Raw genomic sequence first — 56,333 nt, forward strand, 5'->3', positions numbered from 1 at the left:
GGTGTCGTCAATGGTGAAACAGCGCGCAGGTCGGCTGCAGGACGCGGTTTCCGTATTGCATTAAGAGATATTTAATTAAAAAAACCGCCGCCTCTGCTGGCGGTTTTTTTATTTCTGTTAATGCGTTTTCATGTTAATAATTTTTTCTTAATTGTTAACTTTTTATTAAGTGAAATGTCTTTGGTCGCTAGTTGAATAAATTAGTTAGCTTGAAATTTAATTTACAATTAACTCTAGTTAACTCGCATTAATATATCTGTGAAATAATAAGAAAACGAAACAAATAACGATCAATGACGCTCAATTGATAGCTCCTGGCTATCCAGTGGACAATTAATTTAATAAAAAAACGATCAAACTCATAAAGTTAGCAATAACGTTACCGATAACGACAGGTGGCGGCAGGCTTTCCATTCGCGCCGGGGACTTAAGCGTGCCTTCTGAATTAGGGTTCAAGGCTTTTGTCAGCAAGACATTCAAATCCACGGAGAAGATATGTTTTTACATGATGTAAAAATCGGTACGAAATTATTTCTGGCATTCGGATTCTTTATTCTATTGATGGTGGTGAGCTCCTGTTTCTCGCTTTTCAGCCTTAATCGTGCCAACAACGGTATGCAAGAAATTGTGCATGAGGATTATCCTACGACCGTAAAAGCAAACGAGCTGATTGATAATTTCCAGACGTTCGTCAGTACGCAACAATTAATGCTGCTGGATACGGACGGCAAATGGTCGGCTGATTCTCAGAAACAGCTGGCGGCTATTAGCTCGCGTATTTCTGCTTTGCTGGCGGATCTGTCGAAAAACTTGCGCGACGAGCAGTCGCAGCAAATCCTTGCTGAGATCCGCACCGTGCGCCAACAGTACCTCGACTCCCGTTTTCGTATCCTTGATGCGGTAAAGCGCAACGATCGCCCGGCCGCCATTCAGGAGATGATGACCAATACCATCACTGTCCAGAAGGCCTATAAAGCGAAAGTGCAGGAGCTGATCGCCATCCAGGATCAGCAGATGCGTGACGCGGGCCAGCAGGTGCAGAACGACTTTGGCTCTAACCGCCTGCTGTTGATTGCGCTGGCGGCGATCAGTATTGCCCTCGGAAGCCTGATTGGCGTGGTGATCGCGCGTATGATCACTCGTCCGCTTCGCGAAGCAGTGACTTTTGCTGAAGCGATTGCCGACGGTGACTTAACCCGTTCGATTGACTCGCGTCATCGCGATGAAACCGGGACGCTGTTGCGCGCGCTGATGGAGATGAAAAACCGCCTGGTGGAGATTGTGCATCAGGTGCAGAACGGCTCTGAAAATATCTCCAGCGCGGCGGCGCAGATTGTTGCTGGTAATCAGGATCTGGCGGCACGCACGGAAGAGCAGGCGAGTTCCGTGGAGCAGACTGCGGCATCCATGGAGCAGATCACGGCAACTGTGAAGAACACCGCCGATCACACCTCTGAAGCCACGACGCTGTCGGCGGATGCCGCGACGGTGGTGAAGAGCAATGGCGAGATGATGATGCAAGTCACCGAGAAGATGCGGGTGATCAACGATACCTCTAACCGCATGTCCGACATCATCAACCTGATTGATGCGATCGCTTTCCAGACCAACATTCTGGCGTTGAACGCCGCGGTGGAAGCGGCGCGTGCCGGTGAGCATGGCCGTGGTTTTGCCGTGGTGGCGGGTGAAGTGCGTCAGCTGGCGCAGAAAAGCGCCTCATCGGCGAATGATATTCGCCATCTGATCGAGAGCTCAGCCAGCCAGACCCGTGAAGGAATGGCGCTGGTGGAGAAAGCCAGCGCGCTGATTAACGGTATGGTGACCAACGTCGAAGAGATGGATGTGATCCTGCGTGAAATCGGCCAGGCGAGCCGCGAACAGACCGACGGCATTTCGCAGATCAACAGTGCTATCGGCCTGATTGACTCCACTACCCAGCAAAACTCAAGCCTAGTGGAAGAGTCCGTCGCGGCGGCGGCGGCACTGAACGACCAGGCGCTGCATCTGCGCGAACTGGTGAAGGTCTTCCGCCTGCGTGAAGCGCCAATGCCGGCTTAATCCAGCTGGGATATCTCCAGCGCCGCGCGGTCGATAATGCCAATTATCTGTTTAAGCTGCGCGGCGCTAAGCGCCTGCTGATTCACGCGCAGATCGAGCACGGCTTTAAAGTTCGCCAGTGCCCGTTTCATCTGCGGATCTCTGCGCAACTGATAGCCGACATTCCGTGCTTTAACCCTCTCCAGGATCTGCGCCAGCTGCTGCTGGCTCTCATCCAGCCACTGCTGACCGTGTCGCGTTATCGCAATCACCCTGCGCCCACTCTCCTCATCGCTGATAGTAATCAACTGCTGATCGCGCAATAGATCGAGAGTCGGGTAGATCACGCCGGGGCTGGGCGTGTAGTTTCCCTCGGTCAGCGTTTCGATGGCTTTAATCAGCTCATAGCCGTGGCTGGCGCTGTCGCGCAGCAGATGCAGCACCACCAGGCGTAACTCCCCGTGGCCGAAAAAGCGCTGCCGACGGCCGCCGTGGTGTTCGTTATCGTGACTGTTGCGTGAATGGCGCATCATACTCTCCGTTCTTATTCGATATATCTAATTTATATCTAAACTCTGTTTAGTAACAGTCTGGTTTAAAGAGTTATTTCTATCTTGTTGATAATAATGATTTTAAATAGTGGTTTTGTCAGCGCGTGCTCTTGGTTGTCGCTATATCTTAAAAAGATCTTGCCTTCGCTACAAACAACAATCATTATCATTTGCACAAAATTTAGATATATCGATTTCACATTCAGTAGGGCCGATTATGACCACAACTTCTTCACGCTATCCGCAGCGCGTGCGCAATGAGCTGCGTTTTCGCCAGTTAACCGTTTTGCGCGTTGAGCGGGCAAGCGAGGGCTTCCAGCGCATTGTGCTTGGCGGCGAGCAGCTTGATGGCTTTAGCTCACGCGGTTTCGACGATCACACTAAAGTCTTCTTCCCGCAGGAGGGCGCTCCCTTTGTTCCGCCAGAGGTAACGGATGAGGGCATTAACTGGGGCGACGGGCCGCGTCCGCTGTCGCGCGACTATACGCCGCTCTATGATGCCAGCCGCCATGAGCTGACCCTCGATTTTTATATTCACGACGGTGGTGTGGCGAGCAGTTGGGCGCTTCACGCGCAGGCCGGAGATCTGCTGACTATCGGCGGGCCGCGCGGTTCGCTGGTGGTGCCGGAAGATTACGCCTGGCAACTCTATGTATGCGATGAGTCCGGTATGCCGGCACTGCGCCGTCGGCTGGAGGCGATAAGCGAGCTGGCGCTGCGCCCGCAGGTGACGGCGCTGGTAACTATCGACAATGCCGCTTATCAGGATTACCTCGCGCACCTGAAAGGCTTTGATATTGAGTATGTGATTGGACATAACCCGCAGGTGGTTGCGCAGAAACTGGCAGCGCTAACGGTGCCGGATAAGGACTATTTTATCTGGCTGACCGGGGAGGGGGAGGTGGTGAAATCCCTGAAGGCGCAGTTTGAAACGGACGCTATCGATCAGCAGTGCGTTCGCGCGCAGGCTTACTGGCATAAAAAGTAATTGCGGCCCGGCAGAGCGCCGGGCGCTTATCAGGCAACTTCGTCGTATTCGGCTTCGTTAACCTGCTGTTCAAGGGATTCACGGATCTCTGCCAGCGCTTTCTCCTGCTGACGGAAATAGGTTTCCCGATCGCCGAGGGAAGAGACCAGCTGCCAGGTCTCCTCTTTATCCAGCGTCATTAACTCTTCAATCAGCGTGGCGATGTGCTGCTTCACTTCCACAATGCGCTGACGCAGACGCTGCACGTCATTCAGCCTGTCGCTGGCCATCAGCGGCTCCAGCCCTTTTTGCAGACGGCTGAGCATGGAGCGAATTGCGCTCAGATCGCCGCGCTGACGGGCCTGGTTGAGCTGCACCATCATGCTGTTGGCATCGTTTTTCATCTCGCTGTCGACCAGATCGGGGTGACAGAGTTTGCTCGCCTGCCGCCACAGGCGCTTCAGCTCATGGCGCTCCTCTTCCGACATCTTCTGCTCGAAGCTGAAGCGTTTTTCCGCGTCGTGCTGCTGCTCCTGATAGCTTTCGTACTCCTGACGCGCTTCGTCACGCGCCTGGCGCGTCGGCTCCTCTTCACGCGTCAGACCGCGCTCCAGCTCCTGCGCTTCTGCCAGCAGGGAGGCGATCAGCTCACTTTGCTGCTGGAGATGTTTACGCGCTTCAGCCGCCTGCATCGAGTGCGGCGGCATGCTCTGCCAGCGCTGCGTGAGCGTCACCAGCACATTCACCGCCTGCGAAAGGTATTTCTGGCAGCGCAGATAATCAGCCTCACGGCGACGTGCTTCCGCTTCCTGGCGACGCACCGCGGCCTCGGCCAGCATTTTACGCAGGCGCAGGATCTGCGACATCAGCGGCCCAAGGCGGGTTAAGTAGAGATCGTTAAATTCATCCAGTTGCTGAATGCGCGCGTTGCGCTTGTCGATAAGTTCGCGAAGCTGCTCCTCCAGCGCTTTAAGCTCAAGCTTGCTGGCGGAAACCTGTGGATCTTGCCAACTGACGACCGAGCGCTGGCTCTGTAGCCACGAGGTAATGGCGCGCATCGCATCGCTGTAGTTCTTCTCTTCGAGCGCGTGAACAATAAACGCTAACTCCGGGTCGGTCACTTCCGTTTTCAGCAACGGAAGCTGGCTGAGGATGATGCTGTCATCCTCCAGTTCAATGGCGTATTTGATGATTTCAAGCCGTTTTATGGGTTTGTTCATGGCGTTTCGTCAAAGCGCTTAATGAGTCTGTTAAGGGGAGTCGTTATTCATCAAATCTGGACCACGAAGGCGAAAGTCGCAATAGCCCGGCCTCATATTACATGGGCATATTTCAATGCGTTAGTGTTTCTATGAAAATTGCGCTTATGGCGGTGTAATTCGGTGAAATGAGGGCGAAAACGCCCCTAAGGGGCCAGGTAAATGGCTCTGAAAATGTCGCAACGCCTCTGCCTGGATAAGGCGTAACCACGTCCAGTAGGTGTAAGGAGGCTTACGCCTCTCTCAGCACCTGAACCGTCTCTTTTTTGGTGTAGTAGACATTATTATCAGGAATATCTTTATTCACGAATGTCATCGCACCGATTTTTACGTTATCTCCGATTCGGATATCATCAGATATGATGCAGCAATTAGCACCCAGAACGACATCATCACCAATAGTGATTCTGTAATCTTCATCTTTTTTTCCTGGGGTCTTGATACCAATGGTGGTATTTTGCCGTATCAGGAAATTCTTGCCGATATCGCAATATAACGAAACCACAATGCCATTATAATGAGCGACGAAGAGCCCAGGTTGGATTTTTGCACCCAGACCAATCTCAGTATTATATTTTTTCATTAATCTACGATTAAGGAAATGTGCGAATTTCTTGCATCTTTTTCCTTTTTTATCATGCAGATAAGATGCAATTCTCCACCAGAAAAGAAACCGGCGCTTTGGCTGGCGCCATGCATGTCGCAAGGCTCTTCCCCATGAGAATTTTTTATCCTTCCCCCCGATGACTTCTACTCGTAAGCACTCTTTTAAAAATTCCATATTTACCTGGTTGTTCATAATAAATATATCAAATAAGTTTTTAGAACTATTCAAAGATTTTTTATTATTTTTTTATAAATCAATGCTGGCGTTACTCCACAGCATGCATTTATGTTTTGATTTTTAATTTGCTGCGTAATTTTTGATGCAAAAAATTGAGATAAGGAATGACTTATCAAGAATGTTGTTATTAATTTTGCCGGGAAATTTTACTCGGATTATTCCTAATGTCAATAAAGATGTGACAAAGTGTGACTGGAGTTTGCGTGCTGTTTAGGCTCAGTTTATCTGGTAGGTTCAGTAGATTAAGGGGTAAAGAGAGCCTCGTCACCTACTAAACTTTGTCTCCAGGAATTACCATGCCAGTGAACTCTCACTGGCAGAAGTGTATTAAGGGTGTGTGGTTAAGGGGGTTGTGGCGCTGATTCAAGTCGGTCGTGCCTAACTTCCCTGCTGCGGTCGTTTGGGGGTGCACACTGGCGTGATCTTATTTTTATACACCGTGTCGCCGGGGATGCTCTGAAGCACCAGCGAATGCGCACCGATGGTCACATTGTCGCCAATGGTGATCTTCCCGCCCAGAATCGACGAATTGCAGCCAATATCCACGTTATTGCCAATCTGAATCATCGCATCGGCGCTGTCGGTCCGCAGACCAATGGTGATGCCTTGCTTAAGGTCGGCATAGTCGCCGATGACGCAGTTATCCGTAATCACAATCCCATTCAGATGAGCAATGTTTAAGCCCTTGCCAATCCGGCAGGAGAGGGAGATATCGACGCTGTGACGGTATTTGAGCCGGTTTTCAATCCGGCGCGCCATACGCTTTTTGAACTTGCTGTTTTGTGCATACAGGTATGACGCGATGCGCCACCAGAACAGAAAGTGCTTTTTGGGGTTGCGCCTTGTGCGCAGTAGCGCTTTTCGCCATGAAAACGGTTTGTCATGCCCGATGATTTCAAGGCGGATGCACTCTTTGAGTTCTGTATAAGACGTCATCGCAATCTTCCCGTGCAAAACGGTGATTCTAGGCGATAACTTTTTGAAAACATACCTAAACAATAAATATCTGATGACGCATTGCAGAGCTATGTTTTGCTGGCTATCCAGTAACGTGAGGTGGCTTCCTGCTTATCAGAAGCGCAAGCTATGCCGTGGCTTCATATCGTTGGCCAAACAGCCCTGACCACAACAAACTACAAATTCCTGTCGCCATTTTGCTGCCGTTTGCCAACAATGCAACAAAAAAGCCACTTCGTCAAAAGTGGCTTATTTATATGATTGTAAAGCTAAAATTTGGTGGCCCCTGTTGGGTTTGAACCAACGACCAAGCGATTATGAGTCGCCTGCTCTAACCACTGAGCTAAGGGGCCGTGGCGGTGAATTATAGAGTAACTTACCTTCGCAATCCAGCAGGAATCGCCCGGCTGATGTTTTTATAAACAGCGCATTTTCAATCTCTTATACTTAAGTTTATCGTTTCTAATCGGGAGTAAAGCATGATCCACGATATTCTGGCGCCGGGGCTGCGCGTCGTGTTTTGTGGCATTAATCCGGGGAAATCCTCTGCCCATACGGGTTTTCATTTTGCGCATCCGGGAAATCGCTTCTGGAAAGTGATTCATCAGGCCGGCTTTACCGACCAGCAGTTGCGCCCTGAGGATGAGCATCATCTGCTGGATACGCGCTGCGGCATCACCATGCTCGTGCAACGTCCGACCGTGCAGGCGACAGAAGTCGGGCTGCATGAGCTGCGTACCGGCGGCAGGGATTTGGTACATAAAATAGAGGAGTATCAGCCCGCCGCGCTGGCAGTGCTTGGCAAACAGGCTTTTGAGCAAGCCTTTAGCGTTCGCGGTGCGAAGTGGGGGAAGCAGGAGATGACCATTGGCGTGACGCAAATCTGGGTGCTGCCCAATCCCAGCGGCCTGAACCGCGCGTCGTTAGAGAAACTGGTTGAAGCCTATCGCGAGCTGGATGAGGCGCTGGCGTCGCGCGGGTTGTAAATAACAGGCAAAAAAAAGCTCCCGTCGGGGAGCTTTTTGTCTGGTGTGACGATTAATCGTCGAGGAAGCTACGCAGCACTTCAGAGCGGCTCGGGTGGCGCAGTTTGCGCAGCGCCTTCGCTTCGATCTGACGGATACGTTCGCGGGTAACGTCGAACTGTTTACCCACTTCTTCCAGCGTATGGTCGGTATTCATGTCGATACCGAAACGCATGCGCAGCACCTTCGCTTCACGAGCGGTAAGGCCAGCCAGCACATCGTGCGTTGCAGCGCGCAGGCTCTCGGTAGTTGCAGAGTCCAGCGGCAGCTCGAGGGTAGTATCCTCGATAAAATCACCCAGATGCGAATCTTCATCATCGCCAATCGGCGTTTCCATGGAGATTGGCTCTTTGGCGATCTTCAGCACTTTGCGGATCTTATCTTCCGGCATCAGCATACGCTCAGCCAGCTCTTCCGGCGTCGGTTCACGCCCCATCTCCTGCAGCATCTGGCGAGAGATACGGTTGAGCTTGTTGATTGTCTCAATCATATGCACCGGAATACGGATGGTGCGCGCCTGATCCGCGATAGAGCGGGTGATCGCCTGACGGATCCACCATGTTGCATAGGTAGAGAACTTGTAACCACGGCGATATTCGAACTTATCAACCGCTTTCATCAGGCCGATGTTCCCTTCCTGAATCAGATCGAGGAACTGCAGACCACGGTTGGTGTATTTCTTGGCGATAGAGATAACCAGACGCAAGTTCGCTTCCACCATCTCTTTCTTCGCACGACGCGCTTTCGCTTCGCCGATAGACATACGACGGTTGATATCTTTAACCTGCTCAATCGTCAGGCCGGTCTCTTCTTCAATCTGCTGCAGCTTCATCAGGCCGCGTTGCACTTCTTCAGTCACATCTTTCAGCTTCTCAGACCACGGTTTGTTCATGGCCAGCGCGGCGTTGAACCAGGTTTCGCTGGTTTCATTACCGGTGAATAGGGTGATGAAGTTTTTCTTCGGCATTTTGCACTGTTCAACGCACAGCTTCATGATGATGCGTTCCTGGGTACGTACGCGATCCATCATCACGCGCATGCTGTTTACCAGGTAGTCGAACTGCTTCGGCACCAGACGGAACTGCTTGAAGACTTCAGACAGCTTGAGGATCTCTTCCTGTGCGGCAGCGTGGCTGCGTCCTTTTGCTTTGATAGTGTCGCGAGTCAGCTCGTACTGCGTGCGCAGTTCAGCGAATTTCTCACGCGCCAGCTCAGGGTCGATGCTGTTGTCATCGTCACTGTCGTCATCGCTGTCGTCTTCTTCTTCATCTTCATCGTCGTCCATCTCTTCGCTGGAGAGCTCAGAGCCGACGTGGGTCGCCGTTGGCGCCATATCTTCTTCGGCGTTCGGATCGACGAAACCGGTGATCAGATCGGAGAGACGAGCCTGCTCTGCTTCAACACGGTCGTACTGTTCCAGCAGATAGGTGATAGCTTCCGGATACTCGGCAACGGAGCACTGAACCTGGTTAATCCCGTCTTCAATACGTTTGGCGATGTCGATTTCGCCTTCACGGGTCAGCAGTTCAACGGTGCCCATTTCGCGCATATACATGCGCACCGGGTCGGTAGTTCGTCCGATTTCAGACTCTACGCTGGACAGTACCTGTGCAGCGGCTTCTTCAGCATCTTCGTCTGTGTTGTTGGAGTTTTCAGCCAGCAACAGATCATCAGCATCCGGCGCTTCTTCCATCACCTGGATGCCCATGTCGTTGATCATTTGGATGATGTCTTCGATCTGATCGGAGTCGACGATATCTTCCGGCAGATGGTCATTGACCTCGGCATAGGTCAGATAGCCTTGCTCCTTACCACGGGTAACAAGAAGCTTCAGCTGTGACTGCGGGTTTTGCTCCATAAGACGGTATCCACACTTAAATTCATGAGGTTGGTGTCGGTTAGCGAAATAAACCGCCAACATTTAACGCGAGGGTGTATTTATATTTTTGCCGCTGGCCCTCGTCGCGGCTGTCGGGATCAACCCGAACGATTATCGGCACTTAAGCCGTTGAATTTATTTTTTAGCCAGCTCCTGGTTCAACTGCCAGAGCTCCCGGCGTTCTTCGCTGCTTAGACCGTGCGTGCGATCGCGAGCTATCAACTCTTCTTGTCGCCGTTCAAGCATCGAATCAAACATATGATTGAGCGCGTCGGTAAAGGTTTTTTCAGCGATGTCCTTATCTGCTATATCGTCCCACATTGACAGTTTTTCAAGGGTTGCGGCCTCATTCGTGCCGCGATAATGTTCCAATAACTGCCCAGTTGTCAGACCAGGTTGAGACAAACAAGTGTTGACCAGTTCTGCAAATAAGCCAAGTCCGGGCAGTCTGGATTGATCAAGACCGGCCAGCGAAGGCACTTTTGGTGCAAGCTCCGGATTCTGGATCAACAATCCTATCAGTATACGCATGGTTGTGCGTTTTAGCTGAGGGGCAGGGCGCGCCGCCGCGCTCTCCACCTGCTTCGGCATTAATCGATCGAGCTGTGCATCGTCGAAAATGCCAATCTTGTTGCCGAGGATCTGGCGTAACTGAATGCGTAGCGTTTCGCCCGGCACCTGATTGATCAACGGCAGCGCCAGCGCGGCAAGCTGCGTTGTTCCATCCGGCGTGGTGAGATCCGCCTTCGGCAACAGGCTGTTAAACAGAAACGTGGAGAGAGGCTGAGCCTGCTCCATCCGCGCTTCGAACGCCTCTTTGCCCTCTTTACGCACCAGCGTATCCGGATCTTCGCCATCCGGCAGAAACATAAAACGCAGCTGACGCCCGTCGCTCATATAGGGCAGCGCGGTTTCCAGCGCCCGCCATGCGGCTTCGCGGCCGGCACGGTCACCGTCGTAACAGCAGATGACGTTTTTGGTCACCCGGAACAGCAGCTGAATATGATCCGCCGTCGTGGAAGTGCCAAGCGATGCAACGGCATAGTTAATGCCATATTGCGCCAGCGCCACCACGTCCATGTAACCTTCGACCACTAACAGCCGCTGCGGTTCATCCTTATCCTGCTGCGCTTCATAGAGGCCATATAGCTGGCGGCCCTTATGAAAAATGTCCGTTTCCGGGGAGTTCAGGTATTTGGGCGTATCGTTGCCCAGCACGCGTCCACCAAAACCAATCACCCGGCCGCGCTTGTCGCGAATCGGAAACATCACCCGCTCGCGGAAGCGATCGTAACTGCGTCCTTGATCGTTTGTGACCAGCATGCCCGCATCGATCAGCGACTTGCGGTTTTCGCTATTGTTGCCGAAACGCTTTAAAACGTTGTCCCAACCGGGCGGCGCGTAACCAATAGCGAATCGCGTAATGACTTCACTGCTCAAACCACGCCTGGAGAGGTACTGACGAGCAGGCTCTGCGGCGGATTGGGTCAGCGACTGCTGATAAAAAGCATTCAGCCCGTCCATCAACTGATAGAGTGTTTGCCGTTGATGGCGCTCTATCAGGCTCGGTCCGCTGCCTGCTTCGAACGGCACTTCGAGGTTGTGCATTGCTGCCAGCTCTTCGACGCTTTCGACGAACTCGAGCTTGTCGTAGTTCATTAAAAAGTCGAGGGCGTTGCCGTGCGCGCCACAACCAAAGCAGTGGTAAAACTGTTTTTCACCGTTTACGGTGAAAGAGGGGGTTTTCTCGTTATGGAATGGACAGCACGCGTGGTAGTTCTTGCCCTGCTTTTTTAGCTTTACGCGCGCGTCGATAAGATCGACGATGTCGGTACGTGCCAGCAGGTCATTGATAAAAACACGTGGGATTCGTCCAGCCATAGGCCCCGTTTTGATCTTATATAGTTTTCGTTATGCTCATCAGCGGTAAGTTGCTGAAAAGGCGAAAATTATATCAGGTTATAAACGAAAATAAGCCGCGCATTCCTTTCGGAAGCACGGCCTTACAACTACAACTCGGTCTAACACAGAGGGCGCTCGCCCTCAGTAATTAGTACAGACGAGTACGGCGTGCGTTTTCGCGAGCCAGTTTCTTCGCGTGACGTTTCACAGCGGATGCTTTAGCGCGTTTACGTTCGGTAGTCGGTTTTTCATAGAACTCACGACGACGAACTTCCGCCAGAACACCTGCTTTCTCGCAGGAACGCTTGAAGCGACGCAGAGCTACGTCGAACGGCTCGTTTTCACGTACTTTAATTACCGGCATGTGCCTCTCACCTTTGATTAAATCGGTTTGCCGCTGGCGTTCACGCCAGCTTATTTCAAAATGGTGCGGAATTTTACTGCAACTGGTGCTGCTTTGTAAAGCACCGCCGCCCTTTTTGAAAGGGGACTTTTGTAAGGGTGAGGAGTATACACGAACTCAGCTGCACAAGTGAGCAAAGTTTTACATCGCCCCCCATTCGCCCTACACTGCGCGCTATTGCAAAGAGGTAAACAGAGCCATGCGCGTACTGGGTATTGAAACATCCTGCGATGAAACCGGCATCGCTATCTATGACGACCAGAAAGGTCTTCTCGCTAACCAACTCTATAGTCAGGTAAAACTGCACGCCGATTACGGCGGCGTGGTGCCGGAGCTTGCCTCCCGCGACCACGTGCGCAAAACCGTGCCGCTGATTCAGGCCGCCATAAAAGAGGCCGGATTAACGGCCAAACAGATTGATGCAGTGGCCTATACCGCGGGGCCAGGCCTTGTCGGCGCGCTGCTGGTTGGTGCAACCATTGGTCGTTCGCTGGCCTTCGCCTGGGATGTTCCGGCGATTGCCGTACACCATATGGAAGGGCACCTGCTGGCACCGATGCTGGAAGAGAACCCGCCTGCGTTTCCGTTTGTCGCGCTGCTGGTTTCCGGCGGCCACACGCAGCTGATTAGCGTGACCGGCATCGGTCATTATGAACTGCTTGGCGAGTCTATTGATGATGCTGCCGGCGAAGCGTTCGACAAAACGGCCAAACTGCTGGGTCTTGATTACCCGGGCGGGCCGATGCTGTCGAAGATGGCTTCGCAAGGAACAGAGGGGCGCTTTGTCTTCCCGCGTCCAATGACCGACCGACCAGGGCTCGATTTCAGCTTCTCCGGCCTGAAGACCTTTGCCGCTAACACCATTCGTAACAGTGGCAATGACGATCAGACCCGGGCAGATATCGCGCGCGCCTTTGAGGATGCGGTGGTCGATACGCTGATGATTAAGTGCAAGCGCGCGCTTGATCAAACCGGTTTTACCCGGCTGGTGATGGCGGGCGGCGTGAGCGCTAACCGTACGCTGCGTGCGAAACTGGGGCAGATGATGGAAAAACGTCGCGGGGAAGTGTTCTATGCGCGCCCGGAATTCTGTACCGATAACGGGGCGATGATTGCTTATGCTGGCATGGTGCGCCTGAAAGCGGGTCATGATGTCGGGCTTGGCGTGACGGTGCGTCCGCGCTGGCCGCTGGCGGAACTTCCCGCCGCGTAAATGAGTGTTGCCCGGTGTTCACTCGCCGGGCAAATCTACGCTTTATCCTGCCGCTTCTTCCTTTTCAGCTTCGTCCAGATTTTGCTCTCCTGATGCCGCCACAAACGCTGAATATTGTCATGATGACGCAGCAGGATCAGGCATGAGAGCATCGCCACCGGAAAGGTGAACTGCGGTTTAAACCACCAGACATAGAACGGCGCAATCAGCGCGCTGACAATCGCGCCCAGCGACGAGTAGCCGCTTAACAGCACCGTCAGCAGCCAGGTTCCCGCCATTACGCCCGTTAAATCCCAGCCAATCGGCGCAATCGCGCCAAACGCGGTGGCTACGCCTTTACCGCCTTTAAATTTAAAGAATACCGGCCAGATATGGCCCAGACAGGCGGCGATAGCGATAAGACCCAGCCAGAAGGGCGTAACGCCAAGCGCATAGGCGCCCCAGACCGGCAGCATGCCTTTTAAAACATCAAAAATCAGTACCGCTGCGGCTGCGCCCTTGCCGCCAATACGTAATACGTTGGTAGCACCGGGATTACCGGAGCCACTCTCTCGCGGGTCAGGGAAACCTGCAAGGCGGCAGACAAGGATGGCGCTGGAGATTGAGCCACAAAGGTACGCAAGGAAAATCATTCCAGGCGCGATTGCACTCATAACGCTGTTCCGTTTTGAAAATGTCGTTTTATTCTCTGCATCCGTGGATAATACGCATAAATTACGCAAAGTGGTATCCGGGTTTTGTGCAAATTCTGAAAGATAACCACTCAATAAGCGGCCTGGCGGCATGGCCCAGGCGCAAGTAAGCAGGCGGAGAAAAATGGACATTGTATTTATCGAACAGCTTTCCGTGATCACTACCATTGGTGTTTACGACTGGGAACAGACCATTGAACAGCAGTTGGTGTTCGATATCGAAATGGCGTGGGATAACCGCCAGGCGGCAAAAAGTGATGATGTTGAGGATTGCCTGAGTTATGCAGACATTGCCGATACCGTCGTCGGGCATGTCGAAGGCGCGCGTTTTGCGCTGGTCGAACGCGTCGCGGAAGAGGTGGCAGAGTTGCTGCTTGCGCGCTTTAACTCCCCCTGGGTGCGCATCAAGCTGAGCAAACCTGGCGCAGTGGCGCGGGCAAAAAATGTCGGCGTGATTATCGAGCGTGGCCTAAATCCGAAAAAAAGTTTTTAAATTCATCATCGTTAAACCAAACGCTAGTATTCAGGTCATAGATACGGCTTTTCGCGGCTTCTCCACTGGATGAGCCGTTTTTTATATCTTTTTAGGGGTTTATTTGATGAGCGATATGCACTCCCTGCTGGTGGCGGCCATTCTTGGTGTCGTTGAGGGGCTTACCGAGTTTCTTCCCGTCTCCAGTACGGGGCACATGATTATCGTCGGGCATCTGTTGGGCTTTGAAGGCGATACCGCAAAAACATTCGAAGTGGTGATTCAGCTCGGCTCGATTCTCGCCGTGGTGGTGATGTTCTGGCGACGCCTCTTCGGCCTTATTGGCATCCATTTCGGCAAGCCGCCGCGCCATGAAGGCACTGGCAGCGGGCGTTTGTCGCTGATCCATATTTTGCTTGGCATGATCCCGGCGGTGGTGATTGGTCTGGTGTTCCACGATGCGATCAAAACGCTGTTCAACCCGAAAAATGTCGCCTATGCCTTAGTGGTTGGTGGCGTGCTGCTGATCGCCGCCGAGCTGCTGAAGCCAAAAGTGCCGCGCGCGCAGGGCGTGGATGATATGACCTACCGTCAGGCGTTTTTGATTGGCTGCTTCCAGTGTCTGGCACTGTGGCCGGGCTTCTCCCGCTCTGGTGCGACCATCTCCGGCGGTATGCTGGTAGGCGTCAGCCGTTACGCGGCGTCGGAGTTCTCGTTCCTGCTGGCGGTGCCGATGATGATGGGCGCGACGGCGCTGGATCTCTATAAGAGCATCGGTTTCCTCACCACTGGTGATATCCCGATGTTCGCCGTCGGTTTTGTGACGGCGTTTATTGTCGCGCTGATCGCGATCAAAACCTTCCTGGAGCTGATTAAACACATCTCCTTTATTCCGTTCGCGATCTACCGCTTTATCGTTGCCGCAGCGGTCTACGTGGTCTTCTTCTAAGCGTTAATGCCCTCAGGCTTCGGGCTGAGGGCAGTGCTCTGCTTTCCACTGCGCAACCGCCGCAATACGTCGGCGGGTCAACTCTTCACGCACTGCCGCACCGGTAAAACCTGCCTCAATCACCGCTTTTGTCGGTACCGCGCGCGCCACTTCCCAGGCCGCACGCAGCAAGCGCCCCTGCGAGTAATCAATGGCTTCAAAGCCGGTACGCCCGCGCACATCCGCTTCGCTGGTCAGCGCGATTTGCTCCACCCGCTGCGGTTTGCGCCAGGCATCAATGGAGTCGAAGAGCTTGACGATGGTTTTCGGCTGCAAAACAGGAAAGGTGTGGATCAGATCGTGGTACTCGGCCACCAGCTTCGCTAAATCGCGCAGTTCATTCGGCACGCGCAGACGCTGGCACAACCCCTCAACCAGCCGGACACCCGCCGGGCCGTGGCCGTGATGGCGCGGCCAGAGCGCAGGGGGTGTCAGCCCTTTGCCGAGATCGTGGCACAGCGTGGCGAAACGCACGTCCACCTCGGGGCTGAGCATCGCCGCCATTGAAACGGTCATTAGCGTGTGAATTCCGGTATCAATCTCCGGATGCCATTTCGCCGGGGCCGGAACGCCAAACAGCGCATCGATCTCCGGGAAGAGCACCTTCAGCGCGCCGCAGTCGCGCAGCACCTGAAAGTAAACCTGCGGATTACGGGTGCGCAGCGCGCTCTCCGTCTCTTTCCACACCCGCTCCGGCGTCAGGTGCGCCAGCTCGCCCGCTTCGGTCATGTCGCGCATCAGCGTCATGGTTTCATCGGCAATACGGAAGCTGAGATGGGCATAACGGGCGGCGAAACGCGCCACGCGCAGCACACGGAGCGGATCTTCATTAAACGCGGGGGAGACGTGGCGCAAAATACGCTGACGCAGATCCTGCTGACCGTTAAACGGGTCGATAATCGTGCCGTTTTCATCCTGCGCCAGCGCGTTAACCGTTAAATCACGGCGCAGCAGATCCTGCTCAAGAGTGACATCGGGGGCGGCATAGCAGGTAAAACCGGTATAGCCGGAGCCAGACTTCCGCTCGGTGCGGGCCAGGGCGTACTCTTCGCGGCTTTGCGGATGGAGGAACACAGGAAAATCGCGGCCTACCTGCTGGTAGCCCGCGTCGAGCATCTCTTGCGGCGTGGCGCCGACCACTACCCAATCTCTGTCTTTGACCGGCAGACCCAACAATGTATCGCGTACTGCACCACCGACCAGATAACTCTTCACCCGCCACTCTCCTCTACACATTTGTCGTCAGATAATACGTAAGTGTAGAGAAGATGGCGAATCTGCTTAGTTCATCCAGCGATCTTTGCGTTTACGCGTCGGGATCATGTGCGGCAGTAACAGACCGAGCAGCAGACCCGCGCCCAGCACGCCACCGCCATACATAAACCACTGCATAATGATGGTGCGCTGCTTGTCATCCAGTTGCAGATTAGCGGCGTTGACCTTCTTCTGCGCCACAATCAGCTCATTTTTGAGCTTCTGGTTCTCATCTTTCAGACCGTTAATCACCCCGTCGCTGCGCGCCACTTTCTGCTGCATATCCGCGGTACGCTGGTTCCAGGTGTTGTCGATATTGGTCAGTTTATCGGTCAACGTTTTCACCTGGTTTTCCAGTTCCGGCACGCGGGTGCGCAGACTGGGCTGGGTATTAAGCTGTTTAAGCGGGATCCAGGCAGTACGGCCGCTGCTGTCACGCACCTGGCCATACTCATTATTTTGTTGCAGCAGGGCGACCTCTTCACCGGCGTTTACCGTGCCAACAAGGCGGTAATTATCGCCGGGGCCGCTGCGGACCCAGGTGCTCAATTCGTCCGAAACATACCGCTTCTCTTCAGCGTGGGTGCCGACAGAGACGCTAAGCGCGAAAAGGGTTATTCCAATCAGGCGTAAATTTGGCATCAGGCAATCATTATTTTCTTTGAATGTGAATGGTAAACAGTGGCGACAGTCTGACGACACCCGGCAGGTACCATCAATCGGAATCTTCCAGATCAAACTGCGCACTGATGCGAACATTTGCACCCGCCAGATTGCGCATTGCATGGCAATTTGGCAAAAAATACTATCTACTGACAAACCGAGGGCGCGTTAGTTCGCCAAAAATTTTCACTGATGTGACATAACCATAAGTGCAAGGCCATGGCTCAGGAAATCGAATTAAAGTTTATCGTGAAGAACGACTGCGTGGAAACGCTTCGTCACCATCTTCATACGCTGACCGACGAACATATCGCGTCCAGCCAGTTACTCAACATCTATTACGAAACGCCTGACAACTGGCTACGCAGCCATGATATGGGTCTGCGTATTCGCGGTGTGAACGGCCAATATGAGATGACGATGAAAATCGCCGGTCGCGTCATTGGCGGTTTACATCAGCGCCCGGAATACAATATTCCCCTCGATAAGGCCGAACTTGACCTTTCGCGCTTTCCCGCCGAAGTGTGGCCCGAGGGCGGCCTGCCGGACGATCTGCAATCGCGCGCGCAGCCGCTGTTCAGCACCGATTTTTACCGCGAAAAGTGGCTGGTCAACGTCGGCGACAGCCGCATTGAGATTGGCCTCGATTTAGGCGAAGTGAAAGCGGGTGAGTTCGCCGAGCCGATTTGCGAGCTGGAGCTGGAACTGCTGAGTGGCGATGCGGCGGATATTCTCAAGCTGTCGCGCCAGCTGGCCACGCTCTCCTGCCTGCGTCAGGGCAGCCTGAGCAAAGCCGCGCGCGGGTACCATCTCGCGCAGGGCAATGCGCCGCGCGAACTGCGCCCGACACCCTTTATGCAGCCCGCGCCGAAAGCGACCGTTGAGCAGGCGTTTGCCAGCGCGCTGGAGCTGGCACTTTCCCAGTGGCAGTACCATGAAGAGCTGTGGGTGCGCGGTAACGACGCCGCAAGACCTGAAGTGCTGCGCGCCATTGCGCTGCTGCGTCACACCTTCACGCTGTTTGGCGGCATTGTGCCGCGTAAAGCGAGCGCTCACTTACGTGACCTGCTGACCCAGGCGGAAGCGACACTGACCTCCGCAGTCTCCGCTGAAACGGCGGTGTGGGATGTGCCATCGGCGATGGCGAAACTGCTGTTAACGGAGTGGCTGGTGACTCAGGGCTGGCGCGCGTTTCTTGATGAAAAAGCGCAGGCGAAATTTGCCGACTCCTTCAAGCGCTTCGCCGATATCCACCTCTCGCGCACCGCTTCTGAACTGAAAAAGACCTTTGCTCATCACCTTGGCGACAGCTATCGCGATCAGCTGCCGCGCCTGGCGCGTGATATCGACAGCACGCTGCTGCTGGCAGGCTATTACGACCGGGCGCTGGCAAACGCGTGGCTGGAGAACTGGCAGGGTCTCTACCATGCGATTGAAACGCGTCAGAAAATCGAAATTGAGCATTTCCGTAATACCGCCATTAACGAGGAGCCATTCTGGCTACACAGCGGGAAACGCTAACGTAAGGACGTTTTGAATGCAGCACGCATCCCTCTTATCGCAACAGTGGCAAACGGTGCTTTCCCGCTTGCCGGAGGCGCTGACCGCCCGGCCGCTTAGCGTGCAGGCGCAGTCAGTGCTCACGTTCAGTGATTTTGTCGAGCAGAGCCTGGCCGCTTATCCCGAGTGGCTGGCAGAGCTTGAGAGCGCGCCGCCCACGGCTGATGAGTGGCAGCACTATGCGACGTGGCTGGATGCGCTGCTGCAAACCGTCACCGATGAAGCGTCGCTAATGCGCGCGCTGCGGCAGTTTCGCCGCCGCATCATGGTGCGTATCGCCTGGGCGCAGGCGCTGCGAATCATCAGCGATGAAGCGGTGCTGCAACAGTTAAGCGTGCTGGCGGAAACCGTGATCGTTGCCGCGCGCGAGTGGCTCTACAGCGCCTGCTGCCGCGAATGGGGAACGCCGTGCAACGCGCAGGGCGTTCCCCAGCCGATGCTGGTGCTCGGCATGGGCAAGCTCGGCGGCGGCGAGCTGAACTTCTCTTCCGATATCGATCTGATCTTCGCCTGGCCGGAAAATGGCGTGACGCAGGGCGGCAGACGCGAGCTTGATAACGCCCAGTTTTTCACCCGCCTTGGGCAGCGGCTGATCAAAGTGCTGGATCAGCCGACGCAGGATGGTTTTGTCTACCGTGTCGACATGCGCCTGCGCCCGTTCGGCGAGAGCGGCCCGCTGGTGCTGAGCTTTGCCGCGCTGGAGGATTATTACCAGGAGCAGGGGCGCGACTGGGAGCGCTACGCGATGGTAAAAGCGCGCATCATGGGCGATGACGAGGGCGAGCATGCCAGCGAACTGCGCGCCATGCTGCGCCCGTTTGTCTTCCGCCGCTATATCGACTTCAGCGTGATCCAGTCCCTGCGCAATATGAAAGGGATGATTGCCCGCGAAGTGCGCCGCCGGGGTTTGAAGGACAACATCAAGCTTGGCGCGGGCGGCATTCGCGAAATCGAATTTATCGTGCAGGTGTTCCAGCTGATTCGCGGCGGGCGCGAACCGGCGCTGCAATCCCGTTCGCTGCTGCCGACCTTAGCAGCTATCGATCGGCTGCATCTGCTGCCGGAGGGCGATGCGGAGAAACTGCGCGCCGCCTATCTCTGGCTGCGGCGGCTGGAAAACCTGCTGCAAAGCATTAATGACGAGCAGACGCAGACGCTGCCGGGCGATGAGCTAAACCGTGCGCGTCTTGCCTGGGGCATGGGCGTGGAGAGCTGGGATGCGCTCAGCAGCCAGCTTGAGGCGCATATGGCCGCCGTGCGGCGCATCTTTAATGAGCTGATTGGCGATGATGACGCGGAGTCCGCCGATGAGGCGCTCTCTGAGCAGTGGCGCGAATTGTGGCAGGACGCGTTGCAGGAGGAGGACAGCACGCCGGGGATTGCGCATTTAAGCGATGACGATCGCCGCCGCGTGGTGGCGCTGATCGCCGATTTCCGCCACGAGCTTGATAAGCGCCCCATCGGACAGCGCGGCCGCCAGGTGCTCGATCACCTGATGCCGCACCTGTTAAGCGATGTCTGCTCGCGCGCGGATGCGCCGGTGCCGTTATCGCGCCTGACGCCGCTGCTTACCGGCATCGTGACCCGCACCACCTATCTTGAGTTACTAAGCGAATTTCCCGGCGCGCTGAAACATCTTATCTCGCTGTGTGCCGCTTCACCGATGGTGGCGAGCCAGCTGGCGCGCTACCCGATTCTGCTCGATGAACTGCTCGATCCCGCCACGCTCTACCAGCCGACGGCAATGAACGCCTATCGCGATGAGCTGCGCCAGTATCTGCTGCGTGTGCCGGAAGAGGATGAAGAGCAGCAACTGGAGGCGCTGCGCCAGTTTAAACAGGCACAGCTGCTGCGTGTTGCGGCGGCGGATATCGCCGGCACGCTGCCGGTGATGAAAGTGAGCGATCACTTAACCTGGCTGGCAGAGGCGATTATCGATGCCGTGGTCCAGCAAGCCTGGGGGCAGATGGTAAAGCGCTACGGCCAGCCTGCGCATCTGCACGATCGCGAAGGGCGCGGCTTTGCCGTAGTTGGCTACGGTAAGCTGGGCGGCTGGGAGCTGGGCTACAGTTCCGATCTCGATCTGGTCTTTTTGCATGACTGCCCAATGGATGTGATGACCGACGGCGAGCGTGAAATCGATGGCCGCCAGTTCTACCTGCGGCTGGCGCAGCGCATTATGCATCTCTTCAGTACGCGCACCTCTTCCGGCATCCTTTATGAAGTGGATGCGCGCCTGCGCCCTTCCGGCGCGGCAGGGATGTTAGTCACCACCGCTGAGGCCTTCGCCGATTACCAGAAAAACGAAGCCTGGACCTGGGAACATCAGGCGCTGGCCCGCGCGCGCGTGGTGTATGGCGACCCGCAACTGACCGTGCAGTTCGACGCTATTCGCCGCGATATCCTGCTGACGCCGCGTGAGGGCACGAAGCTGCAAACCGAAGTGCGTGAGATGCGCGAGAAGATGCGCGCCCATCTTGGCAATAAACAGAAAGATCGCTTTGACCTGAAAACCGATGAGGGTGGCATTACTGACATCGAGTTTATCGCGCAATATCTGGTGCTGCGTTACGCCCACGATAAGCCGAAGCTGACGCGCTGGTCAGACAATGTGCGCATTCTGGAAGGGCTGGCGCAAAACGGCATTATGGAGGAGCAGGAGGCGCTGGCGCTGACCCATGCTTACACCACGCTGCGCGATGAACTGCATCACCTGGCGCTGCAGGAGCTGCCGGGAAATGTGCCGCTCTCCTGCTTTGTTGCCGAACGAGAGCTGATTAAAACCAGCTGGGTGAAGTGGCTGGTGGAACCGTGCGCCCCGGCGTAAGTGTGCTATCATCGCGCGCAAATTTTGTATCTCTCAGGAGACAGGAATGAAAGTTACGCTGCCAGAGTTTAAACAAGCCGGTGTGATGGTGGTGGGCGATGTGATGCTGGATCGTTACTGGTACGGTCCAACCAGCCGCATCTCCCCGGAAGCGCCGGTGCCGGTGGTCAAAGTCGACACCATTGAAGAGCGTCCGGGCGGCGCGGCGAACGTGGCGATGAACATAGCCTCGCTGGGTGCCTCCGCGCGCCTGGTCGGCCTGACCGGCATTGATGATGCGGCGCGCGCACTGAGCAAAGCGCTGGCGGACGTTAACGTCAACTGCGACTTCGTTTCTGTTCCGACTCACCCCACCATCACCAAGCTGCGCGTGCTGTCACGCAACCAGCAGCTGATCCGCCTCGATTTTGAAGAGGGGTTTGATGGCGTCGATCCGCAGCCGATGCATGAGCGTATCAACCAGGCGCTGGGCTCGATTGGCGCGCTGGTGCTCTCCGATTACGCCAAAGGCGCGCTCAACAGTGTTCAGCTGATGATTGCGCTGGCGCGTAAAGCCGGTGTACCGGTGCTGATCGATCCGAAAGGGACCGATTTTGAGCGCTACCGTGGTGCGACGCTGCTGACGCCGAATCTCTCCGAGTTTGAAGCGGTGGCGGGCAAGTGTAAGAGCGAAGAGGAGATCGTGGAGCGCGGCATGAAAGTGATCGCCGATTACGATCTCTCTGCATTGCTGGTGACCCGCTCCGAGCAGGGGATGACTCTGCTACAGCCGGGCAAAGCGCCGCTGCATATGCCGACTCAGGCGCAGGAAGTGTATGACGTGACGGGCGCAGGCGACACGGTGATTGGCGTGCTGGCGGCAACGCTTGCGGCGGGTAACTCGCTGGAAGAGGCCTGTTTCTTTGCCAACGCTGCCGCTGGTGTGGTGGTCGGTAAACTCGGCACCTCAACGGTATCCCCGATTGAACTGGAAAATGCCGTGCGCGGTCGTGCGGAAACCGGCTTCGGTGTGATGAGCGAAGAGGAGCTGAAAGTGGCCGTTGCCGCCGCGCGTAAACGCGGTGAAAAAGTTGTGATGACCAACGGCGTCTTCGACATACTCCACGCCGGGCATGTCTCTTACCTGGCAAACGCGCGCAAGCTCGGCGACCGCCTGATTGTTGCCGTCAACAGCGATGCTTCGACCAAACGCCTGAAAGGCGAGACGCGTCCGGTCAACCCGCTTGAGCAGCGCATGATTGTGCTGAGCGCGCTGGAAGCCGTGGACTGGGTGGTCTCGTTTGAAGAGGATACGCCACAGCGTCTGATTGCCGGCGTTCTGCCGGATAAGCTGGTGAAAGGCGGGGATTATAAACCGGATCAAATCGCTGGCAGCGAAGAGGTGTGGGCGAACGGCGGTGAAGTGCTGGTGCTCAACTTCGAAGATGGCTGCTCGACGACTAATATCATCAAAAAGATCCAGAAAAACAGCCAGTAAGCGGCTGTTAACTCTGTAAAGCAGAACGGGCCTTGCGGCCCGTTTTTTATTACGGCGTATCGTCCACGGGCGGGATCGCCGGTGCCGGTTTTATCTCCGTCACCTCAGAAGCCACAACTGGCGCGGGAGCCGGTTGCGCGCTGGCAGCGGAGGAGCCGCGGTTTTCCAAATCGTTCAGACGCTGCTCCAGCAGCGCCAGCTTTTCGCGGGTGCGCAGCAGAACCTGCGTCTGCACATCGAACTCTTCCCGGCTGACCAAATCAAGGCGGGTTAACTGCCCCTGCAAGGCCTGGCGAATCTTCTTCTCAACGTCTTCGCCAAGCTCACGGATCCCTTTCGGCATGGATTCGTGGACCTGTCGTGCAATCTGTTCAATTTTCTTCGGATCAATCATTTTCGGTTCCCTGCTCGGATGGGCTCAGCTAATTATTGTAGTGTGATAACCGCAGGTGATAAACCAGAATTGTTTGAAGCTTATGCATTGCCCGCCGTTATCATTGGCGTTATAGTTATCGCGCTTATTCTCAGGGCGGGGCGAAATTCCCCACCGGCGGTAAATCAGCGTACGCTGAAAGCCCGCGAGCGCTTCAGACTTCGGTTTGAAGGTCAGCAGATCCGGTGTAATTCCGGGGCCGACGGTTAAAGTCCGGATGGGAGAGAGTAACGATTCTGCCGGGCAAAGGTGCCCGCTCGCGTTATTTTTGGTCGTTTAATGACACTCCTAAGACTGCCCTGATTCTGGTAACCATAACTTTATTGAGGTCTTTTACCATGAATCAGACGCTACTTTCCTCTTTTGGCACCGCTTTCGATCGCGTTGAACAGGCGCTTGCCGCCCTGCGCGAAGGGCGTGGTGTGATGGTTCTCGATGATGAGAGCCGCGAAAACGAAGGCGATATGATTTTCGCCGCCGAAACCATGACCGTTGAGCAGATGGCGCTCACCATTCGTCACGGTAGCGGCATTGTTTGCCTCTGCCTGACCGACGAACGTCGTAAGCAGCTCGACCTGCCGATGATGGTGGAGAACAACACCAGCGCCTTCGGTACCGGTTTTACCGTCACCATCGAAGCGGCACATGGCGTGACCACCGGCGTTTCCGCCGCTGACCGCCTGACCACCGTGCGTGCTGCGATTGCTGACGACGCCAAACCGTCCGACCTGCACCGTCCTGGCCACGTCTTCCCGCTGCGCGCGCAGAAGGGCGGCGTACTGACCCGCGGTGGCCACACCGAAGCGACTATCGACTTAGTGTCGCTGGCGGGCTTTAAACCGGCCGGCGTGCTGTGCGAATTAACCAATGATGATGGCTCGATGGCGCGCGCGCCGGAGTGCATCGCCTTTGCGAAGCAGCACAATATGGCTGTCGTAACGATTGAAGACCTGGTGGCTTATCGCCAGGATCTGGAGCGCAAAGCCAGCTAACGGCGAGCGTTCAGCAGAGAAAATCCGATGCCAGCGGCGTCGGATTTTTTTTGCCTGCGCCAGGTCAAAGTTTGGTGTGCTTACAGGCGTTGCGCATTGCTATTAACCCTTCCTACTTATAAAGTGGTAGTCGCTGCGGCACGGGCACGCCGCAGCTAACCTATTATTTTTGCGAAGGTTTATTTGCGGAGGCGCCGTGTTTATTTCCTGGTATTGGTTACTGTTCGTCGTAGTGCTGGTGGTTGGTTATGTTCACGCCCTAAGACGCCGTTATAGGGCCTGCCGCCACGAGCGCGACGCCGTTTACGAGGGCTATCAGCGCGCGCAGGCGGAGCTGAAAAGATTTCAGCGCGTGGGGCAGACCAAATAACGCAGCTGTTAACCGCCGAAGCCCATCGCCTGCAGGGCGACCAGGCTTAAGCCCATCACCGACATGCCGCACAGCACGCCGTAGCTTGGGTTGTTGTTGGGATCGATCTCCTTTGCCAGCGGCATTAACTCATCCACCGACAGCGCGACCATAATCCCGGCGACCGCTGCCATAATCGCCGCCATCACTATCGGCGAGACCAGGCTGCCGAGAATTAACCACGCCAGCACGCCGCCCAGAATCTCCGCTAAACCGGAAATACCGGCCCACATCACCGCGCTGCGCTTTGAGCCCGTCGCCGCGTAGACCGGCCCTGCGACCGCCAGCCCTTCAGGAATATTGTGTAAAGCCACGGCAAAAGCGATGCCGAAGCCCAGCTCCAGATCGTTGCTGGCGGTGACGTAGGTGGCGATCCCCTCCGGAAAATTATGCAGGCTGATACCGAGCGTCAGCAGAATAGCGGTACGGCGGATGCCGCGCGGCAACGCCTCCTGCGAGCCCTGCATTAAGTCCTGCGCATGGGCATGGGGCAGCAGGCGATCCAGCGCAAAGTAACCGAGCAGGCCAACAACAAACATGCCGTAACCGAGCATCGGCGGCATACTTTCGGTTGCCAGCGCGGCGGGAAGCATCTCCATTAACGAGATAAGCAGCATGATCCCGGCGGCAAAGCCGAGTGAAAAAGCCAGTACGCGGTTGGAAGGTTTCTGGCCGATAACGCCCAGAATGGCGCCAATAAACGTGGCGGCGCCCGCCAGGATGGTCAGAATCAACGGGACTGACATACATCGCTCCTTTATGATAATCATTCTCATTAATGTAAGTTTTCGCCTGCGGAAAAGCGAGGCAGCCACGGCACTTTTACCTATTCCTTACATTCAAAATTACTGACGATCTTCATCATGCTTATCTGAGTTCATCGCCCTGAGAAAAAGCGTAACCTGCTTTCATCATATTGGCATCTTCTGTAAGGATATCCTCATGTCAGCTCCTCGTATGCCCGCGCTGTTTCTTGGGCATGGCAATCCAATGAATGCGCTGCAGGATAACGTTTATACTCGCGCCTGGAGGAAACTGGGCGATACGCTGCCGCGTCCGAAAGCGATCGTGGCGATCTCCGCGCACTGGTTTACGCGCGGCACTGGCGTAACGGCGATGGAGGCACCGCAAACGATCCATGATTTCGGCGGTTTCCCGCAGGCGCTGCACGACGTGCATTACCCCGCGCCCGGTTCGCCCGCGCTGGCACAGCGGCTGGTGGATCTGCTCTCACCGCTGCCGGTGACGCTGGATCATGAGGCTTGGGGCTTCGATCATGGCTCCTGGGGCGTGCTGATCAAGATGTACCCCAATGCGGATATTCCGATGGTGCAGCTCAGTATCGACAGCACTAAACCGGCGGCGTGGCATATGGAGATGGGGCGCAAACTTGCCGCGCTGCGCGATGAAGGGGTGATGATTGTGGCCAGCGGTAACGTGGTGCACAACTTGCGCACGGCGCGCTGGCACGGTGACACCACGCCCTTTGCGTGGGCAGTCGGCTTCAACGATTTTGTGAAGCAGAATCTGACGTGGCAGGGGCCGGTCGAGCAGCATCCGCTGGTCAACTATCTCGACCATGAAAGTGGTTCGCTCGCCAATCCGACGCCGGAACACTTTCTGCCGCTGCTCTATGTGCTTGGCGCATGGGATGGCAACGAGCCGCTGTCGATTCCCGTCGAGGGGATGGAGATGGCTTCCATCAGCATGCTGTCGGTACAGGTGGGGTAAAAATGATGGCGCGCAATGCGCCATTTTTTTGTGCCCTAATCGCGGAAACCGGAGAAAGATCGCAAAAAAAGGCCAATGAACCGTGGTTTTTATGAAAATAAAAAGATCTGTTCTGCAAAAATGAAACAGCGTGCTGAATTTGGTGTTTTTTTGTGAACCCCATCGTCGCGCAAATTCTCACCAGTAACTACTCTTCTGATTGTCCTGTTCTCATACCCATAACCACTCTCGATTCCCAGCCACGTGCTTTCTGCTCGCGGCAGTTTTGACTGTGCCAAAAATTACACCTCTGGAGATCCGGCAATATGAACTCTGCACAACGTTTTCTGACTCTTTCCATCGGTTCCGCTCTGCTCTTTATGTCGCATACCGCCCTTGCACAAACGTTTCGCGCCGCCGATGTTCACCCGGCGGATTACCCCAATGTCGTGGCGGTAAAACATATGGGTGAGAAATTAAGTAAAGCTACCGATGGCCGGCTGGAAATTAAAACCTTTCCCGGCGGTGTCTTAGGCGATGAGAAACAGGTGATTGAGCAGGCGCAAATCGGCGCGATCGATATCATTCGCGTCTCAATGACGCCAGTGGCGGCGATATTGCCGGAGATTAACGTTTTCACGCTGCCCTATATCTTTCGCGATGAAGATCATATGCACAAAGTGCTCGACGGCATGATTGGCCAGGAGATTGGCAACCGGCTCTCTGCAAGCAGCAAATCGCGGCTGGTTTTCCTCGGCTGGATGGATGCCGGCACGCGCAACCTGATTACCAAAGCGCCGGTCACGAAAGCGGAAGATTTGAAGGGGATGAAAATCCGCGTTCAGGGCAGCCCGATTGCGCTTGATACCCTGAAAGCGATGGGGGCGAACTCGGTGGCGATGGGGGTGAGTGAAGTCTTCAGCGGCATGCAAACCGGTGTGATTGACGGCACGGAGAACAACCCGCCGACCTTTGTGGCGCACAACTATTTGCCGGTGGTGAAGAACTATACCTGGAGCAAACACTTCATTATTCCCGAGCTGTTTCTCTTCTCAAAAGCCAAGTGGGACAAGCTGAAAAAAGAGGATCAGGAGCTGATCCTGAAGCTGGCGAAAGAGGCGCAGGCGGAGCAGCGCGAGCTGTGGAAAGCCTATAACGAGAAGTCGCTGCAGGCGATGAAAGCGGGCGGGGTGCAGTTCCACGACATTGATACCAAAGCCTTCTACGATGCCACGCAGTCGGTACGCGATAAGTACGGGAATGCGCACCAGGATCTGATTAAGCGTATTCAGGACGTGCAGTAAGCTGGCCGGGCAGGTTCGCCTGCCCGTTTGCGACTTCTACCGGGAAAACCGTTATGGCAGAACGCTATTCGTTGTTAATGGATATTCTCTATCGCCTCTCTATGTGGGTGGCCGGTCTGGCGCTGTTGGTGATGGTGGCGATTATCCCCGTGGGGATTTTCGCCCGCTATGTGTTGAACAGCGCGCTCTCCTGGCCGGAGCCGGTGGCGATCATCTGCATGGTGACCTTTACCTTTATCGGCGCTGCGGTGAGCTACCGTGCCGGATCGCATATCGCTGTCACCATGATGACCGACCGCTTAAGCGAACCGCTGCGTAAGGTCTGTTTCCTGCTGGCGGATCTAATGCTGATGGCGATCAGCCTCTTTATCCTCTGGTACAGCGCGACGCTGTGCGCCGAATTGTGGGAGCAGCCGGTGGCAGAGTTCCCGCTCTTTACTGCCGGAGAGAGCTATTTACCGCTGCCGATAGGCTCTGCGATCACCCTTCTGTTTATTGTCGAGAAGATGCTTTTTGGCGCGCAGTACCACCGTCCGGTGGTGATGCTCGGCTCGTCGAGCTGACTCCGGTAAGGAACTTTTATGGATGCATTTATTCTGGTCTTTACGCTCGCCATTATGCTGGCGATTGGCGTGCCGGTCGCCTATGCGGTCGGCATCAGCGCAGTACTCGGCGCGTGGTATATCGATATTCCGCTGGAAGCGGTGATGATCCAGCTGACCAACGGCGTGAATAAATTCTCACTGCTGGCGATCCCGTTTTTTATTCTGGCCGGGGCGATTATGGCGGAGGGCGGCATTGCCCGCAGGCTGGTCAACTTTGCCTATATCTTTGTCGGTTTTATTCGCGGCGGCCTGTCGCTGGTGAATATCGTCGCTTCGACGTTTTTCGGTGCCATTTCGGGATCGTCGGTGGCAGATACCGCCTCGATTGGCTCGGTGATGATCCCGGAGATGGATAAAAAGGGCTATCCGCGCGATTTCGCTGCCGCCGTCACCGCCAGCGGATCGGTGCAGGCGATCCTCACACCGCCCAGCCACAACTCGGTGATCTACTCGCTGGCGACGGGCGGAACCGTCTCCATCGCCGCGCTGTTTATCGCCGGGATTTTGCCAGGCCTGCTGCTCAGCTTCACGCTGATGGTGATGTGCGTGGTCTTTGCCCATAAGCGCGGCTACCCGAAAGGGGAGCGCGTGCCGTTTCGCCAGGCGTTAAAGATCTTTGCCGATACGCTGTGGGGGCTGATGACGGTAGTGATCATCATGGGCGGTATCCTTTCCGGGATCTTCACCGCTACCGAATCGGCGGCGATCGCCTGTTTGTGGGCCTTCTTTGTCACCATGTTTATCTATCGTGACTACAAATGGTCCGAGCTGCCGAAGCTGATGTACCGCACGGTGAAAACCGTCACTATCGTGATGATCCTGATTGGCTTCGCCTCTGCCTTCGGTGCGGTGATGACCTATATGCAACTGCCGGGCCGCATCACTGAGGCGTTTACCCAGCTCTCTGACAACAAGTATGTGATTCTGATGTGCATTAACATCATGCTGCTGCTGCTCGGCACGCTGATGGATATGGCGCCGCTGATCCTGATCCTGACGCCGGTACTGTTGCCGGTGACCAATGCGCTGGGCATCGATCCGGTGCATTTCGGCATGATCATGCTGGTCAATCTGGGGATTGGGTTGATTACGCCGCCGGTGGGATCGGTGCTGTTTGTCGCCAGCGCGGTGAGTAAACAGAAGATCGAGCAGGTGGTGAAGGCGATGCTGCCTTTCTACGCCATCCTGTTCGTGGTGCTGATGCTGGTGACCTATATCCCGGCGATCTCGCTCTTCCTGCCGAAGCTGTTTGGCGTGATGTAAGCTGAGCCTGTGGGAATAAAAAACCCGGCGCTGATGGCCGGGTTTTTACTTATTCGACAAAGATATGCGGGTAGAAGCGGGAGAGATCTTGGGTGATCAGCGCCCGATCTTCGCGGATGCCGATGCCGGCAGGCTGATCGTTAATAAGCCAGCTGCCGATCAGCGTGTAGCTGTCGCCAAACTTCGGCAGCGGGTAGAACTCCTGCACGATCATCCCCTCTTCGCCGTACGGGCCTTCAACCGACTCGACGGTTTTGCCGTTCTCAATGATCGAGACATTGGCACCTTCACGGGAGAAGATCGGTTTCACCACATACTTCTCCATCGGCGGGTGATCTTCATCGGCAAACCAGGCTGGCAGCAGATTGGGATGATCCGGGAACATCTGCCACAGCATCGGCAGCAGCGCCTTGTTGGATATGATGCTCTTCCAGGCCGGCTCCAGCCAGCGCACGCCGGCATCCTCCAGCTTGGTGGAGAACATTTCCCGCAGCATGTATTCCCACGGATAGAGCTTGAAGAGGTTGCCAATCACCTGATCCTGCAGATCGGAAAACTGCCCCTTTTCACCCAGGCCAATATCTTCGATATAGAGAAACTCGGAGGCCAGCTCCGCTTCGGCCGCGCAATCCTGGAGATACTGCACCGTACCGCGATCTTCTACCGTATCGCGGCAGCAGGTGAAGTGCAGCAGCTGGAAGCCGTGCTGCTCGCGCAGCTCTGCAAAGCGCGCGATAAGCTTCTCCTGCAGGCTGTTGAACTGATCGCTGCCCTGCGGCAGGTTGCCAGCGTTGAGCTGATCTTCGAGCCAGATCCACTGAAAGAATGCCGCTTCATACAGCGAGGTCGGCGTGTCGGCGTTGTTTTCCAGCAGTTTAGGCTCGCCGACGCCATCCCAGGCGAGATCGAGACGTGAATAGAGCGAAGGCTGACGCGTGGCCCACGACTGGCGCACAAAGCCCCAGGTGTGTTTCGGAATGCGGAATTTGGTCATCAGCTCATCGCTGGCAACGACCTTCTCCACCACCTGCAGGCACATCTGGTGCAGCTCGGCGGTGACATCCTCCAGCTTCTCAACCTGGGCAAGCGTCAGTTTGTAGTAGGCATCTTCACACCAGTAGGGCTCGCCATACATGGTGTGAAAATTAAAGCCATACTCCGTCGCTTTCTCACGCCAGTCCGGGCGCTCGCTAATGCTGATTCTTTCCATCGACGTCAGCCACCCATTGAACGGCTGGAGGTACCAGAGGCGCTGCTGCGCTGCATGGTGTTCTGTTTAGCAACAGATTCACCAAAGCCGCCGCGGGTTACGGTGGTGGTGGTCGCCGGTTTCGGTGCTAACGCGGTTTTAGGCACCGTTGCGGTACGGCCCGGCTGCGCTGCGCCGTAACCTTTACCGGAGGCGTCGGTATACTGACCGTAAGCCGGGCTTGCCGGGTTACGCGAACTGAAGAGCGGCTGCTGAGCAAAGCCCGCGCCGCCGCCCATTAGACGGCCCATCATGTAACCGGCCATCAGCGGCATCCAGAAGCTGCCGCTGGACTGGTTCTGCGCCTGGTTTTCTGTGCCCGCCGCACCTACGCCTGCCTGTGCTGGCGCCTGCTGGCACTGACCTTCGCCAAACTCCGCTACGCAATCTTCGCGCGACGCGTATTTCGGCGCGGTACGTTCGGCTTCTTTTAAAGCATTGTTGTACGCGGCTTTACACTCCGCGCTTTTACCCGGATTCGCCGAGGAGCAGTCGTCGGCGTTCTGGTACATGGAAACTGTTTCGTCATTTTGCTCACAGGCTGCCAGCATAAACACGGCGGAGACCGCCAGCGCGACAGGCGTTAAATGACGTGCGCTCCAGCTTTTGCGGAACGTCGCATGATTAATAGTTTTTGTCCGTTTCATTGTTATCTTCCTGTGGACCCAAAGGCATGAATAAACGATCAGGATAGAGGATGGGGGGGCGAAGTTAAAGCGAGGCGGGAAGGCCTTTACGTTGCCTTACGTAAAAACGGGGGCTGTGTGCCCCCGTGATGTATAGCAGATGTTTAACGCGTCAGGCCGGTGCGTGCGGCGGCAGGTTGTGCACCCGCGCCGAAGTTCTCAACCTTAGCCTGCTGCTCCGGGTTCTCCGGTGCCACGCTCTCTGGCGCAGTAGAGATGGATTTGCCCAGCGCACCGTTAAGCGCAACCAGATCCTGCTCGTTCAGCGTACCGAGCGCCTGCTTAATATTAAGCTGGTTAATCAGGTAGTTATAACGAGCGCTTGAGAGCTGCTGCTTCGCGTTGTAGAGCGTAGTGGTGGCATCCAGCACGTCAACAATTGTGCGCGTACCGACCGAGTAGCCCGCTTCCATCGCATCGAGGGAGCTCTGTGCAGAGACCACCGCCTGTTTGTAGGCGTTGATGCTGCTGATCGAGGCGTTGACGTTATTAAAGGAGGAGCGAACGTTCTGCACCACGCTGCGGTGCGCGCTCTCCAGCTGCTCGCTGGCACCCACGAAATTATATTGCGCCTGTTTGACCTGCGAGTTTACCTGACCACCCTGATAGAGCGGCAGGGAGAAGCTCAGGCCAACTTTGTTCTGACCGACGTCGGAGTCGCTGAACTGCGAGTTGTTACGCGTTCTGGAACCGCTGTAAGAGGAGTTCGACACACCGGTAGAGGCAGTCAAATCCAGGGTCGGCAAATGACCATCCTGCGCCTGGCGAATCTGCTCGCGCGCCAGATCCTGGCTCAAACGCGCCTGCAACAGCGTCAGGTTACGTTTTTCCGCCTCTTTCAGCAGATTGTTCACCGGCTGCGGTTTGTCGGTCTTAAAGCTCTGGACGTTCAGCGAGGCCAGTTCCGGATAGTAATTACCGGTCACCTGGCGCAGCGTCTCTACGGCGTTATCCAGTGCGTTACGCGCCGAAACTTCGTTCGCCAGCACGGTGTCATACTGTGAGCGGGCGTTCTGCACATCGGTAATGGCTACCAGGCCAACGTTAAAACGCTGGGTGGTTTGATCTAACTGGCGATAGATAGATTGCTTCTGCGCTTCGGTGTAGGAGAGCGTATCGATGGCGCTCAGCACGTTGAAGTAGGCGGTTGCGGTGTTTAGCATCAGCGTCTGCTGGTCGGTCTGCCAGGTGACATCCTGAATCCCGGCTGTTTTTTCTTGTAAAGTCAGCGCGCGCCATTTCGACATATCAAAAATGGTCTGCGTTAATTGCAGTGAACCGCTGGTTACGTTGGAATCGACGCCCTGGCTATCGCGGAAACCGTTGGTATAGGTGTAGTCTGCCCCCAAACCAAGCTGAGGCAGTAACGGGCTACGCGCTTCATTGATCTTTTCGAAGGCAGCATCGCGGTCGGCGGCGGATTTACGCAGATCCGGGTTGCTTAAACGCGCCTGCTGATAAACCTGTAACAGGTTTTCTGCCTGGCTCATCGCACTGAAACCGGTCAGGCTCAGGCCGATAAAGAGGGGGAGCAATTTCTTCATTTGCATTCCTTGTTGTGAAGCAGTACTAGCGCTGATCTAAATTGGAAAAATAATCGCAGATTCTACCAGAAGTACGCACCGCGAAAGCTTGGCGTAACGTGCCATCGGCATAAATTTGCATCAATCTAACACATAGCGCTTGAAACACGCGTAAAACAGGCTTGAAAATCCACCGATTTATCATCACTTCATATGAGATGCCGCCAATGAATAAGCCAGACTCATCCATCGTCACTTTCACAAAAAATGATGTAGAAATTATTGCACGGGAAACACTCTACACCGGTTTTTTTTCGCTCGTTCGCTATCGTTTTCGCCATCGTCTTTTTAATGGCGGAATGAGCGGCGAAGTGCAGCGTGAAATTTTTGAACGCGGTCATGCCGCAGTCTTGCTACCCTATGACCCTGTGCGCGACGAAGTTGTGCTGATCGAACAGATTCGCATTGCGGCATTTGATACCAGCGACACGCCGTGGCTGCTGGAGATGGTTGCCGGCATGATCGAAGTGGGCGAGTCGGACGAAGAGGTCGCACGGCGTGAAGCGGATGAAGAGGCCGGTTTAGCGGTCGGACGCGTAAAAAGGATGCTGAGCTACCTGGCAAGCCCGGGCGGTACCAGCGAGCGCACTGCCGTACTGGTTGGTGAAGTGGATGCCACACAGGCCTCAGGTATTCATGGCCTTGTGGATGAAAACGAAGATATTCGTGTTCATGTGGTGAGCCGGGAACAGGCTTACCAGTGGGTAGAAGAGGGGACAATTGACAACGCAGCGTCTGTCATCGCCTTGCAATGGCTGCAGCTGCATTATGAGAGCTTAAAAAACGAGTGGAAAAAATGAAGCGTTACACACCTGACTTCCCGGAAATGATGCGCCTGTGCGAAACCAATTTCGCCCAGCTGCGCCGCCTGCTACCGCGCAATGACGAGGCGGGCGAAGCGGTAAGTTATCAGGTGACCAATGCGCAGTACCGATTAACGATTGTTGAATCCACCCGCTACACTACGCTTGTGGAGATCGAACAGACCGCGCCTGCCGTCAGTTACTGGAGCCTGCCCTCAATGACAGTGCGCCTGTATCACGATGCGATGGTGGCCGAAGTGTGTTCGAGCCAGCAGATCTTTCGATTTAAAGCGCGGTATGATTACCCCAATAAAAAGTTGCATCAACGCGACGAAAAGCATCAAATTAACCAGTTTCTGGCCGACTGGCTGCGTTACTGTTTAGCACATGGAGCAATGGCGATTCCGGTTTGTTAGCGTCGTGAAACCTAAGGACACCATTTGGAAAGCCTGTTAAACCTCTCTCTGGGGAGTGAGTCCAGAGTCAGGGTATTACAAATAACCGATTCTCACCTGTTCGCCAAAAAGCATGAAACGCTGTTAGGGGTTAATACCTGGGAAAGCTATCAGGCGGTACTGAACGCAATCCGGGCTCAGCAGCGTGCGTGCGATCTGATCGTCGCCACCGGCGATTTGGCGCAGGATCATACCGCTGCGGCTTATCAGCACTTTGCTGAAGGTATCGCAAGCTTCGACGCACCCTGCGTCTGGCTGCCGGGCAATCACGATTTTCAACCTGCCATGTACAGCGCGCTGCAGGATGCGGGCATCTCCTCCGCGAAACGTGTTTTTGTCGGTGAGCAGTGGCAAATCCTGCTGCTCGACAGCCAGGTGTTCGGCGTTCCGCACGGTGAACTAAGCGAATTTCAGCTCGATTGGCTGGAGAAAAAACTCGCCGACAGCCCGCAGCGCCACACGTTACTGCTTCTGCATCACCATCCGCTGCCGTCCGGCTGCAGCTGGCTCGATCAGCACAGCCTGCGCAACGCCGCGGAGCTGGATAACGTGCTGCAACGCTTTCCTAAAGTGCGCACACTGCTGTGCGGCCATATCCACCAGGAACTCGATCTCGACTGGAATGGCCGCCGCCTGCTGGCAACGCCGTCGACCTGCGTGCAGTTTAAGCCGCACTGCGCCAGCTTCACGCTGGATACCATCGCGCCAGGCTGGCGCTGGCTGGATCTCTACCCTGATGGAACGCTGCACACCGAAGTGTGCCGCCTGGCGGGGAGTGAATTCAGGCCCGATACCGCTTCAGAAGGCTATTGATGTCAACGCTTCTTTATCTCCATGGGTTCAACAGTTCGCCCAGCTCCGGCAAAGCGACGCAGCTGGCGCAATGGGTCGCTCAGCATCATCCGCATATTGAAATGGTGGTGCCGCAGTTGCCGCCCTATCCGGCCGAAGCCGCAGAGATGCTGGAGTCGCTGGTGCTTGCACGGGGCGGAAAAACGCTCGGTATTGTCGGCTCTTCGCTCGGCGGTTATCTGGCGACCTGGCTCTCGCAATGCTTTATGTTACCGGCGGTGGTGGTCAATCCGGCTGTGCGGCCGTTTGAATTGCTGGCGGATTATCTTGGCCCTAACGAGAACCCCTACACAGGGCAGCAATATGTGCTAGAGTCTCGCCATATTTACGAGCTCAAAGTGATGCAAGTTGACCCGCTTGAGGCGCCGGATCTGATCTGGCTGCTGCAACAAACCGGGGACGAAGTGCTCGATTACCGCCAGGCGGTGGCCTATTACGATGCCTGCCGCCAGACAGTTGAAGAGGGCGGAAATCACGCCTTCACGGGCTTTGAGAAACATTTCACACAGATTATCGATTTCCTTGGGCTTGAATAAGCCGCCGGAAACGATGCGATCACTATCTACGAATACACCATGACGCAATCCTATAACGCTGATGCCATAGAGGTACTCACCGGGCTTGAGCCGGTTCGCCGCCGTCCGGGGATGTATACCGATACCACGCGCCCTAACCATCTGGGCCAGGAAGTTATTGATAACAGCGTGGATGAAGCGCTGGCGGGCCACGCGAAGCGCGTGGAGGTCATTCTTCACGCCGATCAGTCGCTGGAAGTTATCGACGACGGGCGCGGCATGCCGGTGGATATCCACCCGGAAGAGGGCGTTCCTGCCGTCGAACTGATCCTCTGCCGCCTGCACGCGGGCGGGAAGTTCTCCAACAAAAACTACCAGTTCTCGGGCGGCCTGCATGGCGTCGGTATTTCGGTGGTTAACGCCCTGTCACGCCGCGTGGAAGTGACCGTCAAACGCGACGGCCAGGTCTACAGCATCGCCTTTGAGAATGGCGACAAGGTGCAGGATCTGAAAGTGATCGGCACCTGCGGTAAGCGTAATACCGGCACCAGCGTTCACTTCTGGCCGGATGAATCCTTCTTCGACAGCCCGCGCTTCTCCGTCTCCCGCCTGATGCATCTGCTGAAAGCGAAAGCGGTGCTCTGCCCCGGCGTTGAGATTGTCTTTAAAGATAATGTGAATAACGCCGAGCAGCGCTGGTGCTACCAGGATGGTCTGAACGACTACCTGAGCGAAGCGGTGAATGGCCTGCCGACGCTGCCGGAAAAGCCGTTTATCGGCAACTTCTCTGCCGAAACGGAAGCGGTGGACTGGGCGCTGCTCTGGCTGCCGGAAGGCGGCGAGCTGCTGACCGAAAGCTACGTTAACCTCATCCCGACCATGCAGGGCGGTACCCACGTTAACGGCCTGCGTCAGGGCCTGCTTGATGCGATGCGCGAATTCTGCGAATACCGCAATATCCTGCCGCGAGGCGTGAAGCTCTCGGCGGAAGATATCTGGGATCGCTGCGCTTACGTGCTGTCGGTCAAAATGCAGGATCCGCAATTTGCCGGGCAGACCAAAGAGCGTCTCTCCTCACGTCAGTGCGCGGCGTTCGTCTCCGGCGTGGTGAAAGATGCCTTCAGCCTGTGGCTGAACCAGAATATTCAGACGGCGGAAATGCTGGCCGAGTTGGCGATCTCCAGCGCCCAGCGCCGCATGCGCGCCGCCAAAAAAGTGGTGCGTAAAAAGCTTACCAGCGGCCCGGCGCTGCCCGGCAAGCTGGCGGATTGCACCGCGCAGGATCTCTCGCGTACCGAACTCTTCCTGGTGGAAGGGGACTCCGCGGGCGGATCGGCGAAACAGGCGCGCGATCGCGAGTTTCAGGCGATCATGCCGCTGAAGGGCAAGATCCTTAACACCTGGGAAGTCTCCTCCGATGAAGTGCTGGCCTCGCAGGAGGTGCATGATATTTCGGTGGCGATCGGTATCGATCCGGACAGCGAAGATCTCAGCCAGCTGCGCTACGGCAAGATCTGTATTCTGGCGGATGCGGATTCCGACGGCCTGCACATCGCCACGCTGCTCTGCGCGCTGTTTGTGAAGCATTTCCGTACGCTTGTGAAAAATGGTCACGTCTATGTCGCGCTGCCGCCGCTCTACCGTATCGATCTCGGCAAAGAGGTCTATTACGCGTTAACGGAAGAGGAAAAGACCGGCGTGCTGGAGCAGCTGAAACGCAAAAAGGGCAAACCGAACGTACAGCGCTTTAAAGGGCTGGGCGAGATGAACCCGATGCAGCTGCGTGAAACCACCCTCGATCCGAATACCCGCCGCCTGGTGCAACTGGTTATCAGCGATGAAGATGATAAGCAGACCGATGCCATGATGGATATGTTGCTGGCCAAGAAGCGCTCGGAAGATCGACGCAACTGGCTGCAAGAGAAGGGCGATACGGCGGAAATCGAAGCCTAATCCCTCTGCCCGGTGGCGCTCTGCTTACCGGGCCTGTCAACTCTTCGGGTTTTATGTAGGCCGGATAAGGCGCAAGCCGCCATCCGGAATGTTGTGCGCAACCAGGCCGGGCATCCAGCTATAACTCTTCGGGTTTATGTAGGCCGGATAAGGCATAAGCCGCCATCCGGCAAAACCACACATCAGCCACTATCTCTTACCGATGCCGTAGCGATATTTCGCTTCATTGCCTACTCAATCCGATGATTCTTCCGGTACTGCAACGGCGTTTCGCCGATGCCGCGCTTGAAGGCGCTAATAAAGTAGGTGACATCGGAAAACCCGACATCAAGGGCGATCTCGCGGATGCTGAGCGGCGTATGAAGCAGCGAGTCGCACGCTTTGCGCAGACGCAGGGTGTTTAAATATTGATGGATCGGCTCGCCGGTCTCGAAGTGAAAGCGGCGCGAGACATAGCTGCGCGACTTACCGAGATCCCCGGCGAGCCGTTGCAGGCTAAATTTCTGCCGGTAATTCTCTTGTAACCAGAACATTACTGGCGTGGCGATCCCGCTCTGCTCTTCCGGTAATTTCTCAATATCCTCCGGCAACATACTTAACAGATTTAGCAGCAGGCAGGCGACCTGCTCGACATTCAGGCTGCGGTTCTCCGCCAGCTTCCCATAACAGCTAAACAGATGATCGATATGGGGATGGATATCGGCCGCGTCCATCACTACCGCCGCGCCGCCGCGTAAGGAGAGGCGCTGTAAACGCTGGTGATTATGTGGAAAATCGCGCAGGTGTTTCAGCACCACATGGTGATCGACATGGATAATGGTGCGGCGATAACAATCCTGCGCCTGCTCATCCACCATCACCCGGTGCAGGGTAAAGGGCGGAAAGAAAAAGAGCCTGCCGGGCCGCATGGTGTAGTGGCGATTATCAACAATCACCACGCCAAACCCCTCTTCGACGTAGAGCACTTCCAGACACTGATGCCAGTGGTGGTAACGCACGGTATTGGCGTAAAGGCGGCTAAACGACACGATCGCGTCGTTGAGGGTAATCAGTTCCAGCCGCTCTGCCTGCAAGCCTGAAGTCATGGTGCAATCAATCTCAATTTTTACTTCCCTGTAGCCATTTATAAACCACGGTTTTAAATTTTCTCAATAACGGGTTCAGAGAAGTTACGGCGGTGTGACAGAGGTAACATTTCACCGCGCTGTTCATTAACTATTCTTCTGCCACACATCAGGGGAGGGAAGGTTATGCAGGCGGCGCACGAGAAAAAATCAAATCCATTGTCATCCCGCGACGAGGTGGTCAGCGCGCTGACTACCATGCTCGACGCGCTGGATAAACAGTTTCCGGCTGGTGCATCGCAATTCTCCCTTGGTGCCACCAGCGCCCACTACAGCGATGAAATTGCTGAAATGGAGGGGCTCTCCCGCGCGCTGTGGGGGCTCTTCCCGCTGATGGCGGGCGGCGATGCACAAACGTTTAGCGAGAAATATCTGGCGGCGATCAAGCGCGGCACCGATCCGCAGGATAGCGGCTACTGGGGCGATACCGTGGCATACGATCAACGGCTGGTGGAGATGGCGGCTTACGGCCTTGGGCTGGCGCTGCTGGGTGATCAATTCACGCTCAACTTCAGTGCGCAGGAAACCGAAAACCTCTACCGCTGGCTTAACCAGATCACCGAAGCGGAAATGCCCGACAGTAACTGGAACTTCTTCGCCATCATGGTGCAGCTGGGGTTCAAACGCGCCGGTTTGCCGTGGGATGCGCGGGCGATTGAGCGCCGCTTCGCGATGATGGATGCCTATTATCTCGGCGACGGCTGGTACTCCGACGGCCCTGGGCGACCAAAAGATTACTACATCTCGATGGCGTTTCATTTTTACGGCCTGATCTACGCCACGCTGAATGGCGATGAGGACGCACCGCGCGCGGCAACCATTCGCGAGCGCGCCAGCCTGTTTGCCGAGGACTTTATCTATATGTCGGCGGCAGAAGGGGAGTCGGTGCCGTTTGGCCGCAGCCTCACCTACCGTTTTGCGATGGTCGCCTTCTGGAGCGCCGTCGCCTTTGCCGACCTGCCGGTCTTTACGCCGGGCGTGGTGAAGGGCGTGATCCTGCGCCATCTGCGCTGGTGGCTTAAACAGCCCATTTTCGATCGCGACGGCATTCTGACCCTCGGTTTTGCCTACCCGAATCTGGCGATGTGTGAGGATTACAACTCGCCTGGCTCGCCCTACTGGGCGCTGAAGGTCTTCTTGATCCTCGCACTGCCCGCCTCTCACCCCTTCTGGTGCGCCGAAGAGCAGCCGTTACCGCGGCTCGAACCGCAGCGCGTAATTGCCCCTGCCGGGCAGCTTATTGTGCACAGCGAAGAGTCAAAGCATGTCTGGATGCTGACCGCCGGACAGCTGGAGCTAAACAACTACGTCAATACCGAAGCGAAATACACCAAATTTGCCTACTCCAGCCGCTTTGGTTTCACCATCGAGCGCGGGCGTTATGGCATCAAGCATGCCGCCTGCGACTCAATGCTGCTGCTGAGTGAAGGGGATAACTACTTTCGCGGCCGCCGCGAGTGCGACGAAGTGGTGATAAGCGAACAGGCGATCTTCTCCCGCTGGTCGCCGTGGCATGACGTACAGATCGCCACCTGGCTCATCCCCTGCGGCGAGTGGCATCTTCGCGTTCACCGCATCGATACCGCCCGCGCGCTGACCAGTGTGGAAGGGGGCTTTGCGGTGCTGAAAGCGCCCCATCGCTCTGAGCAGGGCGGCAGCCTGGTGGTCGCCGACAATGGTGTGAGCGGCATTTTCAACCTGCTTGCTGATGTTCCCCGCGAGGCGGACAGCGTCATCACGCCGCCCAACAGCAGCATCATGTTTTCGCCCTGCGCGTCCATTCCCGTGCTACGCACAGAGATTGCTGCAGGCCAGCAGTGGCTGGCGTGTGCCGTGCAGGCGGCAACCTGCGAACTGGCCTTCAACCCGCTCTTACCGGAACTCCTTATCAACAATAACGCGCTGGTGATCCATCAACCGGGGCAGAAAAACCGTATCGAGATTGCACTTTGATGCCCGGCGCTGGCCGGGAAATAACGCTGAACCCTACATGCTTTCGTCGAGGATAGTATGGAAAAAATCACCATAAATAATAAAACTGAATATTACAAAATCAGCACCTTTATCTTTCTCTACTTTTTTACCTGGTCGGCGAGCATTGGTTTGCTGGCGATCTGGCTCGGGCAAAAAGCCAATTTAAGCGGGACGGTGATCGGCACGGTCTTTGCCGTTAACGGTATCTTCTCCGTTATTCTGAAACCGATTTATGGCTATATCCTGGATAAAATCGGCATGAGCAAATACCTGCTCTATTTTGTCGTGCTGATGTCGGCCTTAATGGCACCGTTCTTTATTTATGTCTATCAGCCGCTGTTAATGTCCAACACCCTGGTCGGGATTATTGTTGGCGCTATCTATTTAAGCTTCGCGTGGTATGCGGGTGTGGCGGCGTGCGAATCCTATACCGACCGTTACAGCCGCTTAAACGGCATGGAGTTTGGGCAGATCCGCATGTGGGGATCGCTGGGCTGGGCGGTGGCTTCCTCTTTCTCCGGCCTGCTGTTTAACCTCTCTCCGGCCTACAACTTCATCATGGGTTCCGTGGCGTCGCTGATTATGCTGGCGGTGCTGCTGAGCCTGAAAGTGAATGTCCACTCCGCTCACGCGGGTGAAGTGCTGACCAAAGAGAAGATCGCGCCTGCCGATGTCTATGCGCTGCTGCGCAACCGCAAATTCTGGGCCTTCTGCCTCTATGTCGCCGGTGTCGCGTGGATGATGTTTATCGCCGAACAGCAGTTCTCGCGCTACTTCGTTACCTTCTTTGATGATGTGCATGAAGGCAATGCGGTGTTTGGTTATCTGGGCACGGTGCAGTCGGGCATGGAATTTGTCATGTATATGGTCATCCCGCTGTTTGTGAACTTTATTGGCGCCAAGCGCGGGTTATTAATTGTCGGCCTGATTGTCGGCGCGCGGTTAATTATCTCCGGGCTGTGCGAATCGCATCTGCTTATTTCAATCCTCAAACCGCTCTACGGTCTCGAAATCTGTTTGCTGCTGGTGTCGGTATTTAAATATATCGCCGAGCATTTCGATAAACGCGTTAATGCCACCATGTATCTGCTGGGCTATCAGGCGATGCTGTATGTCGGCAATGTGGTGGCCTCGTCGCCCGCCGGGATTTTGTATGACCGCATCGGCTTTGAACACACCTACATCATCATGGGCGCGATTGCGCTGACCTTTACCTTTATCTCCCTGTTTACCCTGTCCGCCTGCCAGAGCAAATGGCGGCAAGCCCGCACGCTGGATGCGAAAACGGCAGGGTAATGGCTATCTGATTATCGACCAGAGAAGGAACCGAACAATGTTAAGTAAAATCAACGAGGAAACGTTACGCCCATGCCCGGACGCGCCCGATGCGCAGACCTTTAAAGATGAGCTGGACTCTGCGCGTAGCCACACCCTTGAGCTGATTCGCCGTCATTTAACCGAGTTCGGCGAGCAGTTTCCGGCGGAGACCTGCGTCGACGGCTTTTACCCGCTGACCGGCAACGTTGAGTGGACCACCAGCTTCTGGACCGGGCAGCTGTGGCTGGCGTGGGAGATGAGCGGCGACGAGGCGTTTCGCGCGCTGGCCGAGCGCCACGTGCGCTCCTTTGGCCTGCGCATCGCCGGACGCGAAGACACCAACACGCACGATCTTGGCTTTTTATATACGCTCTCCTGCGTGGCGGCCTGGCGCTTAACCGGCAACCGCGATGCGCGCGGCTTTGCGCTACTGGCTGCCGAAGCGCTGCTGGAGCGCTTTCATGAAAAAGCGCAGATCATCCAGGCGTGGGGCGATCTTACCGATCCCGCCCAGGCCGGGCGGATGATCATCGACTGCAATATGAATCTGCCGCTGCTCTACTGGGCGACGGAGCAAACCGGCGACCGGCGCTTTGCCGATGCCGCCGAAGCCCACGTGCGCCAGGCGGCGAAATACCTTATCCGCGAAGATGCTTCCACCTTTCACACCTACTATATGGATGTGCAGACCGGCGCGCCGCGCTATGGCAACACCCAGCAGGGCTACGCCGATGATTCCTGCTGGTCGCGCGGCCAGGCGTGGGGCATTTACGGCTTCCTGCTGAGCTATATCTACACCGGCGATAAAGGGATGGTGGCGCTGTCAAAACGGCTGGCGAACTACTTCCTCAACCGCCTGCCGGAAGATGCGGTCTGCCACTGGGATCTGGCGCTGGTGGGCACCGATGCGCTGCGCGACTCCTCGTCGGCGGCGATTGCGGTCTGCGGCTTGCTGGAGCTGGTTAAGCAGTTGCCGGTGACCGACCCGGATCGCGCCCATTACCAGCAGTGGGCGATGCGCATTATGTCATCGCTGAGTAAGCACTACCTGGCGGGCAACCAGGAGGCGACCAACGGCCTGCTTAAGCACTCGGTCTACCATCTGTCGAGCAATAAAGGGGTGGATGAGTGTGCAAGCTGGGGGGATTACTTCTATGTCGAAGCGCTGGCGCGTTTCTCGCTGAGCTGGAAGTTGTACTGGTAAACAAAGGGCCGGCAAGCGCCGGCCTGAGTATTCTCCCCCCGCCTGGCGGTGAGGGGAAGGCTGTTACAGACCCGATTCGAGAATACGGATATGGGTCTCGAGGACATCGCCTTTTACTGCTTCGCTCCACGCTTTCATGTGGGGCGTTTGCAGGTGCGCTTCAAGATGCGCCACGCTTTCCCAACGCTCAACCATTGTGATGGAATCCGGCGCGGTCGTCTGGAAGCTGACGCCAGCGGCGTGGTCGATCAGCGGCTCATAGCCGTGGCAGCCTGCTTCTTGCAGCACAACCGGTACAATTTTCGCGAACTCATCAAGCACGGCCTGGCGATGGTGCTGCCCCGGGCGAGTGCGGATCTCTGCTACTACTGTCAACATGGTTTACTCCTTTTAAGTCCAGCTACAGTTAAGCAAAAATCTCCGCCAGATGCTTGCGATATTCTGCAATATAACGCGGGACATCCGGCATTTTGATCACGTCATTGGCGATAAATGTCGGCAATGCGTCCATACCGAGGAACTGGTTCGCTTTATGGAACGGCAGGTAAACGCCGTCAACGCCGACGCCGTGGAAGAACTGCTCTTTATCGGTAAAGGCGTCGATTGGCGCATTCCAGGTGAGCGACAGCATGTAGGTTTTGCCTTGGATTAACCCGCCGGAGCCATACTTTTTCGCCGCGTCAGAACGGGTACGGCCATCGCTGGCATAGAGTGAACCGTGGCCTTCGGTAAAGACATCATCCATATACTTCTTCACCGTCCACGGCGCGCCCATCCACCAGCCCGGCATCTGCCAGATCACCGTGTCGGCCCACAGGAAGTTCTCCACTTCCGCTTTAACGTCGTAATCGCCGTCGGTGCGCACGGTTTTCACTTCGTGCCCGGCATCGCGCAGGAAGCTGGCCGCAACGTCGGTCAGGGTATCGTTCAGTTCGCCATTGGAGTGCGCGAATTTCTTCGCACCGTTGATAATCAGAATATTGCTCATTTTTTGTTCCCGGATAAATACGTTTGTCGGCGATTCTATCCGCATCAACGGGGCGATTAAATTGGCAATAATGGCAAAGACTTTTGCGCAATAAGCAATAATCCCGCTACCAGCGCAGGTTGACGATAAAACCGCCCTCCGGATGATTAGCAAAGGTGGCCTGCATCTGATGCAGGGCGGCGATGCGTTGCACAATCGATAACCCCAGCCCGCTGCCGGTCTCACTCTGCCCCGGCGGGCGATAGAAGCGCTCGCCAATCCGCGCCAGCGCCTCGTCGCTGACGCCCGGGCCATTATCCCGCACGCTCAGGCTATCGGCTTCAAGGGTGATATCCACCACGCTGCCCGGCGGGCTGTAGCGGATGGCGTTATCCAGCAGGTTACGTACCAGCAGGCTGAGCAGCAGCGGCTGGCCCTGGCGGCGCACGCCGTGGGCATTCAGATGCAGGCGGAGATCAATTCCCGCCTGCTGCGCGTTGTGGTAGGTCTCCATCACCGCCGATTGCAGCAGCGCATCCAGCTCCAGCGTCTCGACATCCTCCATATGCTCCAGCGAATCGAGGCGCGAAAGGGTTAATAGCTGATCGACCAGCCGCGTTGCGCGATCGATCCCGAGATGTAACTGGCTCAGCGCTCTGGCGCGCGCAGTGGGATCGTCATCGGAGAGCTGTGCGACTTCCGTCTGCACTTTCAGCGCCGCCAGCGGGCTGCGCAGCTCATGGGCGGCGTCAGAGGTAAAGCGCCGCTCGCGCAGCATCATGGTATGCGTGCGGGCAAAGAGTTGGTTGAGGGCATCCAGCAGCGGGCGCACTTCGCCGGGCACGCCGCGGGTCTCCAGCGCATCGGCGCGATCCGGCGCGCGCGAACGCAGCGCCAGCGCAACCTTGTTTAATGGCCGCAGCTCAAGGGTCAGCAGGGCGATTAACAGCAGCAGCATTAATGGCAGCGCCACCAGCCACGGGGTCAGCTGTGAGGTGATGATCTCCAGCGCCATCTCCTGGCGATACTCCCACTCCTGGCCGACCACAATGCGGTACTCACCGCCGGGCGCAGTCAGCCACAGAAAGCGCCACTTATCGTCATCATCACGCAGTTGCCCATCGTCAAAGCCATCGCGACGCCAGTTGTAGGGGATATCGCGCCCGTTGTCGCCATCGTGCAGCAGCAGTTTGCCGTCGGTTGAGTAGATGGCGAAGGCCAGCACGTCATCATCAAGATGGCCATGCTTAATCTTCTTTTTAGTGACTTGCGGCGCGGCGCTTTGCAACTGGTCGAGCTTCATCACGCTCAGGCGTTTGGCAAACAGCATCTGCTGGGTATCAAACAGCTTGTCGAGTTTGTCGCGCGTCTGCTGCCAGGCGACGACGCTGGCGCAGAGCCAGGCCGCCAGCGAGAGCAGCAAAAAGAGCAGCGTCAGACGCAGCCGCAGGCTATGGGGAAACGTAAATTTCATGCCTCTCCTAAGGTGTAGCCGATGCCGTGAACAGTGCGGATAAAGTCGCTGCCGAGCTTGCGGCGCAGATGGTGCACATGCACCTCCACCGCATTGCTGGAGACATCGCCATCCCAGCTGTAGAGCTTCTCTTCAATCGCTTTTCGCGGCAGCACGCGGCCGACGTTGCGCAGCAGGAGCTCCAGCAGGGCGAACTCTTTCGGTTTCAGCACCAGCGTCTCGTTATTGAAGGTCGCCACCAGGCTTACCGGGTCGAGGGTGACCTGGCCGTGGCGCAGCAGGCTTTGCGCCTGGCCGTGGGTGCGGCGAATCAGCGCCTCCAGCCGGGCGGCCACTTCCACCAGCGCAAAGGGTTTGCAGAGATAATCATCAGCGCCGAGCCGCAGCCCTTCGACCCGCTGCTCAATGGCGTCGCGGGCGGTGAGGATCAGCACCGGCTCGCCGCGCTTCTGCTCGCGCCAGTCGCGCAGGATGGTTAACCCATCAAGTCCCGGCAATGTTAAGTCGAGGATCACCGCGTCATAAGGAGCGGCAAACAGCGCCGCTTTGCCGAGCTTGCCGTCGGTAAACCAGTCAACGGTGAAGCCTTTTTTGCCAAGGCCAGCCTTCAGACCATCACCAATTAGCGCATCATCTTCTATCAGCAGAATTCGCATACTCTCTCCGTGTACTCAGGCTTGCAGGCAGTTAACCCGCTCGCAGCGGGCGTTGTACAGCGAAAAATAATCTTTTTACGCCTTAAGAAGTTGTTAAGAAGTGGCTGGCTTAATGGAGCCTTACCAACAAAAAGGGAGAGATAAGATGAAAAAATTTGCTGCTATGACCGCTGTTCTCGCACTCTGCGCCGCGCCGGCATTTGCTGCTAATCAGGGCGGTTTTACCGGCCCGGGTGCGGCACAACAACAAACCACCACCCAGCAGGGCGGCGGCTTTACCGGGCCAAACGGCAGTAAAGCGACCGTTGAGAGCGCAAAATCCCTGCGCGATGATGCCTGGGTTACGCTGAGCGGGAACATTGTTGAACGCATCTCGGATGATACCTACTCCTTCAAAGATGCCACCGGCACCATCAATGTCGATATTGACCAGAAACGCTGGAAAGGGCTGAGCGTCGGACCGCAGGATAAGGTCGAAATTCAGGGTGAAGTGGACAAAGACTGGAACTCCGTTGAGATCGACGTAAAAGAGATCCGCAAAGTCGGTCCGTAAGCGCTAACCGCTCGTGAAAAAATCGCGCATCGCTATGACTCCTCGCCGCAGATAGGGTAGTATCTGCGGCAATATTGCCGCCGAAAAGGTGGGCGCATACGTTGAGGAATCACGATTAATGAGCGATATGGCAGAGCGCCTTGCGCTGCATGAATTTACGGAAAACGCATACCTGAACTACTCGATGTACGTCATCATGGATCGTGCGTTGCCGTTTATCGGTGATGGCCTGAAACCCGTTCAGCGTCGCATCGTCTACGCAATGTCTGAACTGGGGCTGAGCGCCAGCGCGAAGTTCAAGAAATCCGCCCGTACCGTGGGCGACGTTCTGGGTAAATACCACCCGCACGGCGACAGCGCCTGCTATGAAGCGATGGTGCTGATGGCGCAGCCCTTCTCCTATCGCTACCCGCTGGTCGACGGCCAGGGGAACTGGGGGGCACCGGACGATCCGAAATCCTTCGCCGCCATGCGTTATACCGAATCCCGTCTGTCGAAATATGCCGAGCTGCTGCTGAGCGAGCTGGGGCAGGGCACCGTTGAGTGGGTGCCGAACTTCGACGGCACGTTGCAGGAGCCGAAAATGCTGCCTGCCCGCCTGCCGAACATTTTGCTGAACGGCACCACCGGGATTGCCGTCGGTATGGCGACGGACATTCCGCCGCACAACCTGCGCGAAGTCGCCAACGCGTCGATGGCGCTGATTGACCAGCCAAAAACCACCCTCGATGAGCTGCTGGATATTGTTCAGGGGCCGGACTACCCGACCGAAGCAGAGATCATCACTTCACGTGCTGAAATCCGCAAAATCTACCAGAACGGTCGCGGCTCGGTGCGTATGCGCGCGGTGTGGAAAAAAGAGGATGGCGCCGTGGTGATCACCGCGCTGCCGCACCAGGTCTCCGGCGCGCGCGTGCTGGAGCAGATCGCCAGCCAGATGCGCAATAAAAAATTGCCGATGGTCGACGACCTGCGCGATGAGTCGGACCACGAAAACCCGACCCGCCTGGTGGTGGTGCCGCGCTCCAACCGCGTCGATATGGATCAGGTGATGAACCACCTCTTCGCCACGACAGATCTGGAGAAGAGCTACCGCATCAACCTCAATATGATTGGCCTCGATGGTCGCCCGGCGGTGAAAAACCTGCTGGAGATCCTCACCGAATGGCTGACCTTCCGCCGCGATACGGTGCGCCGCCGCCTGAATCACCGCCTGGAGAAAGTGCTCAAGCGCCTGCATATCCTTGAAGGTTTGCTGGTGGCGTTCCTCAATATCGACGAAGTGATTGAGATTATCCGCGGCGAAGATGAGCCGAAGCCGGTGCTGATGTCGCGTTTCGGCATCAGCGAAACCCAGGCGGAAGCCATTCTTGAGTTAAAACTGCGCCACCTTGCCAAACTGGAAGAGATGAAGATCCGCGGCGAGCAGAGCGAGCTGGAAAAAGAGCGCGATCAGCTGCAAGCCATCCTCGCTTCCGAGCGCAAGATGAACACCCTGCTGAAAAAAGAACTCCAGGCGGATGCCACCGCTTTCGGCGACGATCGCCGCTCACCGCTGCACGAGCGCGAAGAGGCCAAAGCGATGAGCGAGCACGATATGCTGCCATCAGAGCCGGTGACTATTGTGCTGTCGCAGATGGGCTGGGTGCGCAGCGCCAAAGGGCATGACATTGACGCGCAGGGGCTGAGCTACAAAGCGGGCGACAGCTGGAAGGCGTCGGCGAAGGGCAAGAGCAACCAGCCGGTGGTGTTTATCGATACCACCGGGCGCAGCTATGCCGTGGATCCGATTTCGCTGCCGTCGGCGCGCGGGCAGGGCGAGCCGATCACCGGCAAGCTGACGCTGCCGCCGGGCGCGACGGTTGAGCATATGATGATGAGCAATGAAGATCAGAAGCTGCTGATGGCCTCCGATGCCGGTTATGGTTTCGTCTGTACCTTCAATGACTTAATTGCCCGTAACCGTGCCGGTAAAGCGCTGATCAACCTGCCGGAGAACGCGCGCGTGATGGCACCGATTGCCATTGAGCACGACGACGATATGCTGCTGGCGATCACCGCCGCCGGGCGCATGCTGATGTTCCCGGTCAGCGATCTGCCGCAGCTTTCCAAAGGCAAAGGCAACAAGATCATCGGCATTCCGTCCGCCGATGCGGCGAAAGGCAGCGACGCGCTGGCGCATCTCTACCTGCTGCCGCCGCAAAGCACGCTGACGCTCCACGTCGGCAAACGCAAGATCAAACTGCGTCCGGAAGAGCTGCAAAAAGTGCACGGCGAGCGCGGACGTCGCGGTACGCTGATGCGCGGTTTGCAGAAAATTGACCGCGTAGAGATCGATTCGCCGACCCGTCCGGGTGCGGGCGATAGCGAAGAGTAATCTTCATCATCCTCTCCCCGCCGTGCGCGGGGAGATATTTCTTAGAAATTTCCCGTAAAGACGTTGTTTATTCGCAGATTGCGATTAACAATACGTTCTTTTTAAAGGCCGCATAACACAAGCCCGAACCGCATCGCGGTCAGCGAGGCGCAGCCAGCATCAGCGGATTTACGCTGGCGTGTATATAATGCTCAGGGTATGGGCTTCAGAGGTCGCTATGTTATTTATTTTTCGTGTCATCATCATCGTTATCTACTCCATTCTGGTCTCGTTATTCGGCTCGATTTACTGCCTGTTCAGTCCAAGAAACCCAAAACATGTCGCCACCTTCGGCCATCTTTTTGGTCGCCTTGCGCCAGTGTGCGGGCTGAAAGTGGAAAGACGCTTGCCGCCGGGCGCGGATAAGTTCGGCAACGCTATCTATATTGCTAACCACCAGAACAACTACGATATGGTCACCGCCTCCAGCATCGTGCTGCCGCCGACGGTTACCGTGGGTAAAAAGAGCCTGCTGTGGATCCCGTTTTTTGGTCAACTCTACTGGCTGACCGGCAACCTGCTGATTGACCGTGATAACCGCGCCAAAGCGCACGGCACCATCGCGCAGGTCGTGAAGCAGATCCAGAAACGCAACATCTCGGTCTGGATGTTCCCGGAAGGGACCCGTAGCCGCGGTCGCGGCCTGCTGCCGTTTAAAACCGGTGCGTTCCACGCCGCGATTGCCGCCGGTGTGCCGATTATTCCGGTCTGCGTCTCCACCACCTCGAATAAAGTGAATCTTAACCGCCTGAAGAATGGGCTGGTGATTGTTGAAATGCTGCCGCCGGTGGATGTGACGCAGTTCGGTAAAGATCAGGTTCGCCAGTTAGCGACCCACTGCCGCGAACTGATGGCGGCAAAAATCGAAGAGCTCGATAAAGAAGTGGCAGAACGCGAAGCCGCCGGTCGGGTATAAACGTCAGTTGTGAGCAAACCCGGAGGCGCACACCCTCTGGCGTATTAAGTCAGTATTACTCGGAGCAAATATGTCACTCAGTCGGCGTCAGTTTCTTCAGGCTTCCGGCGTTGCGCTATGTACCAGCGCAGTGCCGCTGAGGGCGAATGCTGCCGGGCAGCAACCGCCGCTGCCCGTTCCGCCGCTGCTCGAATCGCGGCGCGGACAGCCGCTTTTTATGACGCTCCAGCGCGCGCACTGGTCCTTTGTAAAAGGCACCCGCGCGCCGGTTTCCGGCATCAATGGTCGCTATCTCGGGCCAACCATCCGCGTGTGGAATGGCGATGACGTAAAGCTGATTTACAGCAACCGGCTGACGGAAAACGTGGCGATGACCGTGAGCGGCCTGCAGGTGCCAGGCCCGCTGATGGGCGGCGCGGCGCGCATGATGAGCGCCAGCAATGACTGGGCACCGGTGCTGCCGATTCGCCAGAGCGCTGCGACATTGTGGTACCACGCCAATACGCCGAACCGCACCGCTGAGCAGGTCTATAGCGGGCTGGCGGGGATGTGGCTGGTGGAAGATGAGATCAGCAAAGCGCTGCCGATCCCCAATCACTACGGCGTGGATGACTTTCCGGTCATCATTCAGGATAAGCGGCTGGATAACTTCGGTACGCCGGAGTACAGCGAGCCGGGCAGCGGCGGCTTTGTCGGCGATACCCTGATGGTCAACGGCGCGCAAAGCCCGTTTGTCGAAGTCTCCCGCGGCTGGGTGCGCCTGCGTCTGCTCAATGCCTCCAACTCCCGACGCTATCTGTTGCAGATGAGCGATGGCCGTGCGCTGCATGTTATCGCGGGCGATCAGGGCTTCCTGCCCGCGCCGGTGTCGGTCAAACAGCTCTCGCTGGCGCCCGGCGAGCGGCGCGAAGTGCTGGTCGATATGACCAACGGCGATGAAGTCTCGATTACCTGCGGCGAAGCGGCGGGGATCATGGATCGGCTGCGCGGCCTGTTTGAGCCGTCGAGCATCCTTATCTCTACGCTGGTGCTGACGTTGCGTCCTACCGGCCTGCTGCCGCTGGTGACGGATACGCTGCCGATGCGCCTGCTGCCTGCGGATCTGATGGCCGGTTCGCCGTCGCGCAGCCGGGATATGACCCTTGGCAGCGATCCGGGTATCAATGGTCAGCTGTGGGACCCGCAGCGCATCGATGTGACCGCCCAGCAGGGCACCTGGGAGCGCTGGACGGTGCGCGCAGAGATGCCGCAGTCGTTCCATATTGAAGGCGCGATGTTTATGCTGCGCAGCGTCAACGGCGCGCTGCCGTTCCCGGAAGATCGCGGCTGGAAAGATACCGTCTGGATTGACGGCCAGGTGGAACTGCTGGTGTGGTTTGGTCAACCTTCGTGGCCGCACTTCCCGTTCCAGTTCCAGAGCCAGACGCTGGAGATGGCCGATCGCGGCTCGGTCGGGCAACTGCTGGTCAACCCGGCTCCGTAACACTCCCCAACCCGGCGGCGCTCTGCCTGCCGGGTGCTGAAAAAACCTCCTTCTATTCCCACACAAAGAGGGCGTATAATCGCCGCCCTTTGACTCCCTTTTTATCTTTTCTGGAAGCACGATGAGCGCACTCTCCCTGATCCAGCCGGATCGCGATCTTTTCTCCTGGCCGCAGTACTGGGCAGCCTGCTTCGGCCCCGCGCCTTTTCTGCCGATGTCGCGCGAAGAGATGGATGAACTCGGCTGGGACTGCTGCGACATCATCCTGGTGACCGGCGATGCCTATGTCGATCACCCGAGCTTCGGCATGGCGATCTGCGGAAGGATGCTGGAAGCGCAGGGCTTTCGCGTCGGCATCATCGCCCAGCCGGACTGGAGCAGCAAAGCGGACTTTATGCGCCTCGGCAAACCGAACCTCTTTTTCGGCGTCACCGCCGGCAATATGGATTCGATGATCAACCGCTACACCGCCGATCGTAAGCTGCGCCATGACGATGCCTATACGCCGGATAACGTGGCTGGCAAACGCCCGGATCGCGCGACGCTGGTTTATACCCAGCGCTGCAAAGAGGCGTGGAGAGAGGTGCCGGTGATCCTCGGCGGGATTGAGGCAAGCCTGCGCCGCACCGCCCATTATGATTACTGGTCTGATACCGTGCGCCGCTCGGTGCTGGTCGATTCGAAGGCGGATATGCTGATGTTCGGCAACGGCGAGCGCCCGCTGGTGGAAGTGGCGCACCGCCTTGCCGCCGGTGAGCCGATCGGTGAGATCCGCGATGTACGCAATACGGCGATCATGGTAAAAGAGGCGCTGCCAGGCTGGAGCGGGGTGGATTCCACCCGCCTCGACACGCCGGGGAAGATCGATCCGATCCCCCATCCGTACGGCGAGGATCTGCCCTGCGCTGATAATAAACCCGTTGAGCCGCAGGCCGCGAAACGCGTGACCGTGCAGCCGCCGCGCCCGAAGCCGTGGGAAAAAACCTATGTGCTGCTCCCCTCTTACGAGAAGGTGAAAGCGGACAAAGTGCTCTATGCCCATGCGTCACGCATTCTGCACCACGAAACCAACCCCGGCTGTGCCCGCGCGCTGCTGCAAAAGCATGGCGATCGCTATATCTGGATCAACCCGCCAGCCATTCCGCTCTCCACCGAAGAGATGGACAGCGTCTTTGCGCTGCCTTACCAGCGCGTGCCGCATCCGGCCTATGGCGAGAGCCGTATTCCGGCCTACGACATGATCCGCTTCTCGATTAACATCATGCGCGGCTGTTTTGGCGGCTGCTCCTTCTGCTCCATCACCGAGCATGAAGGGCGCATTATTCAGAGCCGCTCCGAGGATTCGATCATTAATGAGATCGAAGCGATTCGCGACACGGTGCCCGGTTTTACCGGAGTGATCTCCGATCTTGGCGGGCCGACGGCCAATATGTATATGCTGCGCTGCACCTCGCCGCGCGCCGAGCAGACCTGCCGACGCCTCTCCTGTGTCTACCCGGAGATCTGCCCACATATGGACACTAACCATCAGCCGACCATCGATCTCTACCGTCGCGCCCGCGATCTGCGCGGCATCAAGAAGATCCTGATCGCCTCCGGCGTGCGGTACGATCTGGCGGTGGAAGATCCGCGCTATGTCAAAGAGCTGGCGACGCACCACGTTGGCGGCTATCTGAAGATTGCACCGGAACATACTGAAGCGGGGCCGCTGTCGAAGATGATGAAGCCGGGCATGGGCAGCTATGACCGCTTTAAGCAGCTTTTCGACACCTACTCGAAGCAGGCGGGCAAAGAGCAGTATCTGATCCCCTACTTTATCTCTGCGCACCCCGGCACGCGTGATGAGGATATGGTGAACCTGGCGCTGTGGCTGAAGCGCCACCGTTTTCGTCTCGATCAGGTGCAGAACTTCTACCCGTCGCCGCTGGCGAACTCGACGACGATGTATTACACCGGCAAAAATCCGCTGTCGAAGATCGATTACAAGAGTGAAGAGGTGGTGGTGCCGAGAGGGGATAAGCAGCGTCGCCTGCATAAAGCGCTGCTGCGCTACCACGATCCGGCTAACTGGCCGCTGCTGCGCCAGGCGCTGGAGACGATGGGGAAAAAGCACCTGATTGGTTCCCGCCGCGAATGCCTGGTGCCTGCGCCAACGGTTGAGGAGATGCGCGAAGCGCGTCGCCAGAGCCGCAGCGCGCGACCGGCATTAACCAAACATACGCCGATTGCGCAGCAGAGGAAAAAAGCGACGCGATAAGGTAATTTGTAGGCCGGATAAGGCGACGCCGCCATCCGGCATCGGCGGTGAGAGTGCCGGATGGCGCTTGCGCTTATCCGGCCTACGCGTACTTCCAGCCTACGTTTAACGGCTTTTAACCGCCGAACTGATCCGGGTCTGGGCCCAGGCGTTTGCCCTCATCCAGTTTGGCGATTTCGCTCAGTTCATCCTTATCGAGGCGGAAATCCCAGACGTCAAAGTTCTCAACGATGCGCGCATGGGTGACCGATTTCGGGATCACCACCAGGCCGCTGTCGAGATGCCAGCGAATAACGATCTGCGCCGGGGTTTTGCCATATTTATCCGCCAGATCGCGAATGATTTTCTGATCGAATACGCCTTCACCACCCTGTGCCAGCGGGCTCCAGGACTCAGTCTGGATCTTGTGCGTCGCGTTCCAGGCATGCAGCTGGCGCTGTTGCAGCAGCGGATGGAGTTCAATCTGGTTAATCACCGGAATGACGCTGGTTTCATCGATGAGCTTTTGCAGATGGTGGGTCTGGAAGTTACAGACGCCGATACTCTTAATCAGCCCCTGCTGTTGCAGCTCAATCATCCCTTTCCAGGCCTCGACATAGTGATCGATTGCCGGCACCGGCCAGTGCATCAGATAGAGATCGACATAGTCGAGCTGAAGCTTCTCGAGACTCTCTTTAAAGGCCTCGGCGGGGCGTTTCTGATCGTCATTCCACAGCTTGGTGGTGATGAACAACTCTTCACGCGGCACGCCCGCGCTGGCTAAGGCTTTACCAACACCCTCTTCGTTCTTGTAAGCCGCAGCGGTATCGATAGAGCGATAACCCACTTCCAGTGCTTTATGGATGGCGGTAACCACTTCCTCGTTGCTCGCTTTCCACACGCCAAGACCCAGTTGCGGCATCAGATTGCCGTCAGCGAGTTTAATCACCGTTGGATGTGTCATGCATTTCTCCTTTCGCTAGGCTTACCGGGACAGGCCCGGTAAGCTGGTTTGCATTAAGTGTGGTCGAAAAACCCAAAAACGAAAGCCGGGGTGGAGAAGCGCTTAGCGCGCGGCTTCGTAGATGCGGCGGCTCACATCCAGCGTAATATCCTGATGCTCGCCCAGCGCCGTCATGCCGTGCTCTTCCAGTTTAGCCAACAGCGCCGGAATGGAGCTGCCGTCGAGGCCGTAGCCGGAAAGACGCGTTGGTACACCCATACGCTCGAAGAAGTCGCGCGTGGCGGTAATTGCCGCGTCAATGCGCTCATCGTCGCTGCCTTCGGTGATATTCCACACGCGTGCGGCGTATTGCAGCAGTTTTTCGCGTTTGGTGTCGCGTTTCTCATTCCACAGCGCAGGCAGTACCACCGCCAGCGTTTGTGCATGATCCAGCCCGTGCATCGCCGTCAACTCATGGCCCAACATATGGGTGGCCCAATCCTGCGGCACGCCCGCGCCAATCAGACCGTTCAGCGCCTGGGTCGCCGCCCACATAACGTTGGCGCGCACGTTGTAATTCTCCGGCTCCAGCAACGCTTTCGGGCCATCTTCAACCAGTGTCAGCAGAATGCCTTCAGCGAAGCGATCCTGAATTTTGGCATCCACCGGATAAGTGACGTACTGCTCTACAGTATGGACAAAGGCGTCAACAACGCCATTCGCCACCTGACGCGGGGGCAGGGTGTAGGTGTAAACCGGATCGAGCACCGCGAAGACCGGCTGTACGAAGCGGGAGTGGAACGCCTGCTTATCACCGGTCGCTTTACGGGAAACCACCGCACCGGCATTGGATTCAGATCCGGTGGCTGGCAGCGTCAGCACGGAACCCATCGGAATGGCGCTTTTGATCTCGCTGCCGCGGGTTTGCAGAATGTGCCACGGATCGACGCCCTCGGCGTAGTGGGCCGCGGCTGCGATAAATTTGGTGCCATCCAGCACTGAACCGCCACCGACCGCCAGCAGGAAGGTGATCTTCTCATCGCGCACTACCTGCACCGCTTTCATCAGCGTTTCGTAGGTCGGGTTCGGTTCGATACCGCTGAACTCGCGCACGTCCATTCCGTCCAGCGCGCTGTAAACCTGATCAAGCACGCCGTTTTTCTTCACGCTGCCGCCGCCGTAGGTGATCAGCACGCGGGCGTTGTCAGGGATTTGCGCGCGCAGTTCAGCAATTGCGCCTTTGCCAAAAAGAATGTTCGTTGGGGTATGCAGATTAAAGTTATTCATT

At 56.5% G+C, this 56,333-nt stretch carries 51 protein-coding genes, 1 tRNA gene and 1 riboswitch (1 of these 53 only partly in view); of the genes, 29 read left to right on the forward strand and 23 right to left on the reverse strand.

Annotation, left to right across the window (positions count from 1 at the left end; all coding sequences use genetic code 11):
* Nucleotides 1-64: the final stretch of a methyl-accepting chemotaxis protein gene (locus ACWPW2_RS17490; protein WP_023480707.1), read on the forward strand. Its footprint begins 1,457 nt before the window's first position; the window shows 64 of its 1,521 coding nt (coding positions 1,458-1,521); the start codon falls outside the window, past its left edge; its stop codon occupies nt 62-64.
* Between the two features lie 431 nt (nt 65-495).
* Nucleotides 496-2,058, forward strand: coding sequence for a methyl-accepting chemotaxis protein (locus ACWPW2_RS17495; protein WP_454124389.1), 1,563 nt, complete (start codon nt 496-498; stop codon nt 2,056-2,058).
* Here ACWPW2_RS17495 and ACWPW2_RS17500 read toward each other — a convergent pair.
* On the reverse strand, nt 2,055-2,567 hold the full coding sequence (locus ACWPW2_RS17500; RefSeq protein ID WP_034813648.1) for a PadR family transcriptional regulator: 513 nt from the start codon (nt 2,565-2,567) through the stop codon (nt 2,055-2,057). The genes ACWPW2_RS17495 and ACWPW2_RS17500 overlap by 4 nt on opposite strands.
* A 238-nt stretch (nt 2,568-2,805) precedes the next feature.
* On the opposite strand from ACWPW2_RS17500, the gene ACWPW2_RS17505 reads away from it, so the two are divergent.
* Nucleotides 2,806-3,576 (forward strand): siderophore-interacting protein, encoded by a 771-nt coding sequence (locus ACWPW2_RS17505; protein WP_454124391.1) that lies wholly within the window; start codon nt 2,806-2,808, stop codon nt 3,574-3,576.
* 29 nt (nt 3,577-3,605) lie between these two features.
* On the opposite strand, the gene ACWPW2_RS17510 is transcribed toward ACWPW2_RS17505, so the two are convergent.
* From ACWPW2_RS17510 to ACWPW2_RS17525, 4 genes are all read right to left on the reverse strand, one after another.
* Entirely contained in the window at nt 3,606-4,775 is a 1,170-nt protein-coding gene (locus ACWPW2_RS17510) for a coiled-coil domain-containing protein (protein ID WP_023480724.1), read from the reverse strand.
* Between the two features lie 271 nt (nt 4,776-5,046).
* Nucleotides 5,047-5,595: a serine acetyltransferase gene (locus ACWPW2_RS17515; RefSeq protein WP_454124393.1), complete on the reverse strand. Its 549-nt coding sequence runs from the start codon at nt 5,593-5,595 to the stop codon at nt 5,047-5,049.
* A 441-nt stretch (nt 5,596-6,036) separates the two neighbouring features.
* Nucleotides 6,037-6,594 (reverse strand): serine O-acetyltransferase, encoded by a 558-nt coding sequence (locus tag ACWPW2_RS17520; protein WP_312118984.1) that lies wholly within the window; start codon nt 6,592-6,594, stop codon nt 6,037-6,039.
* A gap of 298 nt (nt 6,595-6,892) precedes the next feature.
* Nucleotides 6,893-6,968: transfer RNA gene (locus tag ACWPW2_RS17525), tRNA-Ile, on the reverse strand.
* Nucleotides 6,969-7,094: 126 nt separating this feature from the next.
* Here ACWPW2_RS17525 and mug point away from each other — a divergent pair.
* Entirely contained in the window at nt 7,095-7,601 is a 507-nt protein-coding gene (gene mug, locus ACWPW2_RS17530; protein WP_242388239.1) for a G/U mismatch-specific DNA glycosylase, read from the forward strand.
* 52 nt (nt 7,602-7,653) lie between these two features.
* Here mug and rpoD read toward each other — a convergent pair whose 3' ends face one another.
* From rpoD to rpsU, 3 genes are all read right to left on the reverse strand, one after another.
* The gene (gene rpoD / locus ACWPW2_RS17535; protein WP_023480889.1) at nt 7,654-9,498 is read right to left on the reverse strand and encodes an RNA polymerase sigma factor RpoD; all 1,845 of its coding nucleotides are present in this window, start codon (nt 9,496-9,498) and stop codon (nt 7,654-7,656) included.
* A gap of 156 nt (nt 9,499-9,654) precedes the next feature.
* Entirely contained in the window at nt 9,655-11,400 is a 1,746-nt protein-coding gene (gene dnaG / locus ACWPW2_RS17540; protein WP_023481053.1) for a DNA primase, read from the reverse strand.
* A gap of 169 nt (nt 11,401-11,569) precedes the next feature.
* Entirely contained in the window at nt 11,570-11,785 is a 216-nt protein-coding gene (gene rpsU, locus ACWPW2_RS17545; protein WP_001144069.1) for a 30S ribosomal protein S21, read from the reverse strand.
* A gap of 238 nt (nt 11,786-12,023) precedes the next feature.
* On the opposite strand from rpsU, the gene tsaD reads away from it, so the two are divergent.
* Complete coding sequence (gene tsaD, locus ACWPW2_RS17550; RefSeq protein ID WP_023480705.1) at nt 12,024-13,037, forward strand: tRNA (adenosine(37)-N6)-threonylcarbamoyltransferase complex transferase subunit TsaD; 1,014 nt, start codon at nt 12,024-12,026, stop codon at nt 13,035-13,037.
* Between the two features lie 35 nt (nt 13,038-13,072).
* On the opposite strand, the gene plsY is transcribed toward tsaD, so the two are convergent.
* Nucleotides 13,073-13,690, reverse strand: coding sequence for a glycerol-3-phosphate 1-O-acyltransferase PlsY (plsY, locus tag ACWPW2_RS17555; RefSeq protein ID WP_023480785.1), 618 nt, complete (start codon nt 13,688-13,690; stop codon nt 13,073-13,075).
* Nucleotides 13,691-13,853: 163 nt separating this feature from the next.
* Here plsY and folB point away from each other — a divergent pair, with 163 nt between their 5' ends.
* Together folB and bacA are read left to right on the forward strand one after the other, a co-directional pair.
* Nucleotides 13,854-14,222: a bifunctional dihydroneopterin aldolase/7,8-dihydroneopterin epimerase gene (gene folB, locus ACWPW2_RS17560; RefSeq protein ID WP_454124397.1), complete on the forward strand. Its 369-nt coding sequence runs from the start codon at nt 13,854-13,856 to the stop codon at nt 14,220-14,222.
* Nucleotides 14,223-14,328: 106 nt separating this feature from the next.
* On the forward strand, nt 14,329-15,150 hold the full coding sequence (gene bacA / locus ACWPW2_RS17565; RefSeq protein ID WP_023480824.1) for an undecaprenyl-diphosphate phosphatase: 822 nt from the start codon (nt 14,329-14,331) through the stop codon (nt 15,148-15,150).
* 12 nt (nt 15,151-15,162) lie between these two features.
* On the opposite strand, the gene ACWPW2_RS17570 is transcribed toward bacA, so the two are convergent.
* Together ACWPW2_RS17570 and ACWPW2_RS17575 are read right to left on the reverse strand one after the other, a co-directional pair.
* The gene (locus ACWPW2_RS17570; protein WP_054803009.1) at nt 15,163-16,404 is read right to left on the reverse strand and encodes a multifunctional CCA addition/repair protein; all 1,242 of its coding nucleotides are present in this window, start codon (nt 16,402-16,404) and stop codon (nt 15,163-15,165) included.
* Between the two features lie 66 nt (nt 16,405-16,470).
* Nucleotides 16,471-17,085: a TIGR04211 family SH3 domain-containing protein gene (locus ACWPW2_RS17575; protein ID WP_023480821.1), complete on the reverse strand. Its 615-nt coding sequence runs from the start codon at nt 17,083-17,085 to the stop codon at nt 16,471-16,473.
* 240 nt (nt 17,086-17,325) lie between these two features.
* Here ACWPW2_RS17575 and ACWPW2_RS17580 point away from each other — a divergent pair, with 240 nt between their 5' ends.
* Genes ACWPW2_RS17580 through hldE form a run of 3 tightly spaced genes read left to right on the forward strand, consistent with a single transcriptional unit; the run spans nt 17,326 to nt 22,970 of the window.
* Entirely contained in the window at nt 17,326-18,627 is a 1,302-nt protein-coding gene (locus tag ACWPW2_RS17580; protein ID WP_023480990.1) for a CYTH domain-containing protein, read from the forward strand.
* 16 nt (nt 18,628-18,643) lie between these two features.
* On the forward strand, nt 18,644-21,493 hold the full coding sequence (gene glnE / locus ACWPW2_RS17585) for a bifunctional [glutamate--ammonia ligase]-adenylyl-L-tyrosine phosphorylase/[glutamate--ammonia-ligase] adenylyltransferase (RefSeq protein WP_454124401.1): 2,850 nt from the start codon (nt 18,644-18,646) through the stop codon (nt 21,491-21,493).
* Between the two features lie 46 nt (nt 21,494-21,539).
* A complete protein-coding gene (hldE, locus tag ACWPW2_RS17590) occupies nt 21,540-22,970 on the forward strand; it encodes a bifunctional D-glycero-beta-D-manno-heptose-7-phosphate kinase/D-glycero-beta-D-manno-heptose 1-phosphate adenylyltransferase HldE (RefSeq protein WP_454124403.1) in 1,431 nt (476 codons plus the stop codon).
* Between the two features lie 49 nt (nt 22,971-23,019).
* Here the strand turns inward: hldE and ubiK are convergent, their stop codons facing one another.
* Nucleotides 23,020-23,364, reverse strand: coding sequence for a ubiquinone biosynthesis accessory factor UbiK (gene ubiK, locus ACWPW2_RS17595; protein WP_023480802.1), 345 nt, complete (start codon nt 23,362-23,364; stop codon nt 23,020-23,022).
* Between the two features lie 122 nt (nt 23,365-23,486).
* A riboswitch (FMN riboswitch) is annotated at nt 23,487-23,636 on the forward strand.
* Between the two features lie 105 nt (nt 23,637-23,741).
* Between ubiK and ribB the strand changes: the two genes are divergently transcribed.
* Both ribB and ACWPW2_RS17605 read left to right on the forward strand, forming a co-directional pair.
* Nucleotides 23,742-24,395, forward strand: a complete 654-nt coding sequence (gene ribB / locus ACWPW2_RS17600) for a 3,4-dihydroxy-2-butanone-4-phosphate synthase (protein ID WP_023480747.1) — start codon at nt 23,742-23,744, stop codon at nt 24,393-24,395.
* A gap of 196 nt (nt 24,396-24,591) precedes the next feature.
* Nucleotides 24,592-24,765: a hypothetical protein gene (locus ACWPW2_RS17605; protein ID WP_454124406.1), complete on the forward strand. Its 174-nt coding sequence runs from the start codon at nt 24,592-24,594 to the stop codon at nt 24,763-24,765.
* A gap of 8 nt (nt 24,766-24,773) precedes the next feature.
* On the opposite strand, the gene zupT is transcribed toward ACWPW2_RS17605, so the two are convergent.
* Entirely contained in the window at nt 24,774-25,550 is a 777-nt protein-coding gene (zupT, locus tag ACWPW2_RS17610; protein ID WP_054803013.1) for a zinc transporter ZupT, read from the reverse strand.
* A 196-nt stretch (nt 25,551-25,746) separates the two neighbouring features.
* On the opposite strand from zupT, the gene ygiD reads away from it, so the two are divergent.
* The 4 genes from ygiD to ACWPW2_RS17630 all read left to right on the forward strand — a co-directional run bounded on the left by ygiD (nt 25,747) and on the right by ACWPW2_RS17630 (nt 29,686).
* Entirely contained in the window at nt 25,747-26,535 is a 789-nt protein-coding gene (ygiD, locus tag ACWPW2_RS17615) for a 4,5-DOPA-extradiol-dioxygenase (protein ID WP_454124409.1), read from the forward strand.
* 305 nt (nt 26,536-26,840) lie between these two features.
* Nucleotides 26,841-27,818 (forward strand): TRAP transporter substrate-binding protein, encoded by a 978-nt coding sequence (locus ACWPW2_RS17620; RefSeq protein WP_128482087.1) that lies wholly within the window; start codon nt 26,841-26,843, stop codon nt 27,816-27,818.
* A gap of 53 nt (nt 27,819-27,871) precedes the next feature.
* Nucleotides 27,872-28,381: a TRAP transporter small permease gene (locus tag ACWPW2_RS17625; RefSeq protein WP_094422138.1), complete on the forward strand. Its 510-nt coding sequence runs from the start codon at nt 27,872-27,874 to the stop codon at nt 28,379-28,381.
* A gap of 18 nt (nt 28,382-28,399) precedes the next feature.
* The gene (locus tag ACWPW2_RS17630) at nt 28,400-29,686 is read left to right on the forward strand and encodes a TRAP transporter large permease (RefSeq protein WP_042717980.1); all 1,287 of its coding nucleotides are present in this window, start codon (nt 28,400-28,402) and stop codon (nt 29,684-29,686) included.
* Between the two features lie 49 nt (nt 29,687-29,735).
* On the opposite strand, the gene ACWPW2_RS17635 is transcribed toward ACWPW2_RS17630, so the two are convergent.
* The 3 genes from ACWPW2_RS17635 to tolC all read right to left on the reverse strand — a co-directional run bounded on the left by ACWPW2_RS17635 (nt 29,736) and on the right by tolC (nt 33,165).
* Nucleotides 29,736-30,896, reverse strand: coding sequence for a glutathionylspermidine synthase family protein (locus ACWPW2_RS17635; protein WP_454124412.1), 1,161 nt, complete (start codon nt 30,894-30,896; stop codon nt 29,736-29,738).
* Between the two features lie 5 nt (nt 30,897-30,901).
* Nucleotides 30,902-31,582 (reverse strand): DUF1190 family protein, encoded by a 681-nt coding sequence (locus tag ACWPW2_RS17640; protein ID WP_270221540.1) that lies wholly within the window; start codon nt 31,580-31,582, stop codon nt 30,902-30,904.
* 143 nt (nt 31,583-31,725) lie between these two features.
* The gene (tolC, locus tag ACWPW2_RS17645) at nt 31,726-33,165 is read right to left on the reverse strand and encodes an outer membrane channel protein TolC (protein ID WP_454124414.1); all 1,440 of its coding nucleotides are present in this window, start codon (nt 33,163-33,165) and stop codon (nt 31,726-31,728) included.
* A 206-nt stretch (nt 33,166-33,371) separates the two neighbouring features.
* Here tolC and nudF point away from each other — a divergent pair, with 206 nt between their 5' ends.
* Genes nudF through parE form a run of 5 tightly spaced genes read left to right on the forward strand, consistent with a single transcriptional unit; the run spans nt 33,372 to nt 37,782 of the window.
* Nucleotides 33,372-34,004: an ADP-ribose diphosphatase gene (gene nudF / locus ACWPW2_RS17650; RefSeq protein WP_124967242.1), complete on the forward strand. Its 633-nt coding sequence runs from the start codon at nt 33,372-33,374 to the stop codon at nt 34,002-34,004.
* Nucleotides 34,001-34,423 carry a DUF1249 family protein gene (locus tag ACWPW2_RS17655; RefSeq protein ID WP_023480711.1) on the forward strand — a complete coding sequence of 141 codons (423 nt, stop codon included), beginning with the start codon at nt 34,001-34,003 and terminating at the stop codon, nt 34,421-34,423. The genes nudF and ACWPW2_RS17655 overlap by 4 nt, the downstream gene beginning before the upstream one ends.
* A gap of 24 nt (nt 34,424-34,447) precedes the next feature.
* Nucleotides 34,448-35,275: a 3',5'-cyclic-AMP phosphodiesterase gene (cpdA, locus tag ACWPW2_RS17660; RefSeq protein WP_023480997.1), complete on the forward strand. Its 828-nt coding sequence runs from the start codon at nt 34,448-34,450 to the stop codon at nt 35,273-35,275.
* Nucleotides 35,275-35,850 (forward strand): esterase YqiA, encoded by a 576-nt coding sequence (gene yqiA / locus ACWPW2_RS17665; RefSeq protein WP_023480978.1) that lies wholly within the window; start codon nt 35,275-35,277, stop codon nt 35,848-35,850. The genes cpdA and yqiA overlap by 1 nt, the downstream gene beginning before the upstream one ends.
* Nucleotides 35,851-35,889: 39 nt before the next feature.
* A complete protein-coding gene (gene parE / locus ACWPW2_RS17670) occupies nt 35,890-37,782 on the forward strand; it encodes a DNA topoisomerase IV subunit B (protein ID WP_023481021.1) in 1,893 nt (630 codons plus the stop codon).
* Nucleotides 37,783-38,012: 230 nt separating this feature from the next.
* On the opposite strand, the gene ACWPW2_RS17675 is transcribed toward parE, so the two are convergent.
* A complete protein-coding gene (locus ACWPW2_RS17675) occupies nt 38,013-38,867 on the reverse strand; it encodes a helix-turn-helix transcriptional regulator (RefSeq protein ID WP_023480939.1) in 855 nt (284 codons plus the stop codon).
* A 165-nt stretch (nt 38,868-39,032) separates the two neighbouring features.
* On the opposite strand from ACWPW2_RS17675, the gene ACWPW2_RS17680 reads away from it, so the two are divergent.
* From ACWPW2_RS17680 to ACWPW2_RS17690, 3 genes are read left to right on the forward strand one after another with little or no spacing between them, the layout of a single operon-like run.
* Complete coding sequence (locus ACWPW2_RS17680) at nt 39,033-40,859, forward strand: DUF2264 domain-containing protein (RefSeq protein WP_454124418.1); 1,827 nt, start codon at nt 39,033-39,035, stop codon at nt 40,857-40,859.
* Between the two features lie 57 nt (nt 40,860-40,916).
* A complete protein-coding gene (locus tag ACWPW2_RS17685; RefSeq protein ID WP_454124420.1) occupies nt 40,917-42,176 on the forward strand; it encodes an oligosaccharide MFS transporter in 1,260 nt (419 codons plus the stop codon).
* A 37-nt stretch (nt 42,177-42,213) separates the two neighbouring features.
* Nucleotides 42,214-43,401, forward strand: coding sequence for a glycoside hydrolase family 88 protein (locus tag ACWPW2_RS17690; RefSeq protein WP_454124422.1), 1,188 nt, complete (start codon nt 42,214-42,216; stop codon nt 43,399-43,401).
* 63 nt (nt 43,402-43,464) lie between these two features.
* Here the strand turns inward: ACWPW2_RS17690 and ACWPW2_RS17695 are convergent, their stop codons facing one another.
* The 4 genes from ACWPW2_RS17695 to qseB form a co-directional block, all read right to left on the reverse strand.
* Nucleotides 43,465-43,779, reverse strand: a complete 315-nt coding sequence (locus ACWPW2_RS17695; RefSeq protein ID WP_023480887.1) for a putative quinol monooxygenase — start codon at nt 43,777-43,779, stop codon at nt 43,465-43,467.
* Between the two features lie 28 nt (nt 43,780-43,807).
* Nucleotides 43,808-44,389: an NAD(P)H-dependent oxidoreductase gene (locus ACWPW2_RS17700; RefSeq protein WP_279794122.1), complete on the reverse strand. Its 582-nt coding sequence runs from the start codon at nt 44,387-44,389 to the stop codon at nt 43,808-43,810.
* A gap of 106 nt (nt 44,390-44,495) precedes the next feature.
* Entirely contained in the window at nt 44,496-45,842 is a 1,347-nt protein-coding gene (qseC, locus tag ACWPW2_RS17705; RefSeq protein ID WP_454124425.1) for a quorum sensing histidine kinase QseC, read from the reverse strand.
* A complete protein-coding gene (gene qseB / locus ACWPW2_RS17710) occupies nt 45,839-46,498 on the reverse strand; it encodes a quorum sensing response regulator transcription factor QseB (RefSeq protein WP_124967248.1) in 660 nt (219 codons plus the stop codon). The genes qseC and qseB overlap by 4 nt, the downstream gene beginning before the upstream one ends.
* A gap of 145 nt (nt 46,499-46,643) precedes the next feature.
* Between qseB and ACWPW2_RS17715 the strand changes: the two genes are divergently transcribed.
* From ACWPW2_RS17715 to ACWPW2_RS17735, 5 genes are all read left to right on the forward strand, one after another.
* On the forward strand, nt 46,644-47,051 hold the full coding sequence (locus tag ACWPW2_RS17715) for a YgiW/YdeI family stress tolerance OB fold protein (RefSeq protein ID WP_454124428.1): 408 nt from the start codon (nt 46,644-46,646) through the stop codon (nt 47,049-47,051).
* Between the two features lie 118 nt (nt 47,052-47,169).
* Nucleotides 47,170-49,428, forward strand: coding sequence for a DNA topoisomerase IV subunit A (parC, locus tag ACWPW2_RS17720; protein WP_454124430.1), 2,259 nt, complete (start codon nt 47,170-47,172; stop codon nt 49,426-49,428).
* Nucleotides 49,429-49,645: 217 nt separating this feature from the next.
* On the forward strand, nt 49,646-50,383 hold the full coding sequence (locus ACWPW2_RS17725; RefSeq protein ID WP_042718002.1) for a 1-acylglycerol-3-phosphate O-acyltransferase: 738 nt from the start codon (nt 49,646-49,648) through the stop codon (nt 50,381-50,383).
* Nucleotides 50,384-50,453: 70 nt separating this feature from the next.
* The gene (ftsP, locus tag ACWPW2_RS17730) at nt 50,454-51,866 is read left to right on the forward strand and encodes a cell division protein FtsP (protein ID WP_023480892.1); all 1,413 of its coding nucleotides are present in this window, start codon (nt 50,454-50,456) and stop codon (nt 51,864-51,866) included.
* A 121-nt stretch (nt 51,867-51,987) separates the two neighbouring features.
* Nucleotides 51,988-54,123 (forward strand): YgiQ family radical SAM protein, encoded by a 2,136-nt coding sequence (locus tag ACWPW2_RS17735; protein WP_454124433.1) that lies wholly within the window; start codon nt 51,988-51,990, stop codon nt 54,121-54,123.
* Between the two features lie 115 nt (nt 54,124-54,238).
* On the opposite strand, the gene dkgA is transcribed toward ACWPW2_RS17735, so the two are convergent.
* Both dkgA and yqhD read right to left on the reverse strand, forming a co-directional pair.
* Nucleotides 54,239-55,066 (reverse strand): 2,5-didehydrogluconate reductase DkgA, encoded by an 828-nt coding sequence (gene dkgA / locus ACWPW2_RS17740; protein WP_454124435.1) that lies wholly within the window; start codon nt 55,064-55,066, stop codon nt 54,239-54,241.
* Between the two features lie 102 nt (nt 55,067-55,168).
* Complete coding sequence (gene yqhD, locus ACWPW2_RS17745; protein ID WP_454124437.1) at nt 55,169-56,332, reverse strand: alcohol dehydrogenase; 1,164 nt, start codon at nt 56,330-56,332, stop codon at nt 55,169-55,171.
* Nucleotide 56,333 lies beyond the last annotated feature (1 nt).

Source organism: Kosakonia sp. Marseille-Q7440, from assembly GCF_965119485.1.

What these genes read in the sequence shown, in the direction of transcription:
- ACWPW2_RS17495 (WP_454124389.1), top strand. Translation starts at nt 496, where the DNA reads ATGTTTTTACATGATGTAAAAATCGGTACGAAATTATTTCTGGCATTC.
- ACWPW2_RS17500 (WP_034813648.1), bottom strand. Translation starts at nt 2,567, where the DNA reads ATGCGCCATTCACGCAACAGTCACGATAACGAACACCACGGCGGCCGT.
- ACWPW2_RS17505 (WP_454124391.1), top strand. Translation starts at nt 2,806, where the DNA reads ATGACCACAACTTCTTCACGCTATCCGCAGCGCGTGCGCAATGAGCTG.
- ACWPW2_RS17510 (WP_023480724.1), bottom strand. Translation starts at nt 4,775, where the DNA reads ATGAACAAACCCATAAAACGGCTTGAAATCATCAAATACGCCATTGAA.
- ACWPW2_RS17515 (WP_454124393.1), bottom strand. Translation starts at nt 5,595, where the DNA reads ATGGAATTTTTAAAAGAGTGCTTACGAGTAGAAGTCATCGGGGGGAAG.
- ACWPW2_RS17520 (WP_312118984.1), bottom strand. Translation starts at nt 6,594, where the DNA reads ATGACGTCTTATACAGAACTCAAAGAGTGCATCCGCCTTGAAATCATC.
- mug (WP_242388239.1), top strand. Translation starts at nt 7,095, where the DNA reads ATGATCCACGATATTCTGGCGCCGGGGCTGCGCGTCGTGTTTTGTGGC.
- rpoD (WP_023480889.1), bottom strand. Translation starts at nt 9,498, where the DNA reads ATGGAGCAAAACCCGCAGTCACAGCTGAAGCTTCTTGTTACCCGTGGT.
- dnaG (WP_023481053.1), bottom strand. Translation starts at nt 11,400, where the DNA reads ATGGCTGGACGAATCCCACGTGTTTTTATCAATGACCTGCTGGCACGT.
- rpsU (WP_001144069.1), bottom strand. Translation starts at nt 11,785, where the DNA reads ATGCCGGTAATTAAAGTACGTGAAAACGAGCCGTTCGACGTAGCTCTG.
- tsaD (WP_023480705.1), top strand. Translation starts at nt 12,024, where the DNA reads ATGCGCGTACTGGGTATTGAAACATCCTGCGATGAAACCGGCATCGCT.
- plsY (WP_023480785.1), bottom strand. Translation starts at nt 13,690, where the DNA reads ATGAGTGCAATCGCGCCTGGAATGATTTTCCTTGCGTACCTTTGTGGC.
- folB (WP_454124397.1), top strand. Translation starts at nt 13,854, where the DNA reads ATGGACATTGTATTTATCGAACAGCTTTCCGTGATCACTACCATTGGT.
- bacA (WP_023480824.1), top strand. Translation starts at nt 14,329, where the DNA reads ATGAGCGATATGCACTCCCTGCTGGTGGCGGCCATTCTTGGTGTCGTT.
- ACWPW2_RS17575 (WP_023480821.1), bottom strand. Translation starts at nt 17,085, where the DNA reads ATGCCAAATTTACGCCTGATTGGAATAACCCTTTTCGCGCTTAGCGTC.
- ACWPW2_RS17580 (WP_023480990.1), top strand. Translation starts at nt 17,326, where the DNA reads ATGGCTCAGGAAATCGAATTAAAGTTTATCGTGAAGAACGACTGCGTG.
- glnE (WP_454124401.1), top strand. Translation starts at nt 18,644, where the DNA reads ATGCAGCACGCATCCCTCTTATCGCAACAGTGGCAAACGGTGCTTTCC.
- hldE (WP_454124403.1), top strand. Translation starts at nt 21,540, where the DNA reads ATGAAAGTTACGCTGCCAGAGTTTAAACAAGCCGGTGTGATGGTGGTG.
- ubiK (WP_023480802.1), bottom strand. Translation starts at nt 23,364, where the DNA reads ATGATTGATCCGAAGAAAATTGAACAGATTGCACGACAGGTCCACGAA.
- ribB (WP_023480747.1), top strand. Translation starts at nt 23,742, where the DNA reads ATGAATCAGACGCTACTTTCCTCTTTTGGCACCGCTTTCGATCGCGTT.
- zupT (WP_054803013.1), bottom strand. Translation starts at nt 25,550, where the DNA reads ATGTCAGTCCCGTTGATTCTGACCATCCTGGCGGGCGCCGCCACGTTT.
- ygiD (WP_454124409.1), top strand. Translation starts at nt 25,747, where the DNA reads ATGTCAGCTCCTCGTATGCCCGCGCTGTTTCTTGGGCATGGCAATCCA.
- ACWPW2_RS17620 (WP_128482087.1), top strand. Translation starts at nt 26,841, where the DNA reads ATGAACTCTGCACAACGTTTTCTGACTCTTTCCATCGGTTCCGCTCTG.
- ACWPW2_RS17625 (WP_094422138.1), top strand. Translation starts at nt 27,872, where the DNA reads ATGGCAGAACGCTATTCGTTGTTAATGGATATTCTCTATCGCCTCTCT.
- ACWPW2_RS17630 (WP_042717980.1), top strand. Translation starts at nt 28,400, where the DNA reads ATGGATGCATTTATTCTGGTCTTTACGCTCGCCATTATGCTGGCGATT.
- ACWPW2_RS17635 (WP_454124412.1), bottom strand. Translation starts at nt 30,896, where the DNA reads ATGGAAAGAATCAGCATTAGCGAGCGCCCGGACTGGCGTGAGAAAGCG.
- ACWPW2_RS17640 (WP_270221540.1), bottom strand. Translation starts at nt 31,582, where the DNA reads ATGAAACGGACAAAAACTATTAATCATGCGACGTTCCGCAAAAGCTGG.
- tolC (WP_454124414.1), bottom strand. Translation starts at nt 33,165, where the DNA reads ATGAAGAAATTGCTCCCCCTCTTTATCGGCCTGAGCCTGACCGGTTTC.
- nudF (WP_124967242.1), top strand. Translation starts at nt 33,372, where the DNA reads ATGAATAAGCCAGACTCATCCATCGTCACTTTCACAAAAAATGATGTA.
- ACWPW2_RS17655 (WP_023480711.1), top strand. Translation starts at nt 34,001, where the DNA reads ATGAAGCGTTACACACCTGACTTCCCGGAAATGATGCGCCTGTGCGAA.
- yqiA (WP_023480978.1), top strand. Translation starts at nt 35,275, where the DNA reads ATGTCAACGCTTCTTTATCTCCATGGGTTCAACAGTTCGCCCAGCTCC.
- parE (WP_023481021.1), top strand. Translation starts at nt 35,890, where the DNA reads ATGACGCAATCCTATAACGCTGATGCCATAGAGGTACTCACCGGGCTT.
- ACWPW2_RS17675 (WP_023480939.1), bottom strand. Translation starts at nt 38,867, where the DNA reads ATGACTTCAGGCTTGCAGGCAGAGCGGCTGGAACTGATTACCCTCAAC.
- ACWPW2_RS17680 (WP_454124418.1), top strand. Translation starts at nt 39,033, where the DNA reads ATGCAGGCGGCGCACGAGAAAAAATCAAATCCATTGTCATCCCGCGAC.
- ACWPW2_RS17685 (WP_454124420.1), top strand. Translation starts at nt 40,917, where the DNA reads ATGGAAAAAATCACCATAAATAATAAAACTGAATATTACAAAATCAGC.
- ACWPW2_RS17690 (WP_454124422.1), top strand. Translation starts at nt 42,214, where the DNA reads ATGTTAAGTAAAATCAACGAGGAAACGTTACGCCCATGCCCGGACGCG.
- ACWPW2_RS17695 (WP_023480887.1), bottom strand. Translation starts at nt 43,779, where the DNA reads ATGTTGACAGTAGTAGCAGAGATCCGCACTCGCCCGGGGCAGCACCAT.
- ACWPW2_RS17700 (WP_279794122.1), bottom strand. Translation starts at nt 44,389, where the DNA reads ATGAGCAATATTCTGATTATCAACGGTGCGAAGAAATTCGCGCACTCC.
- qseC (WP_454124425.1), bottom strand. Translation starts at nt 45,842, where the DNA reads ATGAAATTTACGTTTCCCCATAGCCTGCGGCTGCGTCTGACGCTGCTC.
- qseB (WP_124967248.1), bottom strand. Translation starts at nt 46,498, where the DNA reads ATGCGAATTCTGCTGATAGAAGATGATGCGCTAATTGGTGATGGTCTG.
- ACWPW2_RS17715 (WP_454124428.1), top strand. Translation starts at nt 46,644, where the DNA reads ATGAAAAAATTTGCTGCTATGACCGCTGTTCTCGCACTCTGCGCCGCG.
- parC (WP_454124430.1), top strand. Translation starts at nt 47,170, where the DNA reads ATGAGCGATATGGCAGAGCGCCTTGCGCTGCATGAATTTACGGAAAAC.
- ACWPW2_RS17725 (WP_042718002.1), top strand. Translation starts at nt 49,646, where the DNA reads ATGTTATTTATTTTTCGTGTCATCATCATCGTTATCTACTCCATTCTG.
- ftsP (WP_023480892.1), top strand. Translation starts at nt 50,454, where the DNA reads ATGTCACTCAGTCGGCGTCAGTTTCTTCAGGCTTCCGGCGTTGCGCTA.
- ACWPW2_RS17735 (WP_454124433.1), top strand. Translation starts at nt 51,988, where the DNA reads ATGAGCGCACTCTCCCTGATCCAGCCGGATCGCGATCTTTTCTCCTGG.
- dkgA (WP_454124435.1), bottom strand. Translation starts at nt 55,066, where the DNA reads ATGACACATCCAACGGTGATTAAACTCGCTGACGGCAATCTGATGCCG.
- yqhD (WP_454124437.1), bottom strand. Translation starts at nt 56,332, where the DNA reads ATGAATAACTTTAATCTGCATACCCCAACGAACATTCTTTTTGGCAAA.